Annotated in this window: 62 protein-coding genes (1 of these 62 cut by a window edge); 22 read left to right on the forward strand and 40 right to left on the reverse strand. The window is 33.6% G+C overall.

The features are described from left to right. Positions 1–174 carry the beginning of a spermidine synthase gene (locus NOX80_RS12880; RefSeq protein ID WP_256550200.1) on the reverse strand. 492 nt of this gene lie to the left of the window's left edge, so only the first 174 of its 666 coding nucleotides appear in the window; its start codon is at positions 172–174; the stop codon falls past the left edge of the window. A gap of 56 nt (positions 175–230) precedes the next feature. On the opposite strand from NOX80_RS12880, the gene NOX80_RS12885 reads away from it, so the two are divergent. Then, on the forward strand, positions 231–791 hold the full coding sequence (locus NOX80_RS12885; protein WP_256550201.1) for a 1-acyl-sn-glycerol-3-phosphate acyltransferase: 561 nt from the start codon (positions 231–233) through the stop codon (positions 789–791). 307 nt (positions 792–1098) lie between these two features. On the opposite strand, the gene NOX80_RS12890 is transcribed toward NOX80_RS12885, so the two are convergent. Then, on the reverse strand, positions 1099–1512 hold the full coding sequence (locus NOX80_RS12890; RefSeq protein ID WP_256550202.1) for a helix-turn-helix domain-containing protein: 414 nt from the start codon (positions 1510–1512) through the stop codon (positions 1099–1101). Between the two features lie 290 nt (positions 1513–1802). Here NOX80_RS12890 and NOX80_RS12895 point away from each other — a divergent pair, with 290 nt between their 5' ends. The 3 genes from NOX80_RS12895 to NOX80_RS12905 all read left to right on the forward strand — a co-directional run bounded on the left by NOX80_RS12895 (position 1803) and on the right by NOX80_RS12905 (position 4131). After that, positions 1803–2957: a M14 family metallopeptidase gene (locus NOX80_RS12895; RefSeq protein ID WP_256550203.1), complete on the forward strand. Its 1155-nt coding sequence runs from the start codon at positions 1803–1805 to the stop codon at positions 2955–2957. A gap of 81 nt (positions 2958–3038) precedes the next feature. Beyond that, a complete protein-coding gene (locus NOX80_RS12900; protein WP_136401578.1) occupies positions 3039–3518 on the forward strand; it encodes an Lrp/AsnC family transcriptional regulator in 480 nt (159 codons plus the stop codon). A gap of 85 nt (positions 3519–3603) precedes the next feature. Continuing rightward, positions 3604–4131 carry a DinB family protein gene (locus tag NOX80_RS12905; protein WP_256550204.1) on the forward strand — a complete coding sequence of 176 codons (528 nt, stop codon included), beginning with the start codon at positions 3604–3606 and terminating at the stop codon, positions 4129–4131. A 32-nt stretch (positions 4132–4163) separates the two neighbouring features. Here NOX80_RS12905 and NOX80_RS12910 read toward each other — a convergent pair whose 3' ends face one another. Then, entirely contained in the window at positions 4164–6263 is a 2100-nt protein-coding gene (locus NOX80_RS12910; RefSeq protein WP_256550205.1) for an LTA synthase family protein, read from the reverse strand. Between the two features lie 113 nt (positions 6264–6376). Here NOX80_RS12910 and NOX80_RS12915 point away from each other — a divergent pair, with 113 nt between their 5' ends. The 15 genes from NOX80_RS12915 to NOX80_RS12985 all read left to right on the forward strand — a co-directional run bounded on the left by NOX80_RS12915 (position 6377) and on the right by NOX80_RS12985 (position 20009). After that, complete coding sequence (locus tag NOX80_RS12915) at positions 6377–7258, forward strand: diacylglycerol/lipid kinase family protein (protein WP_256550206.1); 882 nt, start codon at positions 6377–6379, stop codon at positions 7256–7258. A gap of 254 nt (positions 7259–7512) precedes the next feature. After that, positions 7513–8370 (forward strand): ATP phosphoribosyltransferase, encoded by an 858-nt coding sequence (hisG, locus tag NOX80_RS12920; protein ID WP_256550207.1) that lies wholly within the window; start codon positions 7513–7515, stop codon positions 8368–8370. Next, entirely contained in the window at positions 8367–9668 is a 1302-nt protein-coding gene (gene hisD / locus NOX80_RS12925; RefSeq protein WP_256550208.1) for a histidinol dehydrogenase, read from the forward strand. Before hisG ends, hisD begins: the two co-directional genes overlap by 4 nt. Beyond that, positions 9649–10695: a histidinol-phosphate transaminase gene (gene hisC / locus NOX80_RS12930; protein ID WP_256550209.1), complete on the forward strand. Its 1047-nt coding sequence runs from the start codon at positions 9649–9651 to the stop codon at positions 10693–10695. Before hisD ends, hisC begins: the two co-directional genes overlap by 20 nt. Beyond that, positions 10692–11828 carry a bifunctional histidinol-phosphatase/imidazoleglycerol-phosphate dehydratase HisB gene (hisB, locus tag NOX80_RS12935; RefSeq protein ID WP_256550210.1) on the forward strand — a complete coding sequence of 379 codons (1137 nt, stop codon included), beginning with the start codon at positions 10692–10694 and terminating at the stop codon, positions 11826–11828. Before hisC ends, hisB begins: the two co-directional genes overlap by 4 nt. 1 nt (position 11829) lies before the next feature. Then, positions 11830–12411 (forward strand): imidazole glycerol phosphate synthase subunit HisH, encoded by a 582-nt coding sequence (gene hisH / locus NOX80_RS12940; RefSeq protein WP_256550211.1) that lies wholly within the window; start codon positions 11830–11832, stop codon positions 12409–12411. Between the two features lie 2 nt (positions 12412–12413). Then, positions 12414–13133, forward strand: a complete 720-nt coding sequence (gene hisA / locus NOX80_RS12945; protein ID WP_256550213.1) for a 1-(5-phosphoribosyl)-5-[(5-phosphoribosylamino)methylideneamino]imidazole-4-carboxamide isomerase — start codon at positions 12414–12416, stop codon at positions 13131–13133. Further along, positions 13134–13889 carry an imidazole glycerol phosphate synthase subunit HisF gene (gene hisF / locus NOX80_RS12950; RefSeq protein WP_256550214.1) on the forward strand — a complete coding sequence of 252 codons (756 nt, stop codon included), beginning with the start codon at positions 13134–13136 and terminating at the stop codon, positions 13887–13889. After that, positions 13886–14491: a bifunctional phosphoribosyl-AMP cyclohydrolase/phosphoribosyl-ATP diphosphatase HisIE gene (gene hisIE, locus NOX80_RS12955; protein WP_256550215.1), complete on the forward strand. Its 606-nt coding sequence runs from the start codon at positions 13886–13888 to the stop codon at positions 14489–14491. Before hisF ends, hisIE begins: the two co-directional genes overlap by 4 nt. A gap of 43 nt (positions 14492–14534) precedes the next feature. After that, on the forward strand, positions 14535–15200 hold the full coding sequence (locus NOX80_RS12960; protein WP_256550216.1) for a DUF2461 domain-containing protein: 666 nt from the start codon (positions 14535–14537) through the stop codon (positions 15198–15200). A 52-nt stretch (positions 15201–15252) separates the two neighbouring features. Beyond that, positions 15253–16011 carry an META domain-containing protein gene (locus NOX80_RS12965; RefSeq protein WP_256550217.1) on the forward strand — a complete coding sequence of 253 codons (759 nt, stop codon included), beginning with the start codon at positions 15253–15255 and terminating at the stop codon, positions 16009–16011. A gap of 148 nt (positions 16012–16159) precedes the next feature. Further along, positions 16160–16834, forward strand: a complete 675-nt coding sequence (locus NOX80_RS12970) for a response regulator transcription factor (protein WP_256550218.1) — start codon at positions 16160–16162, stop codon at positions 16832–16834. Position 16835: 1 nt separating this feature from the next. Beyond that, on the forward strand, positions 16836–18194 hold the full coding sequence (locus tag NOX80_RS12975) for a sensor histidine kinase (protein ID WP_256550219.1): 1359 nt from the start codon (positions 16836–16838) through the stop codon (positions 18192–18194). Positions 18195–18307: 113 nt separating this feature from the next. Then, positions 18308–19036: a universal stress protein gene (locus tag NOX80_RS12980; protein WP_256550220.1), complete on the forward strand. Its 729-nt coding sequence runs from the start codon at positions 18308–18310 to the stop codon at positions 19034–19036. Positions 19037–19061: 25 nt separating this feature from the next. Then, positions 19062–20009: a bestrophin family protein gene (locus NOX80_RS12985; protein WP_256550221.1), complete on the forward strand. Its 948-nt coding sequence runs from the start codon at positions 19062–19064 to the stop codon at positions 20007–20009. A gap of 34 nt (positions 20010–20043) precedes the next feature. On the opposite strand, the gene NOX80_RS12990 is transcribed toward NOX80_RS12985, so the two are convergent. From NOX80_RS12990 to NOX80_RS13000, 3 genes are all read right to left on the reverse strand, one after another. After that, positions 20044–20619, reverse strand: coding sequence for a hypothetical protein (locus NOX80_RS12990; RefSeq protein WP_256550222.1), 576 nt, complete (start codon positions 20617–20619; stop codon positions 20044–20046). A 21-nt stretch (positions 20620–20640) separates the two neighbouring features. Further along, positions 20641–21036 carry a glyoxalase gene (locus NOX80_RS12995; protein ID WP_256550223.1) on the reverse strand — a complete coding sequence of 132 codons (396 nt, stop codon included), beginning with the start codon at positions 21034–21036 and terminating at the stop codon, positions 20641–20643. Between the two features lie 77 nt (positions 21037–21113). Beyond that, positions 21114–22373 (reverse strand): OmpA family protein, encoded by a 1260-nt coding sequence (locus NOX80_RS13000; RefSeq protein ID WP_256550224.1) that lies wholly within the window; start codon positions 22371–22373, stop codon positions 21114–21116. 243 nt (positions 22374–22616) lie between these two features. Here NOX80_RS13000 and NOX80_RS13005 point away from each other — a divergent pair, with 243 nt between their 5' ends. Both NOX80_RS13005 and NOX80_RS13010 read left to right on the forward strand, forming a co-directional pair. Then, entirely contained in the window at positions 22617–23036 is a 420-nt protein-coding gene (locus tag NOX80_RS13005) for an NUDIX domain-containing protein (RefSeq protein WP_256550225.1), read from the forward strand. Next, positions 23033–23404: an acyl-CoA thioesterase gene (locus NOX80_RS13010; RefSeq protein WP_256550226.1), complete on the forward strand. Its 372-nt coding sequence runs from the start codon at positions 23033–23035 to the stop codon at positions 23402–23404. The genes NOX80_RS13005 and NOX80_RS13010 overlap by 4 nt, the downstream gene beginning before the upstream one ends. A 437-nt stretch (positions 23405–23841) precedes the next feature. Here NOX80_RS13010 and NOX80_RS13015 read toward each other — a convergent pair whose 3' ends face one another. The 6 genes from NOX80_RS13015 to drt3a all read right to left on the reverse strand — a co-directional run bounded on the left by NOX80_RS13015 (position 23842) and on the right by drt3a (position 31414). Then, positions 23842–24513 (reverse strand): hypothetical protein, encoded by a 672-nt coding sequence (locus NOX80_RS13015; protein ID WP_256550227.1) that lies wholly within the window; start codon positions 24511–24513, stop codon positions 23842–23844. Positions 24514–24726: 213 nt separating this feature from the next. Continuing rightward, on the reverse strand, positions 24727–25980 hold the full coding sequence (locus NOX80_RS13020; protein ID WP_256550228.1) for a mechanosensitive ion channel family protein: 1254 nt from the start codon (positions 25978–25980) through the stop codon (positions 24727–24729). A gap of 9 nt (positions 25981–25989) precedes the next feature. After that, positions 25990–26259: a DUF3817 domain-containing protein gene (locus NOX80_RS13025; RefSeq protein ID WP_256550229.1), complete on the reverse strand. Its 270-nt coding sequence runs from the start codon at positions 26257–26259 to the stop codon at positions 25990–25992. 175 nt (positions 26260–26434) lie between these two features. After that, complete coding sequence (locus NOX80_RS13030) at positions 26435–26806, reverse strand: hypothetical protein (RefSeq protein ID WP_256550230.1); 372 nt, start codon at positions 26804–26806, stop codon at positions 26435–26437. An 814-nt stretch (positions 26807–27620) separates the two neighbouring features. Next, positions 27621–29918, reverse strand: coding sequence for an antiviral reverse transcriptase Drt3b (gene drt3b, locus NOX80_RS13035; RefSeq protein WP_256550231.1), 2298 nt, complete (start codon positions 29916–29918; stop codon positions 27621–27623). Beyond that, complete coding sequence (gene drt3a, locus NOX80_RS13040) at positions 29915–31414, reverse strand: antiviral reverse transcriptase Drt3a (protein WP_256550232.1); 1500 nt, start codon at positions 31412–31414, stop codon at positions 29915–29917. The genes drt3b and drt3a overlap by 4 nt, the downstream gene beginning before the upstream one ends. A 1391-nt stretch (positions 31415–32805) precedes the next feature. Between drt3a and NOX80_RS13045 the strand changes: the two genes are divergently transcribed. Then, a complete protein-coding gene (locus tag NOX80_RS13045) occupies positions 32806–35472 on the forward strand; it encodes a reprolysin-like metallopeptidase (protein WP_256550233.1) in 2667 nt (888 codons plus the stop codon). A gap of 159 nt (positions 35473–35631) precedes the next feature. Here the strand turns inward: NOX80_RS13045 and NOX80_RS13050 are convergent, their stop codons facing one another. From NOX80_RS13050 to NOX80_RS13185, 28 genes are all read right to left on the reverse strand, one after another. After that, positions 35632–36102, reverse strand: coding sequence for a hypothetical protein (locus NOX80_RS13050; RefSeq protein WP_256550234.1), 471 nt, complete (start codon positions 36100–36102; stop codon positions 35632–35634). Between the two features lie 36 nt (positions 36103–36138). After that, positions 36139–36606, reverse strand: a complete 468-nt coding sequence (locus tag NOX80_RS13055; protein WP_256550235.1) for a macro domain-containing protein — start codon at positions 36604–36606, stop codon at positions 36139–36141. 2 nt (positions 36607–36608) lie between these two features. Further along, positions 36609–37085: a hypothetical protein gene (locus NOX80_RS13060; protein WP_256550236.1), complete on the reverse strand. Its 477-nt coding sequence runs from the start codon at positions 37083–37085 to the stop codon at positions 36609–36611. A 58-nt stretch (positions 37086–37143) separates the two neighbouring features. After that, positions 37144–37764 carry a hypothetical protein gene (locus tag NOX80_RS13065; protein ID WP_256550237.1) on the reverse strand — a complete coding sequence of 207 codons (621 nt, stop codon included), beginning with the start codon at positions 37762–37764 and terminating at the stop codon, positions 37144–37146. Between the two features lie 36 nt (positions 37765–37800). Further along, positions 37801–38658: a T9SS type A sorting domain-containing protein gene (locus NOX80_RS13070; RefSeq protein ID WP_256550238.1), complete on the reverse strand. Its 858-nt coding sequence runs from the start codon at positions 38656–38658 to the stop codon at positions 37801–37803. Between the two features lie 48 nt (positions 38659–38706). Next, the gene (locus tag NOX80_RS13075; RefSeq protein WP_256550239.1) at positions 38707–39231 is read right to left on the reverse strand and encodes a 3'-5' exoribonuclease domain-containing protein; all 525 of its coding nucleotides are present in this window, start codon (positions 39229–39231) and stop codon (positions 38707–38709) included. Then, on the reverse strand, positions 39212–40372 hold the full coding sequence (locus NOX80_RS13080; protein ID WP_256550240.1) for a hypothetical protein: 1161 nt from the start codon (positions 40370–40372) through the stop codon (positions 39212–39214). Before NOX80_RS13080 ends, NOX80_RS13075 begins: the two co-directional genes overlap by 20 nt. A gap of 9 nt (positions 40373–40381) precedes the next feature. Next, positions 40382–41287, reverse strand: coding sequence for a hypothetical protein (locus NOX80_RS13085; RefSeq protein ID WP_256550241.1), 906 nt, complete (start codon positions 41285–41287; stop codon positions 40382–40384). A 119-nt stretch (positions 41288–41406) separates the two neighbouring features. Further along, positions 41407–42075: a hypothetical protein gene (locus tag NOX80_RS13090; protein ID WP_256550242.1), complete on the reverse strand. Its 669-nt coding sequence runs from the start codon at positions 42073–42075 to the stop codon at positions 41407–41409. Between the two features lie 77 nt (positions 42076–42152). Further along, positions 42153–44060: a WG repeat-containing protein gene (locus NOX80_RS13095; protein ID WP_256550243.1), complete on the reverse strand. Its 1908-nt coding sequence runs from the start codon at positions 44058–44060 to the stop codon at positions 42153–42155. Between the two features lie 22 nt (positions 44061–44082). Continuing rightward, positions 44083–44877 carry a hypothetical protein gene (locus tag NOX80_RS13100; protein ID WP_256550244.1) on the reverse strand — a complete coding sequence of 265 codons (795 nt, stop codon included), beginning with the start codon at positions 44875–44877 and terminating at the stop codon, positions 44083–44085. Positions 44878–44932: 55 nt separating this feature from the next. Beyond that, a complete protein-coding gene (locus NOX80_RS13105) occupies positions 44933–45601 on the reverse strand; it encodes a hypothetical protein (RefSeq protein WP_256550245.1) in 669 nt (222 codons plus the stop codon). A gap of 54 nt (positions 45602–45655) precedes the next feature. Beyond that, complete coding sequence (locus NOX80_RS13110; protein WP_256550246.1) at positions 45656–46117, reverse strand: hypothetical protein; 462 nt, start codon at positions 46115–46117, stop codon at positions 45656–45658. Between the two features lie 77 nt (positions 46118–46194). Next, a complete protein-coding gene (locus tag NOX80_RS13115) occupies positions 46195–47001 on the reverse strand; it encodes an SH3 domain-containing protein (RefSeq protein WP_256550247.1) in 807 nt (268 codons plus the stop codon). 114 nt (positions 47002–47115) lie between these two features. Beyond that, entirely contained in the window at positions 47116–48159 is a 1044-nt protein-coding gene (locus tag NOX80_RS13120; protein ID WP_256550248.1) for a DUF4932 domain-containing protein, read from the reverse strand. 118 nt (positions 48160–48277) lie between these two features. Next, positions 48278–48889, reverse strand: a complete 612-nt coding sequence (locus tag NOX80_RS13125; protein WP_256550249.1) for a peptidylprolyl isomerase — start codon at positions 48887–48889, stop codon at positions 48278–48280. A 27-nt stretch (positions 48890–48916) separates the two neighbouring features. Then, positions 48917–49312, reverse strand: a complete 396-nt coding sequence (locus tag NOX80_RS13130; protein WP_256550250.1) for a hypothetical protein — start codon at positions 49310–49312, stop codon at positions 48917–48919. 25 nt (positions 49313–49337) lie between these two features. Continuing rightward, complete coding sequence (locus NOX80_RS13135) at positions 49338–49871, reverse strand: hypothetical protein (RefSeq protein WP_256550251.1); 534 nt, start codon at positions 49869–49871, stop codon at positions 49338–49340. 41 nt (positions 49872–49912) lie between these two features. After that, entirely contained in the window at positions 49913–50353 is a 441-nt protein-coding gene (locus NOX80_RS13140) for a hypothetical protein (RefSeq protein ID WP_256550252.1), read from the reverse strand. Between the two features lie 36 nt (positions 50354–50389). Further along, complete coding sequence (locus NOX80_RS13145) at positions 50390–50812, reverse strand: DUF1801 domain-containing protein (protein ID WP_256550253.1); 423 nt, start codon at positions 50810–50812, stop codon at positions 50390–50392. Between the two features lie 72 nt (positions 50813–50884). Next, entirely contained in the window at positions 50885–51208 is a 324-nt protein-coding gene (locus NOX80_RS13150) for a hypothetical protein (protein WP_256550255.1), read from the reverse strand. Between the two features lie 110 nt (positions 51209–51318). Beyond that, positions 51319–51699 (reverse strand): hypothetical protein, encoded by a 381-nt coding sequence (locus NOX80_RS13155; RefSeq protein ID WP_256550256.1) that lies wholly within the window; start codon positions 51697–51699, stop codon positions 51319–51321. Between the two features lie 313 nt (positions 51700–52012). Continuing rightward, positions 52013–52651: a hypothetical protein gene (locus NOX80_RS13160; RefSeq protein WP_256550257.1), complete on the reverse strand. Its 639-nt coding sequence runs from the start codon at positions 52649–52651 to the stop codon at positions 52013–52015. A gap of 31 nt (positions 52652–52682) precedes the next feature. Beyond that, positions 52683–53093: a hypothetical protein gene (locus NOX80_RS13165; protein ID WP_256550258.1), complete on the reverse strand. Its 411-nt coding sequence runs from the start codon at positions 53091–53093 to the stop codon at positions 52683–52685. 118 nt (positions 53094–53211) lie between these two features. Then, complete coding sequence (locus NOX80_RS13170) at positions 53212–54933, reverse strand: S41 family peptidase (protein WP_256550259.1); 1722 nt, start codon at positions 54931–54933, stop codon at positions 53212–53214. A gap of 41 nt (positions 54934–54974) precedes the next feature. Continuing rightward, positions 54975–55781 (reverse strand): hypothetical protein, encoded by an 807-nt coding sequence (locus tag NOX80_RS13175; RefSeq protein ID WP_256550260.1) that lies wholly within the window; start codon positions 55779–55781, stop codon positions 54975–54977. A 120-nt stretch (positions 55782–55901) separates the two neighbouring features. Continuing rightward, positions 55902–56603: a hypothetical protein gene (locus NOX80_RS13180; RefSeq protein ID WP_256550261.1), complete on the reverse strand. Its 702-nt coding sequence runs from the start codon at positions 56601–56603 to the stop codon at positions 55902–55904. A 322-nt stretch (positions 56604–56925) separates the two neighbouring features. Then, positions 56926–57414 carry a hypothetical protein gene (locus tag NOX80_RS13185; protein ID WP_256550262.1) on the reverse strand — a complete coding sequence of 163 codons (489 nt, stop codon included), beginning with the start codon at positions 57412–57414 and terminating at the stop codon, positions 56926–56928. Positions 57415–57671 lie beyond the last annotated feature (257 nt).

Consider the following 57671-nt stretch of genomic DNA (forward strand, 5'->3'; position numbering starts at 1 on the left):
ATGGAGCCCTTTACGTAGAATTCGCTGTAAACTCCCGTAAGAATAATTCGTGTTTTTAGAATCCATAACCAATTGTCCGTTGGTCCAGGTAACTTCCAGATTTTTATTTATTTCTGATTTTTTTTGGTGAATTTTAATTGGAATGAAGTAACTCAGTAATCTTTTAGATAGCATTTAACAGGATTTTCTATTCGTAAATATAATGCTATTTTTACAGCAAACTTTCTAAAATGAAACAAATTCTTTACCGTTGGATATTCTTTAAACAGATGGGTTGGTCGATTGAAGGAACCATTGCTCCTGAAATCAAAAAATGTGTTATGATTGTCGTACCACATACCAGTTGGCATGATTTTTATCTCGGCGTTTTTACAAGAGGTATTTTAAATCAGGAAATGAATTTTGTTGCTAAAAAGGAATTATTTCGTTTTCCGTTAGGTGTTTATTTCAGATGGATGGGTGGCGCACCGTTAAATAGACAAAAAAATGAGAATAAAGTAGATGCTATTGCTAAAGTTTTTGCAGACAAAGCTGTTTTTCGCCTTGCCATTGCTCCGGAAGGAACCCGAAAAAAAGTAACGGAATGGAAAACGGGTTTCTATTATATTGCACTTAAAGCCGGAGTACCTATTATACCCGTTGCATTTGACTACGGTAAAAAGCAAGTAAAAATCGGAGCTCCTTTTTATCCTACCGGAAATAAGGAAGCGGATTTTGAAAAATTAGAGCAACATTACATCGGAGTAATCGGAAAAATACCGGAATACAGCTTCACACCCGAAAAAAAATAAAAAAAAGTAATAAAAAATAAAACCGCAAACAGTTTCCTTTCGTATATACTTTAAAATTCGGTTTGTCCGTAATCCTATTTCAGGCTTTTTGGACCGGATATTCCGGATAAAAACGATCTTTCTGCCCGATGCTAAAGCTAATTGAAGAGGGTAAATTGTAGTTCCCGTAAAGTAAACATGAGGAAAAATTGCTTTGAAAAAAATAAATAGGGAACAAAACAATTTTGGGCAGTAAAGATTGTTCTTGTTTTGTAAATTTTGTCGGTTGGTTATTAAGCCTTCGTTGTCCCTATAACAACGGAGGCTTTTATTTTGGAGTATAGTTTTTAAACGTACCGTTTTTATAAAAAATAACGATTCGCTCTATTTCATCTGTATCTGTTACAAATAAATTATTTTTTGATTCTGCCGGATTTTTAGCCGGTTCTTCATTTCCGGAAAATAAATCCGGAAATGAAGTAGGTAAGGCCGGTTGTATTACTTCTTCTGTTTCCGGTTTGGGAAAACTTCCTTTACCGTTCAAAATCCAGTACAAATCAACTTCAGGGTAATAGGCAATTATTTTAAGAATAAAATCCAAACTGGGTTTATTTCGTCCGGAGAGTAGATGCGACAAACTGGATCGTTGCACACCGATCGAATCCGCAAAAGCAGAAGCAGAAAGACCATAATAATCCAACACTATTTCCAGTCGCTTTATAAAATCATCAGTGTTTACCATTGTAAAATAGTTTATAACCAATTCGAGTTACAAATGTAAATAATAAATTATAAATGCCAAGTATTACAAATGTAAACAATGCAGTTGATGTAAACTTTAAGTTTAAGTATACTAACATAAAATATTGATTATAAACACTTTTACTACAATTATTAACATTTAAGTACTTTAAAACAACATGATTTACACTTGGCATTTCCTATTATTTACATTGTTAAACAAAGTCATTTTCAAAATAGTTTACAATTGTAATTTAATAGATTTTTACTTTTGTAAATAAAAAAACAACTGTGGAATTTAAAGCGCTATATCAGGATTATAAGGAAGAAACACTTTCCGGACGTTATATTACTAACAACCATATTGAACCGTTATTAAACAAACTTGCTTCTGATTTTAAAATTACTACAGCGGGATTGTCAGTAAATAAACAACCGATATACACCATTGAAGTCGGTACAGGTGATCAAAAAATATACATGTGGTCACAAATGCACGGCAATGAGTCGACAACAACAAAAGCGTTATTTGATTTTATTAATCTTTTAAACAGCAATTCATCACTTGCAAAAGCATTAAAGGAAACGTTCCGTTTTATGATCATTCCAATTGCAAATCCGGATGGCGCCACAGCTTACACCAGGGTAAATGCTAATGCTGTAGATTTAAACCGCGATTCTGTAAACCTTAGTCAGCCGGAAAGCCGGTTATTACGCCATATATACGATAATTTTCAACCGGATTACTGTTTTAATCTACATGATCAACGTACAATTTTCGGTGCCGGAAATACCGGAAAACCCGCTACTGTTTCTTTTTTAGCTCCGGCTTATAATGAAAATAGAGATATAAACACTGTTCGTGAAAAAGCTATTGGCATTATTGTTGCAATAAACGAGGAGTTGCAAAAATATATTCCGGGACAGGTAGGACGTTTTGACGATTCCTTTAATAATAATTGTATAGGAGACTGTTTTCAGTCATTAGGAACGCCGACAATTCTTTTTGAAGCCGGACATTATCCGAATGACTATGAAAGAGAAGTGACAAGAGAATATATCTTTATAGCCTATTTAGTTGCAATGCTAACTATTTCAAAAAGTGAACATGTTAGCAATAAAACGGTAGAATATTTCGAAATTCCTCAAAATATGATTGTCTTTTTTGATTTTATTTATAAAAATATCAAAATTGATGCTGCGGATAACCAAAAAATTACTAATTTCGCAGCCCAATATAAGGAAACCCTTGAAAATGATAAAATTAACTTCGAGGCTTATATTGCGGAGATAGGGACATTATCGGAATATTTCGGGCATACAGTGTACGATTTTAAAGAAGAAACGATTCTTAATGAGAAAGGATTCGTACCGGTAATTAATGACAAAGCTGATTTTTTAGTAGGAAATAAACAGAAAATTGTTAATGGTTTGCTAAAAAAATAATAATTCAGTAATTATACTGAAGAATTAGTGTTATTTTGTCGTAGATTTGCATTTTAAATATAAATTGATAAATATAACTTTATGAGTAAGTTTCGTTTGGATGAAGTAGATCATCAAATTTTAGACATGTTGATTGATAATACGCGAGTACCTTTTACCGATATTGCTAAAAAATTGTTGATCTCTGCTGGTACTGTTCACGTACGAGTTAAAAAAATGGAAGATGCAGGAATTATTCAAGGGTCTTCGTTAACATTAGATTACGAGAAATTAGGATATTCTTTTATAGCTTACGTTGGAGTTTTCCTTCATAACACTTCTCAAACCAAGTTTGTATTAGAGCGTATTAACGAAATTCCTTTTGTTACCGTAGCGCACGTTACTACAGGGAAATTCAATATCTTCTGTAAAATTAGAGCGAAAGACACTAAACACGCTAAAGAAGTTATCTTTATGATTGATGATATTGATGGTGTTTACAGAACGGAAACGATGATTTCATTGGAAGAAAGCATCAATGATAAAAAACGTTTGATGCATACGATTTTTAAAGATATGTAATTTTTAAATCATATTTTAGAAACCCTCAGCTAATCCTGAGGGTTTTTCTTTTTACATTTACACCCAACTTTAAAACCAATAAAGAATGAAACCTACTGAATTAGATCCGTCGGAATACGCACCGTATTATCAGACTTACATCAATGCGCTGGATCCGGCAATCGACCTGATTGAGGAATTGGAAATAAGCTTGTACAGCACGATAAAGTTTATTCAGGATATTCCAATGGATAAATTTGACTATCGCTATGCGGAAGGAAAGTGGACCATTAAAGAAATTATTCAGCATATTATTGATACTGAAAGGATTTTTGCCTACCGTGCACTGCATTTTTCTAGAAATGATCAAACGGAATTACCCGGTTTCGATGAAAATAGTTTTGCTGATGTTGTGAATCCGGTGGCCAATAAACGTCATTTAAAAGACTTATTAACCGAATTAACGATTGTTCGTCAGGCTACAATTACACTTTTTAAAAGTTATACTCCGGAAGATCTTTTAAAATCAGGGATCGCATCTGAAAACCGCATGTCGGTCCGGGCGCTTGGTTTTATGGTTATCGGACACCAAAATCATCACGTAAGAGTTTATAAAGAACGTTACCTTTCCTAATAAAAAAAACCTGCATTTAGCAGGTTTTTTTATTAATTATTGTTGTTGTATAATTTTTGTTTCAAATAATAAGAAGCAATCTGATAATAAGCAATACTCTCATTTATTAATTCCTGACGTTTACCGGAAAGCGGTTGCTGTTCGTAATAGATTGGTATTGTATTCGGCACAGCTGCCGGCTGAAGTGTCAATGAAAACTGTTTTGCTTTTTTTACCGGCGACAGTATCGTTAGGGTATTGTCTTTAATATAACCTAAATCCTGATACGTTGCAATAAAAGCTCTCGGACTATACCCGGCACGCAATACATCTTGTCCGAAGAATTTACTTTTATAGTTAAAATTAAGCAAGCCCATTAAAGTCGGCATTAAGTCTATTTGAGACATTAATATGTTATTTTGTCCCGGTGTAATAAATCCCGGAGCATAAATCATCGCCGGAATTCGGTATTTATCTAACGGAAGTTCTGTTTTTCCGGCACTTGAAGCACAATGATCAGCTACAATCACAAAAACAGTATTTTTAAACCAGGCTTGTTTTTCAGCTGCTTTAAAGAATTGACGTAAAGAATAGTCCGTATATTTTACACCACCTTCCCGTTGTTTTGAATCGGAAGGGATATCGATTCTATTATCCGGATACGTAAAAGGTCGGTGATTACTAACCGTCATGATATGATTAAAGAACGGCTTGTCGCTCTGTCCTTCTTTATTCATTACCTGGATCGCTTTTTTGTATAAATCCTCATCACAAACTCCCCAAATATTCTGAAATGTAATCTCTTGAGGTGTAAAAACGGATTTATCAACAATGGCATAGTTATTTCCTCCGAAAAAGTCACCCATATTATCAAAATAGGCTTCACCTCCGTATAAATATTTTACATCATATCCTTTTTGTTGGAAAATATGACCGGTTGAAAATTTATTTTTATTGTCTTTTCGTTTTACAACACTTTCTCCTGCTGTAGGAGGAAGGGATAAGGTTACTGCTTCTAATCCTCTAACGGTACGGTTTCCGGTAGCATAAAGATTTGTAAAAAACAAACTCTGAGACGCTAATGAATCTAAAAATGGTGTAATATTCTGTTCATTACCATAGGCTTTCATAAAATCAGCACTAAGGCTTTCTACCGTGATTAAAACGACATTTTTACGGGCTTCCGATCCGTTTCCGGTTATCTGTCGGTCCATTGTATTGCCGTTTAATTCCGGTATTTGTTTGTCTAAAAGAGCAAAAGCTTCGTTTTCAGGAATACTCGTGTAAAATTTAAAATAATCGAGTTCACTGTTTTTAAAGGCTAAGAAGAAACGATAGCTTCCGTTAGCTTCTAATTCGTTTGCAAAAACATTTTGGGAGTTTTCCAGTTTGGCTAACGATGGAATCGCCAATAAAGCGATACCAAATAAAGCGACATAACCGATAGTAATTACTATTTTCTCTTTAAAAGTAGGTAAATTGTCCAGGTAGTTTTTTGATTTTTTTACGATATACCAGGTTGCTAATAAAGCTATAATACCGATTCCTGTAAAAAGCGGAACAACCGGATAGGACTCCATAATATTACCGATAACGGTATTGGTATAAACCAGATAATCAACAGCAATAAAATTATAACGAACACCGAATTCATTCCAAAAGAAAAATTCACTTACCGTGTTTTGGATAATACATAAAACAAAAATAAATATCGTAAAGGAAAAAAGAGCTAATCGTATTTTTGAACGATATTTCGGTAAAAATAACAGCGCTCCGAATAATACGGTTTTTACAGCTACAAAACTGATTCCGATTTCGGGTAATACACCTCCGTATTCGTTTAAAATGGTATTTCCAAAACTAACATAGGCTAATAAAGCGACTAAAGCACCGAAAATAAGGTACCCCCAGGGCTTATTAAATTTAGAATTGGATAAAAAGGAAAGATAAAGCCATAAAAAAGAACTGATGATTACAAAGACAAAAACATCAGATAAAAAACCGACACCGAATATTTTTATAATATCTAAAAAGTTAAATTTTGCCTGTGTTATCGGATGAAATAGCAGCACTATTCTTAAAATAACGCTTGATATAATATAAAATAACAGTAAATTGTAAAAAGGGGATAACTTTTTAAGGCGTGAAATCATAATATATTTTTTAGCAAAAATATAAAAAATGCAATACGATAATCAGAATTTTTAAAAAGTTGCATTTTAAATTCCATATTTTTGCAAAAATTAATTCACTATCGCTAATTTTAATGAAATACATTCACTTTATTGTTAATCCTATTTCAGGAAAAGGTAAACATAAGATCACGAAAAAGGATCTTGAACTTTTTTTTCCGCCAGAATCGTATGAACTTGTTGTAGAATATTCGGAATACAAAAAACATGCTATTGCGCTAACTCGTGATGCGGTTGCAAAAAAACCGGATATTATTGTTGCCTGTGGTGGTGACGGTACAATTCACGAAGTGGCTTCCGGATTGGTCAATACTGACATTGTACTGGGAATCTTACCGGTAGGATCCGGAAACGGATTGGCTTCAAACCTAAATATCTCCAAAGATTTTAAAAAAGCGGTCGATACAATTAAAAACGGTTCCTATTCTGCAATTGATGTAGGAATGGTTAACGGACGTCATTATTTCTTTAGTAATATGGGAATTGGAATCGACGCACAGATCATTCGTAAATATGAAAGCATGCCAACGCGTAACCTTTCTTCTTATGTAAAGGCATCTTTATTATCGGCACTTAAATACAAACCGAATAAAATTAAGGTTGATTGTAACGGCCAAACTTTTGAAACAACGCCAATGTTGTTTTTTATATCCAATTCAAACGAAATGGGATACAATATGAGTCTGACGCCAAAAGCGAGTCTTCAGGATGGTTTTTTAGACTTTCTTGTTGTTCCTAAATTAAATATTTTTGAGCAAATGTATTTCGGTGCTTTGGTATTAATGAATAAAACCGATACGTTTAAAAAAGCAAATAGCCAGCTTGTAAAAGAGATCAATGTAGAAATTTCCAACCAAAATAGCACACCAATGCAATTGGATGGTGAGTATTATGATTTAAATAACAATATACTAAAAATAAGTATATTACAAGAGTCACTTAAAGTTGTTGTTTAGTATATTTAAAATGCTTTAAAAAAATAAATACAACAATTACTTGTTTTTTTGTTGTATTTTATTCTACATTTGCAAAACGAAAAAAGAACAAAATGTTTAGTAACCAATTACATCATCATCATTATTCCTCCGCTCAAGCGAAGTTATAATGGTATGTAGTTAACACATATATTTTCTAACCCGTTTGAGTACATCAAACGGGTTTTTCTTTTACTTTCCATTCGTTTTTGTACTCAAACCTATTTCATTTTTTTATGAGTACATTAAAAATTGCCCTTCAAAAATCGGGCAGATTAAGCGATGAAAGCCTCGGCTTACTTAAAAAATGTGGCCTTTCAATTGAAAACGGAAACGGCCAGTTAAACACCAGAGCACTTAATTTTCCTTTAGAAGTGCTGCTATTACGAAATTCGGATATTCCCAAATGCCTGATCGATGGTGTAGCTGATTTGGCTATTGTCGGCAAAAACCTATTACTTGAAAAGGGATTCTCTTTAGAGAAAATAGTACCGTTAGGCTTTTCAAAATGCAGAGTTTCTGTAGCCGTTCCGCAAAGCTTTTCTTTTGAATCCATTCAGGATCTTAACGGATTGCGAATTGCAACTTCGTATCCGGAAACAACCGCCAATTTTTTTAAATCACAAAACATTGATATTGAACTTCATTCTATTTCAGGATCGGTTGAGATTGCACCTAATATCGGATTAGCGGATGCTATAGTTGATATTGTTTCTACCGGTGATACATTGGCTAAAAACAACCTGAAAGAAGTGCTGATTATATTGGAAAGCGAAGCCGTTTTAGTGGTTTCTCCTAAGATTAAACCGGAAGCTAAAGCCATTTTAGATAAATTTCTGTTTCGTGTAGAATCGGTTTTACGAGCTTCTCAGTCGAAATACCTGATGATGAATATTCCGAATGATAAAGTAAAGGAAGTCAGTACCATTTTACCGGTTTTAAAAAGTCCGACCGTAGTTCCGCTTGATCTTGAAGGATGGAGTAGTCTACAAACGGTGATCAACGAAACGGCTTTTTGGGATGTCATTGATCAACTTCGACTAATTGGCGCTCAGGATATATTGGTTTGTCCCATTGAAAAAATTGCTTTATGAAAATAATAGAGAATCCATCGCAAAATATATGGTCGGAATTGATAAAACGTCCGTTACAGAATTACGAAACGATTGAAACCACTGTAAAGCTGATATTTAAAGAAATCGCAACAAAAGGTGATGCAGCAGTTTTAAAATACACCAACTTATTTGACGGTGTAAAACTTACTGATCTTAAAGCAACTAAGGAAGAAATATCCGAAGCGGATCAATTGGTTTCAGCTGAATTAAAAGCTGCAATACAATTAGCAAAACGAAATATTGAAAGTTTTCATATCGCACAGAAAACTGATCCGGTAGCAATTGAAACCATGCCCGGCGTAAGATGTTGGCTGGAGAAAAAACCGATTCAAAAGGTGGGATTATATGTTCCGGGCGGTTCAGCTCCTTTATTCTCAACGGTATTAATGTTGGCTATTCCGGCACAATTAGCAGGTTGTAAAGAGATTGTACTTTGCACGCCGCCTGATAAAACCGGTAAAATCAACCCGGCGATCCTTTATGCGGCTCAGATTTGCGGTGTTACAACGATTATAAAATCAGGAGGAATACAAGCAATTGCGGCAATGGCATTAGGAACGGAAACAATCCCGAAAGTATATAAAATTTTCGGTCCCGGAAATCAGTTTGTAACCTGTGCCAAACAATTTGCAACTCAATTCGGAACGGCAATCGATATGCCTGCCGGACCATCGGAATTACTTGTATTTGCTGATAAAACGGCTAATGCTTCTTTTGTGGCAGCCGATTTATTAAGTCAGGCGGAACACGGTAAAGATAGTCAGGTTGTTTTGGTTACTACCGATCAACTGTTTTTAAATAAGGCGGTGTCTGAAATTACAAAACAACTCGAAAATTTATCCCGTAAGGCTATTATAAAAGAAGCACTTCAGAATGCACGGTTTATTTATTTGGAGAAAGAAACGGATGCATTAGACTTTATAAATGAATATGCGCCGGAACACTTTATTATATGTGCCCGAAATGCGGCTCTTTTTACAGAAGGAATCCAAAATGCCGGCTCTGTATTTGTAGGGAATTATACGCCGGAAAGTGCCGGTGATTACGCATCCGGAACGAATCATACACTACCTACAAACGGGTTTTCAAAAAGCTATAGCGGAGTGAACCTGGATAGTTTTTTAAAAACGATCAGTTTTCAGCAAATAACAGCAGCAGGAATACAAAATATAGGGGAGAGTATAGCTGTAATGGCCGAAGCCGAAGGTCTGGATGCGCATAAAAATGCGGTAAGTATTCGAATAAAAACGATACAAAATGAAGCTAATGGAGATTAAAGATCTTGTACGTAAAAATATCCTGGAGATGAAACCGTATTCATCGGCCAGAGATGAATTTTATAAGGCGAATAACGAAATGATTTTTTTGGATGCTAATGAAAATCCGTTTGAAAACGGGCTAAATCGTTATCCGGATTCAAAACAATTGGCTTTAAAATTGAAAATTGCAAGGCAAAAAGGAACAACCGTAGAGCAGATTACTTTAGGTAATGGCAGTGATGAAATATTAGATCTTGTTTTCAGAGTCTTTTGTAACCCGGAAAAGGACAATATAGTCACTTTACCGCCCACTTATGGAATGTATGGGGTGTTAGCGGATCTGAATGGGATCGAAAACAGAGAAGTTTTACTAAATTGTGATTTTCAACTCGATATTCCTAAAATAATGGAACGGATAGATGCCAACACAAAATTGATTTTTATCTGTTCGCCGAATAATCCGACCGGTAATCTGATTTGTACGGAAGCTATTATTTTATTACTGAAAAGTTTTAACGGTATTGTGGTAATAGATGAAGCTTATATTGATTTTGCAGCACAGGAAAGTTGGCTTAAAAGAGGAAATGAATTTCCGAATCTTATCGTGATTCAGACTTTTTCAAAAGCCTATGGAATGGCTGGAATCCGATTGGGAATGGCCTTTGCTTCTCCGTTTATTACGAGTTTGTTACACAAGATAAAACCGCCGTATAATATTAGTACGCTTACTGTAAATAAAGGTATCGATCAGCAGGAATCAAAAAATGAAATAGCCTTAATTAAAAGAGAAAAAGAAAGTTTAATTAAAGTATTACTTAAGGTTGATTTTGTGAAAAAAGTTTATCCTTCCGATGCTAACTTTGTTTTAATTAAGGTGGATAATGCTGTACTACGATACAATCAGTTACTGGAAAACGGAATAGTTGTTCGCAACCGAAGTAATTATCCGAATTGTAAAAATTGCCTGCGTATCACGATAGGAACGGAAGCTGAAAATCAAGTGCTAATAACCGTATTGAATACCATTAAAAAAAGAGAATCATGAAGAAAATACTTTTTATCGATCGCGACGGAACGCTGATAAAGGAACCTTATGACTATAGAGTCGATTCTTTTGAAAAACTGGAATTTTACCCGGAAGTTTTCTGCTATCTTAAAAAAATAGTAACAGAACTCTATTTTGAACTCGTTATGGTGACCAATCAAGACGGATTGGGAACCGATGAATATCCGGAAGCTGCTTTTAATCCGATCCAGGATTTTATTATTAAAAGCTTTAAAAATGAATCCATTTCGTTTAGTGAAATTCTAATTGACAAAAGTTATCCGGAAGATAAACTTCCAACCCGAAAACCGGGCGTCGGAATGCTATGGTCTTATCTGAATAATCCGGAATACGATCTTAAAAATTCCTTTGTAATCGGAGATCGGCTTACAGATGTTGAATTGGCTAAAAATATAGGATGCCAAGCTATTTTTATAAACGGAGATAAAGAATTGGGATCAAGCGAACTTTCTGTAGATACAGCGTTATTACAACAATCAATTGCGCTGGAAACAGCCGATTGGAAGTCGATTTATAGCTTTCTAAAGCTCCCGCAACGAACAGCTGTGATTACACGAAAAACAAAAGAAACGGAAGTAAATATAAAACTCAATATCGACGGAAACAGTAAAAGCAATATCACAACCGGAATTGCCTTTTTTGACCATATGTTGGAACAAATTGTACGTCACGCTGAACTTGATCTGGAAATTAAGGTGATCGGTGATCTGGAAGTAGACGAACATCATACGATTGAAGATACAGCGATTACATTGGGAATGGCTTTTGCTGCCGCATTATCAAATAAGCTGGGAATGGAACGTTACGGTTTTGTATTGCCAATGGATGATTGTCTGGCACAAGTCGCGGTTGATTTCGGCGGTAGAAGTTGGCTGGTATGGGACGCCGATTTTAAAAGGGAATATATCGGGAAAATGCCGACTGAAATGTTTTTCCACTTTTTTAAATCCTTTACGGATGAAGCCCGAATTAATCTGAATATCAAAGCGGAAGGAACTAATGAACATCACAAAATTGAAGCTATTTTTAAAGCTTTCGCTAAAGCAATAAAAATGGCATTAAAAAGAAATCCGGATAAAATGACACTACCGTCAACAAAAGAACTCTTATAAAATGAAAATTGCAATTATAGATTATGGAGCCGGAAATGTTCAAAGTGTTCAATTTGCCTTAGAACGGTTAGGTTATAAAGGTATCCTTACAGCTGATGCAGATTTAATTTATTCTTCGGATAAGGTTATTTTTCCGGGTGTAGGCCAGGCATCGAGTGCAATGAACACGATAAAGGAATACGGCTTAGATTCTGTTATTCCGGAATTAAAACAACCGGTTTTGGGAATATGCCTCGGTATGCAGTTATTGTGTCAATACTCGGAAGAAGCCAATACTGAATGTTTGGGCATTTTTGATACAGCTGTTATGCGATTTTCTGAGAAAGTTAAAATTCCTCAGATCGGATGGAACATGGTCACGGATCTGAAATCGGATCTCTTTTTAGGAATAGCCGACAAACAGTATATGTATTTTGTACATAGTTATTATGTTCCGGTTATTCCGCAAAGCATAGCAACAACATACTATGATGCGGTTTTTGCATCCGCTATACAAAAAGACAATTTTTACGGCGTTCAGTTTCACCCTGAAAAAAGCGGAGAAGCCGGCGCTTGTATACTGAATAATTTTTTAAACCTATGAAAATGAGATTAATTCCCGCATTGGATATCATCGATGGAAAATGCGTTCGGTTACTAAACGGTAATTACCAAAAAATGACGATTTATAGTGATGATCCGCTTGAAATGGCGAAACGATTTGAAGCACACGGAATGCAATACCTGCATTTAGTTGACCTTGACGGTGCCAAATCGGATCGTATTATCAACTATAAAGTTTTGGAAAAAATTGCTTCTAAAACCAGTCTTAAAATTGACTTTGGCGGTGGAATTAAATCAAATGAAGACTTACATATAGCCTTTAATAGCGGGGCTTCCCAGATTACCGGAGGGAGTATTGCCGTTCAGAATCCGAAACTTTTTACAGATTGGTTGCAATTATATGGCGCGGATAAAATTATTCTCGGAGCGGATGTTATAGACGAAAAAATAGCCATTTCCGGTTGGCAGGAAGAAAGTGAGCAGACTATTATTCCTTTTTTACAGCAATATCGGGATGGCGGTGCTGAATATGTTATCTGTACGGATATTAGTCGGGACGGTACTTTAACAGAACCCGCTTTTGCTTTATATGAAAAGGTGTTAAATACTATTCCCGGAATTAAATTGATAGCATCCGGTGGAATTTCGGATACGGAAGCGCTCTTTAAACTAGACGCATTAGGATGTGATGCCGCTATTATTGGTAAAGCCATTTATGAAAATAGAATAATGTTAGATGAACTTGAAAAATTAGTAGGCTAAATGATAACAAAACGAATTATTCCTTGTTTAGACATTCAAAACGGGCGTACTGTAAAAGGTGTTCAGTTTAAAGCGTTAAAGGATGCCGGTGATCCGGTCGAACTGGCCCGTAAATATGCTGATGAAGGAGCAGATGAACTGGTTTTTTTAGACATCACAGCTACTGAAGAAAAAAGACAAACATTAGTAACGCTTGTGCGAAATGTAGCGGCTGCAATTAATATACCTTTTACAGTTGGCGGTGGCGTAAGAACTGTTGCGGATGCGGAATTACTTCTGCAAAACGGCGCCGATAAAGTAGCTGTAAATTCGGCAGCTCTTGAAAATCCGGAGTTAATTGCGGATCTCGCTAAGCGTTTTGGCAGCCAATGTATTGTAGCGGCTATTGATGCTAAACCGATTCAGGATAAATGGAAAGTTTTTAGAATGGGCGGAAAATGGGAAACGGAATGGGAACTTTTAGACTGGAGTAGAAAAGTGACTGAAAACGGTGCCGGAGAAATTCTTTTTACAGCGATTGATCAGGATGGTCGTAAAAACGGTTTTGCGAATGAAATGTTGGCTATATTAAGTCAAACCGTAAATGTGCCGATAATTGCATCAGGTGGCGCCGGAAAAATAACCGATTTTATAACCGTTTTTAAAGAAGGAAAAGCCGATGCGGCCTTAGCTGCCAGTGTTTTTCATTATAATGAAATTACAATTCCGCTACTAAAAAAAGCATTGTCAAATTATAATATACCCGTTCGATTATGATAAATAGAGAACCCGATTTTAATAAAGCGGAAAAAGGATTACTTCCTGCGATTATTCAGGATGCTACTACGAAAAATGTATTGATGTTGGGTTATATGAATCCGGAAGCCTATCAGATTACATTGGAAACCGGTAAAGTTACTTTCTTTAGCCGAAGCCGTAATAAAATATGGACAAAAGGGGAGGAAAGCGGTAATTTCTTGTATCTCACAGAAGCTAAAGTTGATTGTGATAATGATACCCTTTTGATTAAAGTGCAACCAAAAGGTCCGGTTTGCCATATGGGAACAGATAACTGTTGGGGAGAAGCTAATTTACAGAAGTATGGTTTTCTATCTGAACTGGAACGATGTATCGATGATCGCAGAAAGGGAAGCGCTACAAATAGTTATATCCGTGGATTATTTGATAAAGGAATCAATTCAATCGCACAAAAAGTAGGAGAAGAAGCCGTTGAAATGATAATTGAAGCTAAAGATACAAATGATCAATTGTTTTTAAATGAAAGCGCCGATCTGTTATTTCATTATCTGATATTGCTTCAGGCTAAAGGATTTCAATTACAGGATGTTGTAAATATTCTCGAAAAAAGGAAAAAATAATTGCCGAAATACAATCAAAAAAATCGTACTTTTAAAAGAAAAAATGATCACGAAAGCGGAACTTGACATCTTAATAACGTTAAGTAATAACAATAACCGGGAATGGTTTGCCGACCATAAAAAGGAATTTCAACAACATGAAAAGAAGGCAAAGGCATTCTTTCAGGAAGTGTACGAAGACTTAGGAAAGCTGGATAGTTTAGAAAAAATGCAGGTTTTCAGAATTTACCGGGATGTCCGTTTTTCAAAAGATAAATCACCTTATAAAAGTCATTTTAGTGTTGGATTTACCCGAACGAAACCATTATTGCGTGGCGGTTACTATTTACATATCGAACCCGGAGCCAGTTTTGTCGGCGGTGGTTTTTGGGAACCGAATGCAGAAGATCTAAACCGAATTCGTAAGGAGATTGAAATGGATGATGAAGAAATCAGAGCGATTATCTCTGATCCTGTTTTTATTGAAAATTTCGGAACATTACAGGGGGATGAATTAAAGACAGCACCGAAAGGCTTTGATAAAACACATCCGGCCATTGATTTGATCCGAAAAAAACAATATCTGGTTTCCAGAAGTTTTACAGATAAAGAAGTCATTAGTCCGAATTTCCAAAAAGAAGTAATCGCAACATTTTTGGCCATGCGACCGTTTTTTGATTATATGAGCGATGTCCTTTCCACCAATCTGAACGGAGAATCGTTGTATTAAAAGACATTGGTATGGTTTCTGCTTAGTAGGTGTCAGTTTAAAAATAATGAATATGAAAAAAATCGGAATTTTAATACTGGCCGTTACATTATGGGCCTGTAACAGTACTAACATCAAGACTAAAACAGCAACCGAAACAGTAGCTGAAACTCCGGATCAGGTTTTCTTTAAGGCAATCGGAACGGAACCTTTTTGGGGTGTGGAAATAAGCAACAATCAGATAAAATATACCACACCTGAAGATCCGGAAGGCATTTTATTTCCGGGAAGTAAACCCGTTCGCGTAATGGATGCTAATATTAAAACGTATCAGAGTAAATCAGCAGCGGGAGAAATTAAAATAACCATTTCATATGGAAAATGTTCCGATGGAATGTCGGATATGGAGCATGATTATTCCGTTACCGTAGCATTAAAAAAGAAAGGGGAGAAGGAATTTAAAGACCTGAGAGGATGCGGTAACTATATCGTAGATTATCGTTTGCACGATATTTGGGTATTAGAAGAGATGGAAGGTCAAAAAGTTACGGATGCCGATTTTAATAAACGGCCGATGATGGAAATCAAAGCAAAAGAAGCATCTTTTAGCGGAACAGCCGGATGCAACCGAATGTTCGGAAAACTCTTTTCGGAACAAAAATTATTGCGTTTTACCAATATCGGAACAACCCGAATGGCATGTGATAAAATGGCAAATGAATCCAATTTTATAAAAGCATTGGAAAGCAGTACGACCTATGAAATTAAAAATAACAGGTTATATCTGTCAAATCCGGATGCTTTAAAATTAGTTTTCAAAAAAGTAGATTAATTATAAATAAAAGAATATTAATTAATTGAGCCTTTATATTGAATTAAAACTTTAATATAAAGGCATTTTTGTTTTTCTACAAGCTCTTTTTGATTTAACGAATCGTTATGATTTAAATTTCTATTTTTGTAAAAATACGCGCTACCCTATGAAGTTGTTAATCGTTGAAGACGAACCCAATTTGCTTTCTGCTTTGCGGAAAGGACTTTCTGAAAGGAATCATGATGTAACAGCTGCATTAGACGGAACTACTGCATTAGAAATGATCAATTATACTTCATTTGATGTAATCGTTTTGGATGTTATGTTACCGGATATTAATGGAATCGAAATTTGCAGACGTTTACGATCAGCTGGAAATTATGTTCCGATATTAATGCTTACCGCATTGAGTAGCAGCGAAAATATCGTTCACGGTTTAAATGCCGGAGCGGATGATTATCTTACCAAACCATTTCAGTTTTCAGAACTTGAAGCCCGTGTGAATGCTTTGGCCCGAAGAGCAGGGCAGGACCAGAAACCGGCTGAAAAAATCGTTATCGATGATCTGGAAATCGATTCCCGTACAAAAATGGTAAAACGCAATGATGAACTTATCGTATTAACAGCTAAAGAATTTAATTTACTCTATTATCTTGCCAAGAATTCCGGGATTATTCTTTCCCGGGCTAAAATCCTCGATAATGTATGGAATATCAATTTTGATATGAATACTAATGTTGTAGATGTTTACATCAATTATTTGCGAAAAAAGATTGATCATCCGTATGAACACAAATTAATCCATACCATAAAAGGATTAGGGTATGTTATAAAGGAATAATATGCAAATTAAAAAGAAAATAACCGTTACCTATATTGCCCTTTCCGGATTCAGTACGCTCTTATTGTGTACTGTTGTTTTTTTCCTGTTTCGGCAAAATAACCAGTACTATTTCAGAAAACGACTGGAAGATCGCGCTAAAATCGTAGCTTCGATTCACTATCAACAAGATCCGCTTAAAGCGAAGTATTATCAGGAGCTTAAAAATAACGGACTTGAAGAATTAAAAGAAGAACGGGAATACGTACTAAGAGTAAACAGTTCTAATTCATTCGAATATAATACGGATTTACATCTGCCTCCGGAATTCTTTTCTTCAGTAATGAAAAACAACTCCGGCTGGATTGAGGAAAATGAAGTGTATTACTACGGACAGGTGTTTAATGAAGCAGGCACTAAATATATGGTGATCATTTCTGCTAAAGATTTACGCGGTAGTGATAGTACGTTGTTTATTACCCGTATTTTACTATTATGTGGTTTAGGTTTTATCATATTGGCCTATTTCTTTGGCCGATTCCTGGCTTTACGCGTTATCAATCCGGTATCCCGAATTACAAGTGAAGTAAAACGGATTAGTGCTTCTAATTTACATAATCGTTTACCGGATGTAACGGATTCGGATGAAATATCCGATCTGACCAAAACCTTTAATGATATGTTGGATCGTCTGGAAACGTCTTTTGAAATTCAGGCCAATTTTATCAACAACGCTTCACATGAATTAAAAACGCCTATTGCTACTATCATGGCAGAGGCGGAGGTAACCTTATTAAAAGATCGTGATACTACTGAATATACCACTACCTTAAACAATATTCACAAACAAGCCGCCCGCTTAAGCAATCTGACAGAAAGTTTACTAAAACTAACACAAACGGGATATGACGGTAAGAAACAGGTACAGGATATTGTCCGTATCGATGATTTATTACTGGATGTTAAAAGTGATCTGGATAAAATTTATCCGGGTAACCGGGTTAGCATCAACCTGAGTGATATTCCGGAAGAGGATTCTTTATTGGTTTTACCTTGTAATAAACCGTTATTGGAACTGGCTATCGGAAATATTATTACAAATGGTGTTAAATATTCAGATAATGAAGAAGTATTTGTTAACCTGACCGCTTCTAATCATCAGTTAAAAATTGTTATCAGCGATATCGGAATCGGAATCCCGCCGGAAGATATTCCGTATTTGTATGAACCTTTCTTCAGAGGAAAAAAAGCCTCCCGTTATGTGGGTTACGGACTCGGACTTCCGTTGGCTATGAAGATTATCCGTATGCATAACGGTGAACTTTCAATACAATCGGAAGCCGATAAAGGTACTATTGTAACCATTGTTTTTAAACGTTAGAACCAACATTAAAATTTCTAATGTAAATTTTTAGAATATTCTAATTTTAATTTAATTCCCTTCTCATCCCGGTGTAGTTGTTTTGCTTGTATAAATCATAAACAATTATACCGATGCATAACATACTAATTCCTACCTCATTTGAAGCCGATACACTAAATGCTGTAAAAACGGCTGTAAAACATGCTGAAACTAAAAGTTGTTCAATCGTTTTATTAACGGTTAGCGACATGCCTGATACTTCGTTCTCGGCATTATCAGCACTTAGAAATATGACACCGGATATGACGGAAGCGCAATATGCTATTTTAGAAGATTGCCGCTCACTTGTCAATGCAACTACCAATTGTAAACTAACGGTACGTCATCAGTTTGGTATTTCGGCACCGTTATTAAAAAACCTGTTGGATCATCTGGGTATTAGCCTTGTTATCCTTTCATCGCACTATAAGACAGAAACCAATACATTCCAACGTCATTTTTTAAAGTTACTGGGCAATTGTAAAAGTCCGATTCTTCATCTGGGTCAGCATTACGATGAAAACAGCTTTAATAATGCACTCTATCTGGAACGTGCCGCTGCCGGAATTGGTGTTCAGGAATTACAACGTGTGGTAAGTGAACGATTTACTTTTAAAATCGTAAGTCAGGCTTCAGTATTTGAAGAACAACGACCGGAAGAAATCACACCTTATTTATCGGAAACCATTTCTAAAAACAATATTGATTTATTAGTGGAAACCCGAAAACCGGAAAAAACAAGGTTAAAGCGAAATATTACAGTGCCGGTTCATGATAATCTGGGACTTCCGGTGCTTTCGCTACACGAAGAAACCGTCTGATTGTTTAATCTAAAAAGAAAAAAATATGCTACTAAAAAAAAGAGTGCCATTAAAATATGTTTTGGGAAAAATTAAGCTGGAGTTAGTCTTAATTGTACTCTACTGTGTTGCTTTTGAAGTATTTCATCATACTTTTCAGGCGGTTCCCACAAAAATTCCAATTGCTATACCATCGATTATCGGTACCATCATTTCATTGTTGCTGGCGTTTAAATCCAATCAGGCTTACGACAGATGGTGGGAGGCTCGTATCGTGTGGGGTGCTATCGTAAATGATTCGCGTTCCCTGATGCGACAGGTCATCGGATTTTATAAAGATCCTGATTTTTCATTACAGGCAAATGACTTTAAAGAGCGTTTTGCAAAAAGACAGGCCGCATGGTGTTATAGTTTAAGTCAGTCTTTACGAGGAAAAGATCCGATTTCGTTGATACAATCATTGTTGACAGAAGATGAGCTGCGTTTTGTAAAAAAGCACAAACACGTTCCGAATGCAATATTGATGTTACACGTTAAAGAATTGCGTAAAGCAAACGAGCAAGGGAAGATCAATGTGTACCAACAGGTGGAAATTGATAATACCTTAACCCGACTATGTGATTCGATGGGTAAATGTGAGCGTATTAAAAATACGATTTTTCCGACTACATATAGTTTGTATATCCGTTTTACATTGTTCTTATTCCTTATTTTATTACCGTTCGGATTAACCGATTTCCTGGGATGGTTCCGTATACCGTTGGTTACAACTATCGGAGCAGCTTTCTTTTTAATTGAGAAAATGGCAATCCATCTACAGGATCCGTTTGAGAACCGACCAACTGACACACCGATGAACCTTATATCCAGCAACATTGAGAAAAACTTGTTGCAAATGGTTTACGAGTATCGCAACGAATTCGAGTCAGAGGAGCCGAAATCAGTCGATATCTCGCATATTCAACCGGTTAAGAATGCTTATTTCGTGTTGTAATTTAAGAAGGACCGCTAAAACGGTCCTTCCTTATTTATTTGTTAAGTGTATAAAAAGCTTCAATTTGTCGGACCGATTCCAATTTATCGTCTTTAAAAACACATAGAAACGATCCGCTCCAGATTTTATCCGGCTGTTTTGCCATTTGTACAAACTCCGCTTTAAGTCCCGGATGACTAATACTATCCTTTGCCTGATTTACGGTAAGCCATTCGTATCGTATGCTTTTACTTTCAGGCTGGATGATTTCACCGGATTTTACTTTCGCTTCATAATGTGTACGATAAGAGACCAGCCCTGTATGATCGGATAATCCTTCAAACTTATAGGTAAAAATCCCGCGTAAATGAAAGGGTGTTATTTCTACGCCTATTTTTTTAGCCAAACCGGACAAACCTTCTTTTAAACTCTGGTTTTCATTTGATCGGATTGCCGGAGTCATCCATCCGAATGCATTTTTTTCCATTAGAATTTTCCCTGATTTATTATACAACATCAATCGTTGAATGGTATAGTTATCCTTTTTTTTAATTTCCTGTACCGGTTTGTCTAAAGCAGAGCCAATGCTGTAAATCGCTATAAAATTGAAAAGAAACAAAAAGCATTTCATGGTAAATAACGTATTAAGCTGTTAATCCAGTTCCAATAGCTGAACTTGACTTTTAAGACGTTCGATCAGTACATTCATCATTCTTTTGTTTAGATTAGAAGAATTTTTGATGTATTCCAGATATTCTTCAACGGTAAAAAGACCGATAATCATTCCTTTTAGCGAATTTCGAAATTTGATATCACGTTGGATTACATTTTCGATATAAGCCATCTTTTTTTCCGGAGTCAATGAAAAGAAAACATTTTTTTGTTTTACAGCATAATTCAGGAATACCTGAATGAAAAGTTCGTTTTGCAATCGTAAGATCGGACGTAAGATTTTGTTTTGAAAAATTTCTTCCGACGAAGACTGTTCTGTGATCATTCCTAAGGCATCTCCTCTAAGATCGATCAGAAAGGTGTCGCGATTTTCCATTTTTTATTTTAAAGTTATAAAAAAACCGCTGCGGAATCACAGCGGTCTTTTATAAGTTATGAATAAGATATTGTTAATTACTTGATCTTAAAAGTAACACGTCTTACTAACTGACGGGCAGCTTTGGAGTCTTTTGCAACAGAACTATCCACACCATTTCCGATAATATTTAATCGGGAAGCGGCAATACCGGATTTAATTAAAACATTTTTCACGTTTTCAGCTCGTTTACGGGAAAGTAATTTATTGTATTCCGAATTACCGATTTCATCTGCATATCCGATTACATCCGCTTTAGCTTCCGGATTTGCTTTTAAATATTTCACTAAGAAATCAATTCCTGAAACCGAATTAGTCGCCGGTTGTGTCTGATTAAAATCAAAATAGACATTTACATATCCCTGATTAATCATTTCTTTAAACGTTTCACTGCTTATAGCAGATCCTTTACCGTTTCCGTTATTGTTACTGTTACTTCCGTAATTACGTTCCAAATAGCTTTCCAATTCATCCGGAATACCGTTGTTATTTCTGTCGATAGCTCTACCTTTAGTATCTACTGCCACACCCGGAATTGTATTCAGTTCAGCATCTAAATAATCCGGCACGCCGTCTTTATCAGAATCATTCATCATAGTTTCCAAATCACCGATTCGTTGTTCCAGTTCAGCTAATCGGTCTACTTTATCTTCTTCATAATACCAGTCGGCATGTCTTTCATTTTTACCTAAATAAATGGATAAACCAACCGTTGCATTGTATAGTGTACCGTTAAATCCGCGATCTTCCGGAGCAACTGCGCCATCAAAAGTTCGAGATTGACGTACATTATTGATCATCGAAAAATCAGCATTTAATGCAATTCGTTCCGAGAATTTAATTTGTCCGGTTAAACCGACAATATGATTTAGCATGTTATCATTACCTTTATAACGATCATTGGTCATAAAAGCATATCCGATACCGGTATGAGCCTGTACATTTAGACGTTGTGTCCAATCTTCAAAATTAAGAACACGTCCCAGGTTAACAACACCTTGCAAAGTTGTTCTGTAATATTTTGCTTCAAAAGAAGCACTCTTAGGAGCGTTTTCAAATTGGTCATAACCAACGTCTGCTTTTAAACCGAATTTAGAATTAAACATATAACGTACACCAAGATCAGCATGAAAAAGATTGTAATCTTTTGCAAAATAACCGGTAGTCATTGAAGCAGTAGGTTTACTGACTCCTCCGTTAATGTCAATCGACCATTTGTTGAAGTTTGGTTTTTCCTGAGCTGTAGCAGTACCTAAAGTAAGTACCGTTACAAATAAAGGCAGCATAATTCTTTTCATTCACTTTATTTTTTAAATTCAACACAAAATGTTGAAAATTTCTATTAATCGGTCAAATATAGTGAGATTAATACGTAGGTGAGAGGTCAGGTTATTGATCAAGCCTTGAAAACAAAGGGATTCCACTCATTTATATTTAAAAAAAACATATGTTTATTATTTATTTTTTCACAGGAATTAGTTTAAATTGCATATTTATAACAAATAATTACTTAAAATTTCGAGATACATAAATCGTACTTTATGAGAAAATCTAACATTTTTTTAACAGTTGATACTGTAATTGTTAAAAAAAGAGCAACTGATTTTAGTCTGCTTTTAATAAAAAGAGCCAACGAACCTTTTAAAAATGACTGGGCACTTCCGGGTGGTTTTGTCGATACAAATGAAGATTTAATGGATGCCGCTATTCGCGAATTATCTGAAGAAACCAACATTAAAACCGAAAAACTGGAACAGATTGGAGCGTTCGGAAAACCGTTTCGTGATCCGAGAAATCATGTGGTTTCCATCGCTTATTTTGGAGTTGTTCCCGAAGAGACTATTGGAATTGCTGCAGATGATGCAAAAGAAGTAGGCTGGTTTCCGATAAAAGAGCTTCCGAAATTAGCATTTGACCACGAAGAAATAGTAACTTTGGCACTGCAAAAATTTTTATCATGATTTATCAGACAAGAAAATGGGTTAAACCCGAAGATTTAAATGCAAACGGTACACTTTTCGGAGGCAAACTTTTATCCTGGATCGATGAAGAAGCCGCTTTGTTTGCTATTATCCAATTAAAAAACAACAAAATTGTAACCAAGTTTATGTCGGAAATCAATTTTATGAGTTCGGCGCGACAAGGTGATATTATTGAAATCGGTATTGACCTGGTGAAATTCGGCAGAACTTCTATTATCATGAAATGTGAAGTCCGAAATGTAATGACAAAAGACGTTATCATTACAGTAGATGCGATCACTATGGTCAATCTGGACAGTTTCGGTCGTCCGGCAGCCCACGGAAAAACGGAAGTTGAAATTATCTAAACATACAAACAGGTCATTCAAATTATTGTTTTAGAATGACCTGTTTTCTTTTATAGCCGGGCTATTTTTTTTATTATGGAAAGGATATAGTAGAGAATAAAAGCGGAAAAAATAATAACAAGCAAATTCCAGATAAAATTATTAAAAAGGTTTCCGGTTTTATAAAAGTAAATTACAACTATACTTATTAAATATCCCAATAAAAAAAAGGGAATCAAATAAAATAAAAATCTTTGTCTTTTTGTACTAACCCTTTTCTCTAAAAATAATTCATAAAAAACCAATGATAAGCCCAGATTTGAAAAAATAAGGAGTAACTTACTATCTGGATTTTTAAAATCGTTTTCATTTAGAAATACAAAGCTAACAATACTTATCAGCCATGCTGATATAAGTAATACTATATAAACTGACGGTTTCATTCTTTTGATGTAGTTTTAGCAAGAACCAAATATGCTTACGTAACTAATCACTTTACCTGCGACTGCCGCTGCACATCCCAAGCCTCCGGTTCCAATACAACTAACTAAGCCTACCGTTGCAACTGCATTTCCAGCAATAGATAATCCGCACCAAAAACTTTTAGACCTTTTGTAATTGACAACATCAAATGATTTTGTATTATTAAAGTTTTGATAGACAATAGAAATAAACTCTTTAGCAGTAATAAATTCAACTAACAAAATTTCCTTTTGTTCTAATCTCAAATCCCTAGAAATTTTTATTTTATCAATTGAATTCGTTATATAAGTATTTATTTTCTCAATATTTTCTTCTTTTGCAATTTCTGATATAGTTCTCCAAAAAATAGTGTATGTGTTTTCAATTTTATCAGTAACAAATGTATTATCTACAAAAAAAATCTTTAAATCATCTTCAGTAGGGGTATGGTTTTGACTTTTTTCATAAAGCAAATCATTATATTTCTGTTCTAACAGTTTGCTTAAATAATTTATTCTCATATTAACAACAGTATTAATACGATTCATTGATAAATCACTTATCTGTGTAGCTGTTTCTAATTCTAAATCGCTGTTTTGACAATTCGTACAGATTAGTAGAATAACAAATAATAAAATTGAATTAATCAATTGTTTAAGCCTTTTCATAATAAATATATTTAAAATTCAACATCTTAAATATAAGTGTTTTACATTAAATCGACACAATATAACATTTTGTGATATCATGTTGATTTAATGGTTTTCTAATTAACAGAATTAATTTAAAACTAAGAAAAAACTGTACAGTATGATAGAAATAGAACAATAAGATATATAAAATTTAATTCTGAAAATGCCTGAAAATAAAGGAAAATCGAACTATTCTTCTATATAATTCTTCCGATTGGAATTGGAAGGCAATTCAAATATTTCAAGATCAAAATAGTTTACCGATGCGATAATATGATCGAAAATATCGGCCATAATATGTTCGTAATTGATCCAACGCTTATCCGAAACAAAGGCATAAATCTCAATTGGAATCCCTTTATCGGTAGGCTGTAAATGACGCACCATCAAATTCATTTCCTTATTAATTCCGGCATGACTTTCCAGATAACTGGTCAGATATTTCCGGAATAGTCCTAAGTTAGTCAGGTTTCTACCGTTTATAGCCAAATCCTTATCGATATTATTATTGGTATTGAATTTCTCAATATCAGACTGTCGATGTTCAATATAAGACGTGATCAGTTGAATCTTCTTAAAATGATCAATTTCTGTAGGCTGAATAAAACGGACGCTATTCTCCTTAATTAATATATATCTTTTGATTCGTCTTCCGTTAGAATTCTGCATTCCTCTCCAGTTTCGAAAAGAATCCGAAATCAGACTATAGGTCGGAACCGTAGTTGTTGTATTGTCAAAGTTCTTTACTTTAACCGTCGCCAGATTAATCTCAATTACATCACCATCGGCACCGAATTTATCAATCGTAATCCAGTCACCAATACGAACCGTATCGTTTACCGTAACCTGAATACTCGCTACCAATCCTAAAATTGTATCTTTAAAAATTAAGATAATAATAGCCGAAATTGCTCCGAATGTTCCTAATAATGTTTTAAAATTGGTATCAAAAAGGATTAAAACCAAATAGGTAATGGCATAAACCCATAAAATGATCATTATTACCTGCGTATAACTGTCAATTGGCTTATCGCTAAATTTCGGTTTTTCTTTCAGATAATCCTTTAATGAGTTAAAAATACTTCTGATAATCCAAAGAGAAAGGAATACCATATACGTTTTAACGCCTTTAGCAAAGAAACTTTCCCAATAGACAAAATTTTTCAGGATTACCGGTACGACTTTACTTATAAAATAAAGCGGAACCAGATGCGCTACATATTTGGCTGTTTTATTGGCCACCAGAAAATCATCAAAGCTGGACTTTGTTTTTTCCGCGATAATAGCCAATATAATGATGAGTATCTTTTTAAAGATATAATCTAAAATATAAGCGATAACGATCAGGATCACGATATTGACGACCAGATTGAGGTACGTCGCCCAGGTATCGCTAAAATCCAGATTTTTAAGAATTTTATATGCCCAATTAAAGATCTTCATATTTTAAAATTACAGAATTTTTTTCTCAACGTAAAATGTACCGAAAGGAATAACCGAAGCGACACATACAATAAGGAATTTTTTCACCGGCCAGTTTTCTTCCATTTTTAGCATAGTGGCTAAAACGATATAACCGATAAATAGTAATCCGTGTGCCATTCCGACCATTCGGACCATCTCAGGTTGGTCGTAGATATATTTTAAAGGCATAGCTACAAACAATAAGAGTAGGAGTGAAACCCCTTCTAAAAAGGCGATAATTTTAAAGAACCGTAACATAATTATTAATTAAATAGTTGATAATGAATTAGAAAGAAATACCGATTTTGTATGGGTTTCGGCGTGTCAAATGTATAACACAAAAGAGTAAAATTCGTTAATAATTCACTAAAAGATATAAAAAAACTGTACTATTAGTAGTACAGTTTAATAGTATTAGAATAAAATTTTCGTCTTAGAAAGCTAGGAAAGCTTTGTTGTATTCTCTAAGGTCGGAAATATTATTTTTATTTTTTAGATCTGAAAATAACGAGATCAGATATTCAAGACTTTCTAAATCGGTTTCTTCCGGTCTGTTGATTTCCGTTTCAATTTCATCAGCATCTTCAATTGGTTCGTCATCCGGAATAGCGATTAAAAATGCATTATTTTCTTCAATATGTTCGTACGTTAAACGTATCGCTTTAACCAGAACGGGATTCTGTTCGTCTAAAGCTAATTCACGTAATCTTTTTAAATCTCCAATTATTGTTTCGGCATCAAATCCTGTTTTGAATAAATCAAGCTGGATTTTGTTAATCAATTTTTGTGCATTTGGATTTTCCACAGTACTATCAGTTGAAATTAGTTTGCATTTTTTTATGGGTATGCAAAAATAAGGTTTTATATTTTTTTAACTAATAAAAACAGATATTTTTTCAGTCTTTTGAGTTGTTTGTAGAGAATATGATGTAGGGTTAGTATAATAGATACAAGTGACGGAGTATTCTTAAAGTAGTTTAGCTGTAATTATATAAAAGTACAGAGTATTATGATAAACCTCCATATAGCCGATTCATTTCCTTCTCAAACCGCTCTCCGCGTGAGTGATAGCAGCGGCATCCTTTTGAGAATTTACTAACAAAAGATAAAGCGCATAGCCCGACCCCTGACTAACCAATAAACAACCGAAAAAAGGGCAGGGGACACGCCCAAACAACCCTCAATGTGCCTGAAAAACAAAATGTGCCTCACAAAATAATGTAGAGAAAGTATATAGATACGAGCAGCACGATGAGTGGCGGAGCCACAAAGATTGCAACTTTTAAAAAGATTTTTCTTTGGGCGTGACCCTACGGGTCGGGCTATCCGCTACAAGTCCTCGCTCGTACCTCGCTGTGGGCTTTTCGCTGCTATCCCTCACGCAGTTTCTGCTTAAAATAGAATAGGGAACTAATCCGAATGAGTATGAGTGTGTCTTACAAAAAAGGGTAGTGATAATATTCAGATTATAATAAAAAAATAGGGTGAAGACTCTACCTTCACCCCTAAAAACCATAAAAGTTTTATCGGGGCTTGTGTGTGATAGTTACCAAGATAAACTATAAATTATGGCTTTTAAGAGTATATTCAATTGCTTGAATAATTTTGCCCCAAATATTTTAATAAACGCTATGACCTCGTTTAGTATTTAATTCTTTTCCTAAGTCGTTATCTTTCCAACTATAAAACGATGTAGAAGTATATTTTGATAATTGTTCAATTTCAGCATTCTTATCAACGGTACTAGTTCCAGAATCAAAAAACTTTATTTTATCTAAAATTTGTCTTCTAAAATCTGTAATATCAGCATCAGTACTTGCTATATATGGACAAGTTAGCACATCTATCAATAAGAAAATATCTTCAGCATTATTTTGATCAAAGTTATTAAATTTTTCTATAATTATTTGCTGTATATCTTGTCTTATCTCATCATATTTTTTCTTTTCATCTGTATTGATGTAATTCAGTAAAGAAATAATTGTGAAGTAGTTCAGATTATGATTTAAAGTTTTGGTATTTTGGTTGTCCAACTGAAAAATCCTAAAATGTTTATTAATTAATTCTTCTTCGAAGCGATAATTCTCTCCTAACTCATTTATAATTGGTAGTAAATATAAAGTCTCAACCTCTGAATATTCAGATGACAAACTTTTCTGGAAAACAAGAGAAATGCCATCATATATTTTTTTAAAAATATTATGCTTCTTATCAAAATCAAATGCGATATACCTTAATTCCTCTGAATCCGCAGTTGGAAACCTAACTAAATAACTCTGTTTTGTACGTTCCTGATTTTTAATAAAATCAATAATTCTAAATAATATATGACAAACCTTTATTGAATATGTTACTCTTGGAAGAACAGAATAAATGAAAAAGGTTAGCTCAATCATTTCATTAATATTTTTCAATAGTTGATTATGAAATGATTTTACTTCTTTATTTTGTTCCTTCAAAATTTCATTTATCTCATCTAATTCTTCTTCATATTTTTGTTTTTCCTCATCAGGAGCTGCATTTAAAGCTGTTGTTTTCTCCCGTTTTTTTGCATAAAGATTAAGTAACGATTCCTGCTCGTCTTGCATTTTCTTTATTAAACTTTTGAACTTATTGAAGATTATAGCCAAAAAATAATTCTGTAAGTCCTTATAGCTTGTATCAGTTTTTGACAGTATAGCCTTATAATTAGTTATAATATCTTGAGCTGTAAAATATTTTAATCCTATTTGATTTTTCATTTCAGAATCGTAGAATTGAAATATCATAGAATGTTCAATTAATTTTCTGATTTCTTCCTTAGCAATAGTTATGTTTGTTATAATTGGTTTAGGAAGAATTTTAGTTTTAGAATCGTTAAAAAACAGATTATATTCTTGTAATTTTACTTTATACAAACTTAGAATTTCTGCTTTGATTCTATCGTCATTATAAAAGACAAAAAAATCATCTACATATCTATAAATGTCATAATCCTCTTTATATCTATATCCTTTATTATATAACTCTTTTTCAACATTTTTATCAATGCGTTGAAGAATTAACTCTGCAAAAATTCTTGAAAATTCAGGACCTATAATAATACCGTTAGTTTCATTATAGTTCATTTGTTGCATGACTCTATCAAACTTACCTCCAAATGAATTTTTAAGAGGTCCTAAATTGTCTTTAACAATTTTTTTGTTAGATATGGCCCAGGGAAGTGTATGTGTGTAAATGCTATCAAAACATTTTGAAACATCAAACTTTAGTAAGTTATCAAATCGTTTTTCTGCTCTTTGATAATCATGAGATTCGTAAAATTCATAAATATTACTATATTTCTGATATGAGAAAAATGTTTTTAAACTAGTATATTCCTTATCTGTAGTTTCAATTATTTCAATATCGTGATTTTTAGATTTTTTCTTCTTATTGGTACTATCCTTATAATATTTCAATGACGAAACTTTACTGGGCTTTCTCAAAGAAAAATTGCTCAATCTCGAATGATAAAGTATTGTGTTTTTATATTTATTATAAAAGCCAACCAAATAAAGTTGATTAACTGGATGGATAACTGTTAACTCTCTATAATCATTATCTTTATGCGTTATTCTAAATTTAAAAGGTATAGTATAAAATAATTTATCAAATGCTTCTGGGTTAAATTGATAACAATCAAAAAGAAGTTCATTTTGAAATGGTACATTTCTATCTATTCCGAATAATATCCGAACTAATTTTTTTAAAATACCTGCATCGTCTTTCTTAAACTGAACTGTTCTTTTATTTTCATCAATAACTACTTTATTTTTCACCAAAAAATTATAGAAATGCCTATTTGAAAAAAAGGGTGGAACTTCATAAGGTAATACGTCAGAGAGAACAACTCTTTCTTTTTTATATCCAATACTATGACCTGTTTTTCTTTTCATTTTTTCCAAATTGAATTAATTTCAGCTATTCCAAATTGCAATATTCCTTTGTTTTCTTGGTTGTTTGTATGGTTTCTCTTTTTATTATGGCTCCTATATTTCTTGTTTTTTAGTGGTAGTATTTGAAATGTTTTTTTGTTAAATCCTGAAATAAAAGAGTACCTCATTAGTATTTTTTTTTCGTCAGGAGTTAATCCGGCTCTTAGAATATACCATTGAAGCCTTTTTTGTATTGTTTCCAAAGATTCGTCACTATTCAGAAATGGATTAGAATAATATATTCCTACAAAAACTTTGTCTTTATTATTTCTCAGTTTTGTATTTGAAGTGAGATATTTGATTCGAGCAGATAAGAGCTTAAATGCATTTTTGCGATTGTGCCTTTTTTTGCTATCAAAATACTGAAATGACAATTTAATCTTATTGCAATATTTATTGATTTTATTATCGGATAATTTTATGCTAAGAACTTGTTTATCAATCTTTCTATTAGTTTTATAAGTAATTACACTTCCTATATCATATCCTAAATAATGAATTGTTTTTGGGGTAAAATTTGGATTATAGCTTGGATTATTACGATCACTAAACCGTATACTTAGAAGTCCATCTAAAAGATTATATTCACTTGTTTTTTGATTGTTTATGATAAGACCTTCATTTACTATTATATCAGTTAATTTGGTTCTGTAGTTTGATAATTTTGCTGGATCAATATTTGTTGATTTAGGAATAAAAATGGCAATAATATCATCAACATACCTAGCGTAGTAAACCAAATCTTCAAGTTCTCTGATTTTGTTATCAACACTTCTCATAAAAAGCTCAGATAAATAAGCACTAATTCCAACACCTCTTGGAACTCCTTTAGCTGTTTCTGGGTTAGTTTGTCCCGTTAAAGTATTGTAGCTTGTAAAAATTTGTTGAATAAACTTTTTTGTTTTTATACTCAACAGATAGTCATTGTTGATTTTATCTAGTATCTTTTTTTGAGGAATTGATTCATAGAAGTTTTTAATATCTGTACGAATAACATATTTGGGAAAGTTATCCTCTAAATGATTTATCAACTCACTAAGTATTGCATATCTGGATGCTTGCTTAACATGATAGGTTTTATTTATATTATCTTGAATTTTTTTAGAAATAAAAAAGTTTTGAGCATTATTTTCAAACTTATAACTCTGTTTCCCATAAACTTCACCTAAATCTAAATTAATAATATGATTATTAATCCCGTCAGCTATATCATCTAGCACGCCAGTAACTAAGGAGTCTCTTTCTTTTTTTAATGCTTTCTTGTCTTCATAAAGTACTTTTTTTCTATCTAAATTCCTTTCTTCCTGAATTCGTTTTCTGAGTTGCTTTAAACCAGCTACTCTATCTATAGAATCAGAAAAAATATCACTAAATTTTTCTTCAACATTAATTCCTTTTCGATTTTCATTATCGAAAATTTCCTGAAACGATTTAGATGAAAAAGATTGGTCTAACATAATTGATAGGGGGATTATTTGAACCGATATCTAATTTTATTGCAAACAAAAACTTTGGTTATTTGAGCTTGTTTACATAAGTATTCCTGTTTGTTTTATAAATTTTAGTTTTATTTTTATTTTTCTTGTATCAATTCTCCAGTCATATCATCCTTTTCCTTTAGCATTCCTTCATAAAGCTCAACCATTTTATCAAGAGGATAAAAAGAGAGTAAATATTACAAATCTCAAATATATGATTTCGTTTACAAAACACATATATCATCCATATTATTTTTTTTTTTAAATCTCATTTTATCTAGCAATATAAATAATAATTAAAAATATAATACATAATGCCTTAAAAAAGAACAAAGCGAAGGTAGAAAATTAAACAGACTAAAAATTACGGTTAATCGTAATGACAAACAGAAATAATTAGTTGAGTAGATGTTTAAATTCTTATCAATAGGGAAGTAGTAATTAAATTAAACTTTAAGGCAAAAATTATAACCTGATTATAAATATTTTATTATACCAGGGATTAGTCAGTATATAAAAATGACTACTGAATAAAGTCCTTTTTAATATTATGTAAAATAGAATATCAAAAAGATAAAATTAAAAGTTATATAGAATAAATCTTTTATCGTATTAAAATGATCATTAGATAATAGGATTTATTTTAATTCCGCTTAGAATTATATAAGTTAAAATCACATAAACAAAGTCTTATAACAAAGACAGCTATAATTTTAAATCAAAACAATAAAACATGTAAACTATCAAAATTTCTAGACTTTATTCTAACATCAGGATATTCCAAAAATTTAAAGCAATTTATTTTACAACCGGATTCAGTATAAGTCAGTAATTTTTGAATTTAGAAAGAATAATTAATTATCGGAGGAATATTGAAACACAATTTATATTGATTAATTATAAAGCAGGTATAAAGCTTTAATTAGAATCTTTATAATTGAGCATAAAACACTTGAAAAGCCACTCATATACTCATAATCGACAACTATATTATTTGAACTATAATATACATTATGTAAAATAGAAAATATGAAGCCAAGTAATGCATCTCTATTTTAATGTCTATGTAAAACCTTAATAAATAATTATGGATGAGCACTTCTTTTATTGCTACTACCCCTTATAAAAGATACACCAATTTGAATTTTAATCTTATTTGTGTAATAATAAAGGGAACAAAATAATTCTAAAAAATTCAGTTTGTTTGGTAAGTTATGATTAAACCATATAAACGCAATAAACATAAATTATTGAAAATCAAAGTATTAATTTTTTAACAAATTAAAAAATTAATGAAAAATTAACATATTAAATTAAAAAATGTATTTTTATGACATTATGACTAAATAACAACTGTAAAAAATTAACGAATGAAAAAAAAGCTACTCTATGTCGCGACCAGTTTCTGTCTGTTCGCTTCAGCTTACGGCCAAGGTTCTTTGTGGACCAAGACGAGCCCTGAGCGACTGAAGATGTATGAAAAAACGGAAAGAGCTTCTCAACCGAATGATTTCCAATTGTTTTCACTTGATCTTCCTGCTTTAAAAGCAAAATTAGAAGCTGCTCCGATGCGATCTAATGCTATTTCTAACCTTATTCTTTCTTTTCCTGCTGCCAACGGAAAAATAGAAAATTACCAGATTTATGAATCTCCTGTTATGGAAGCGGAATTAGCTGCAAAATATCCGGGTATTAAATCGTATATCGGTAAAGGTATTGACGATCCTTCTGCAACTATTAATTTTAGTGTGACCCTTTTTGGTCTTCATACGATGACATTGTCCGGAAAAACAGGTACTTCTTATATCGATCCGTACACTAAGGATTTAAAAAATTACATCATTTATAACAAAAAAGCACTACAATCATCACGTGCTTTTAGTTGTATGGTTCAGGACGATCATGAAGCTGTTTCAGGACGTCTGATCCAAAATCCGGAAACAGCTATGGCTAGTGACGGGAAATATCGCGTATACCGACTTGCAATGGCTTGTACTATTGAATATGCGGCCTACCATGTTAATGCAGCCGGTCTAAGCGGCGGTACATTGGCACAAAAAAAAGCAGCTGTTTTGGCCGCAATGAATGTTACAATGACTCGTGTTAACGGTTTGTATGAAAGAGATATGTCTTTACATATGAATATCGTTGCCAATAATGACTTAATTATCTATATCGACAGTGATAACTTTACGAATTCACCAACGATGATTAATGAAATTCAGCCGATTGTAGATGCTGCTATCGGTGCCGGTAATTATGATATCGGTCATGGTGTTTGTACTACCGATTCCGGAATTGCTCAATTGAACTCTCCATGTACAAGTAATAAAGCAAGAGGAATTACAGGACAGCCAAACCCGGTTGGAGATCCTTTTGATATTGATTATGTAGCACATGAAATGGGTCACCAATACGGAGCTACTCATACACAAAACAACGCTTGTAACCGTACGGATGCTACCGCTGTTGAACCGGGAAGCGCCAGTACAATTATGGGATATGCCGGAATTTGTGCGCCAAACGTACAAGCGCATTCTGATGCTCACTTCCATACGGTAAGTATTGCTCAGATGCAAACATTTGTAAATGCAGGTGGTAGTTGTGCCGTTACTACAAACAACGGAAATGCTGCTCCGATTGTAAATGCCGGTGCAAACTTTACTATTCCTTATGGTACTGCTTTTATTCTAAAAGGAAGTGCTACAGATACAGCAGGAGAATCATTAACCTACTGTTGGGAACAAACGAATAATCAGGTAAGTACGCAGCCGCCAACAGCTACTGCTACTACCGGACCGAATTTCAGATCCTTACCTCCTTCTACATCACCTAACCGTTTTATGCCGCGTTTTGAAGATGTTATGGCCGGTAATCTTGTACCAACATGGGAAGTAGTTCCGAATGTTGCCCGTACTATGAATTTTGCATTAACAGTAAGAGATAATAAAGCTCCTAACGGCGGACAAACCGGACGTGGCGATATGACAGTTACTTTTGCTAATACAGGACCTTTCCGTATCACCTCTCCTAGTGTTGCGAATGTTTCCTGGGATAGAGGTTCATCACAAACAGTAACATGGGATGTAGCCGGAACAACCGCAAACGGAATTAATACTGCAAACGTTAATATCCGTATCTCTATGGATAACGGTGTGACTTTTACAACATTAGTAGCTAATACACCAAACGACGGATCGGAAGTAATTACGGTACCGAATACCGCTTCTCCTAATTGTCGTATTATGATCGAAGCCGTGGGGAATATTTTCTATGCTTTGTCTAAAAACATTGCTGTTGGTTATACTATTACCAATGCTTGTGAAACTTTTACCAATAATACCGTTACTGCTATTCCTGACGGTCCAAACCCTACTACGTCTACTGCCGGACCGACATTGACTTCTAATTTGAATGTTACAGCAGCTCAAACAATTACTGATGTAAATGTAAATGTTAACGTAACGCATCAATGGATCCGTGATTTGATAACCAGAGTAAAACACCCTGACGGAACGGAAGTGGCTTTAGCTAGCCGTATTTGTAATGACCAGGACGGTTTTAATATTACATTTAATGACGGTTCTCCGAGTATTGTTTGTACTGCTCCGATTACAACCGGTACTTTTGCACCGAACCAACCGTTATCCGCTTTAAACGGAAAAGTTTCTAATGGAAACTGGCAATTATTGATAAATGACTATTTCCAGGGTGATACCGGTAATTTAAATTCATGGTCGGTTGAAGTATGTTACGAAACGGCTGTTTTAGGAACTGATAGTTTCGGATTACAGGATTTTATGATTTTCCCGAATCCGAATAACGGTAATTTTAATATTCAGTTTAAATCGGCTTCAGCTAACGATATCAAAGTGAATGTACACGATATCCGCGGTAGAGAAATCTTTACGAAATCGTTCCAAAATACCGGTTTATTTAACCAAAATCTGGAATTAAGAAACGTTCAGACCGGAATTTATATCGTTACGGTTCAGGACGGTGAAAGAAAAGAAGTTCAGAAAATTGTAATTAAATAATAAAACCTGTCAGGATTTAAATTCTGACAGATTAAAATAGTAAACCCGACAGATGTTAAAAACCTGTCGGGTTTATATATAAATAGGCTATCAACTAGGTAGCCTATTTTATTGTAATATGAATGTTATTTGAAATGCTATAGTATTACACCATTTACATTATTTCGGATTGTTACTGTTTTTCTCTTCCGAAATAGCTTGTCTTTTTATAGAATCAGATTCTTTTATTACACTTTCATCCTGTTTGCTGATTTCACCATCGTTTATTGTTTCATTGTCAAATACTACCGGTTCTTCCGGATCAGCTACTTTTCCCATAATACAACTCGTAAATAAAAGAAGCGTACTCAATGAAAATAAGGCGATTTTTTGAATCGGTTTAATTCTAATCCGATCAAAGCAATTTTTTATAGTATTGTATCCCGGCTTATTGTCAGTTTTAATTTGATTTTGCTTAAAGCGACCACAAATATCTTTTGTTTCAGAATTTTCAATAAAATACTTTTGAATTTCCTGATCTTTCATTTTGGTAAAATCAATTACCGTTTTATTACAAGAATTACAAAATTTACCTTTTGCATCAGGCGACATTGAATTCCAGTTTTCATAACAAGGTTTAGGTATACGCATATTATCTTTAGCTATTATTTAACTTTGACTTATATATTAAAAATCATACACCGTCACTGAAATCCCTTTATCACTTAAACTACTTTTGATCAAAGGTTCTATTTTGTCCCAGGTACCGCCGGCTAATCCGCAACCGATTCTGGGCATATGAACGGAAGCCTGATTATTTTCAGCAAATTGTCCTACTTTTTCAAGTCCGGATAAAACGGCCTCATATCGAATTGGCGGATCACCGTTTTCATCTTTGTTTATTTTATGTTGACCGATAATATTGGCTATCCAAACTGACGGCTCAGCTTCAACAAATTGAACTTCTCCCAAAGCAAAGTTCGCTTTCGATTTAAACCACGCTCTGTATTCCTCCTCCGGTTTTTTCCACTTTTTAGAAATCGCCATAACAAATCCTTTTCCCCAACCTCCTATATCATTACAGATGTGTACTATGATTTTATTTCCCTCTGTTGTAGGATTTGTTGCATCTCCTTTTGTATACTTTATTTCCATTTTTAATTTTTAATTTCCTCTTGTTTATTCATAGGAATACTAGTCAAAAACTCTACCTGAACTAAATCTTCAGTCTTCTCAAAAAAAGTCAAAGCGTTAGCTTTTGTAAAACCTATTGAAAAATCATCTACCACCTTGGTCATATAGATCGTAAATCCGTAGCCATCGGGAATCGGAATATAACAATTGTTACCATTTAAAAGTTTTCCTTTAAAATGAAACCATCCTCCAATTCGTTGGAATCCGTTTGGTAGTGTCTCATAAGACACAATTTCTACTTCTTTTTTAAGATCAATTCCTAAATCATTAAAAAGTTGTTTTATTTCCTCCGGGAAAACTGTGTCTCTATAAAGAATATAATTTTTACAATCATCGCAAATACAACTTTCAGCTCCGCTAATTGTAACGTTTTTATATGTTTTTATCGTCAATTCCCGATCAACTTCAAACTCCCAGTCTTTGTATTTTACTGTTTCCATCCCATTTTGTTGCATCAAATAACAAGACTTTACTCTTTTATGATTATTTGGCTATAAATTATTTATACCGTCTTTCCGCATCTTCAATTTCATTTTTAGTAAGCGGGATCATTTCTACATCAAAACCGATTTTCCATTTGATTTTTAACGGATCGTATTTCGTATTTTCGACTTTTGCTGTCACCACATATTTTTCTTCTTCTGTCCAGTTTCGAACGGAGTAAATACCGATACTTTTTGCTTTAAAAAACTCAGAAATGATCTCAAAAGCTTTGTTTTTTATCGTATCCGTCGGTGAAGAAATTATAACTGAATATTTGTTTTCATATTCCATTAACGGCGATTTTAACTGCTTTAAAAATACAGGCAAATCATTTAGCCTTATTTCCGTTAAGCTATCAGGAGTAATATTCAACAGAGACGGTTTTGTATAATCAACACCGGTACCACACCAATGAAAAACATAATTATCGTGATAAAACACTCTTATAGAATCTAATAGTATAAAATTAGATTCTCCGTAAAACAGCTTTGGCGGTGGCGGAGGAGAATCATCAGACCTTACTTCTTTTTTATCATGATTGATCACATAATAAAATGCTTTTTTATCTGCTTTCTCTTTTATACAGGATTGTAAAATCAGGAATATACCTAATACTATAAATATTGCTTTTTTCACCTTTTCTTTATTAGTGATAACGCTTTACCACTTTTTTTAGTCTGTAATAATTATCTTATTTTTTGAAATCGTTTTTCCTGCTTCTGTTAAATGGGTAAAATAGAGTCCGCTAGTTAGGTTTTCCCGCTTAATATTTACTGTCTCTCCGTTTAAATCGGATACTTTTTTAACCAGTTGGCCAATTGAATTGTATATTTCTAATGTCGCATTTCGGAAACCTGATTTTGTTGTTATCGTTAGTTCCGTTTGGAAAGGATTGGGTGCAAAATGGATTTCACGGTTTGAATATTTCGGATCATCCAGACCTAACATTGAACAATCCGTTGGAGTCGATTGCCCGTTGGCAAGATTATGATTGTAAACATTTACACCATTTTGAGCACTACACGTCAGATAAATATAAGGATCCGAAGGCATTTCATAAGAAGGTCGGAACGGATGCTGACTACTTCCTACTCCTTCAATCCAGGTTTCGCTAAAAAAACCGTTATCTAACGAAAATCGTCTTCTTGTACCGCCGTTAACAGTAACATCAGTGATAGAAATTACGGTATAAGTACTCCCGTTGCCTAACGTAATGGTACTTGAAACCTGTAGGCTAAAATCGTATAATAGTCGGTCAACACCATTTATATTCCGGTATACTTTTCGGGCAGTTGTATCTTCCCGCAGGTATACATCAGAATTGGTTGACGGATCAAAGAATTTCTTATAGGTATAAGAACCGATTACCACATCAACACCCGGATTAATGACTAAATTTTGACCTCCGCCAAAATTAGCGCTTACAATATTCCATGACGAATTGTTTAACATCGGCACATATGTCTGGGAAAAAGAGTGCTCTGCAAATGCAGTTAAAAACAAAAAAGCAAAAAGTAATTTTTTCTTCATATTGGATTTGGTTTTGGTTACAATTTATTTTAAGATGCATTTTGACTATTACTTCAAACTTATCTTTAATTCAAATTCCTTTTTAATTGTCAATAATGCTTCGGCATTTCCTTTTGCGTCATCCACAGGATTATGCGTATGCTTGGTGACTCTTAAGTGCTTAAAATTCTGAAACATATCTTTTACAACGCCTTTATATAGGCTTCCTAAATTTTGAGAACTGTGTCCGAACGGATTTTTTTGGATAAAATGATGAAAATACCAACAGATAAACATCCAGTCAAAACCATTATTATCGCTGATAAAAACCGGTTGGCGCCCTTTTGAATGTTCTTTAATCCAATCGGCGAAATTTTGCATTACAATATGCGGTTCTTCAAATGTTAGCGTTTCTTCTCGACTAAATCCCGAAACGGCTAATGCTTCCGGAATCCATTTGTCGGAAATCGGTTTTAACTTTCCGTAAAACGTCTTATCTAAATGATCATCAACCAGAACAGCTCCGAATGAAATCATCGAATAATCGCCGGGAATAGGTCCGTCCGATTCAATATCAACCATTATATAACTCATCTTCTTCGTCTTTATAACTTTTGTTTAATTCCTCTTCGGTATACAAAATAGTGTAATCCGGGTTTTTGCTATAATTATTATTCAGCATTTCATATTTTTCTCCCTCTTTTTTTGTCCAGTTCATTTGGCTGTATTTTAAATGCCGGATTCTTTCCTCATTACTATCGTTATCGTTAAATTCTTTCAGATAGGCCAACCAGGTTCTCTTTTCACAACATTCACATTCTTCAAAATAGACGGCTTTATACCCGCAAACTTCGCAAAACGCAGCCTGTTCAAAATTTTTGATGTAAGTATAATCCAAACTCTGAAGCTGTTTGGGTAAATGATTCAAAAAATTACCGAATCCGATAACATGTCTGGAAACATATAATGTGTTATCCGACCAACCCGGATGCTGTACATTTGTTTTCTTTAACGCTATTTTTAAAAACCGGTACTTCTTGTAATAATCAGCATCTTCAAAAACGGCATCTTTTATATCGTTCCAGGGATAGAAAGTGCCGTTATGCGTAAAACCGGAATCTTCAACAGTAACTTTCCCTCTGTTTTCCGTATAATGCAGCTGACAGGCAATATAATCCCAACCGGAATTATGGCGCATCTCCCCTTTTTCACCGCAGGTTTCACAAACCTGTTCCGATTTATATTCATAATGTTCCAATATCATAAATATCGGATCATTATATTCACAGCGGGTATAAAAACGTAGCGATGCATATTTTTCTTTAATGCACGAAACCCTTCTATCCCAACCCTTTGCATCTAATTCCTGAAGCATTTCAATCAGCAATGCATGCCATCCTTGTGCTATTTGCAATTGGATTCCGTTTAAATCGGCTAATTTCCTGAGGTCAAATGAATTGATTTGGTCGTTGATAATAAAATCATCCAGACTGGTACACTCTTTATTGACAAACTCGGCATCTTTATAAAAGTCCGCGTTATCGTCCGATTGGTTTTTGAGTGAGAATTGTTCTATTAAAGCACCATTGGCTTTAGCAATTCGCTCCTGAGTCCGATTTACCAGATCCTCATACTCGATTCCCTTTTTGGGTTTAAGGGCATACGGGTTTAAAATTCCATATATGATGATACCGGAAATGATCAATCCTACTATAATGGCTATCGTTACTGTCATTTTATATTTTTAGTTTTTTCGATTGTTAAACCAATCATTTACAAAATCATCCATATATTTTTTGCCTTCTCTTTTTACCCTTGTAACTTGATTTTCATTTAGCTCCATTTGTACATTGTAACCGTACTCAATCGTTAAATACCATTTATCAATATGAATAGAAACTGTATATTTAGCATCTTCTATGATATTCATCTTTTCCGGTAAAACACTATATTTTTTATCATTATTTAAGTCCAATCTTTTTTCCAAATGAAAATAATCCGTTATAAGATTTTGAATCGTATACATAGAATCGTTCGTTTCAAAGCAATCTTTAAGAGTGACCTCCATTTTATTGCCTTTATAATAAACGATTTTACTTCCCCTGTATTCCATATCAATATAACTCATGATTGCTTCTGATGCTTCTGAAAATTCATGAATCCATTTTCTTGCCGCTATTGATTCTTCCAATATCCGGCTTATTCCGGAAGTTACAGCCAGAAAATCAAACTCAATAACCGGTAAATCAGGTAATTTATGTATCGACGCCATAAAGTTTCCGATTACTATTTTTCCGTTACCGTCATAAAGCGAAGTAAACTGCTCATTAAACGTTTCTAATCCGTTTTCATGATAAACAGTATCGAAATAATACTCGATTAGTTTCGGTTCTAAATCAAAGCGCAAATTGGTTGTATAATATAATGCCCGGAAATCGTCATTTACAACAATTTTCTGATCGTTTTCGGCATTATGAGTAAGATACGATTGGTTCAGTTTAAAGCCGGAACCGTTTAACTTAATTATAGAATCATCTACCGAAACGGAAAGCGGATTACAATCATTGCACGTATTTTGGAACAACCATCTTAGACTATTACCTAAGTTTTCTTCTCTTATATACATTCTTATTGCGTAATCAACTCCCATTTATTATTATGATTTTAAATTATACATCAACCTTTAATTGATTTAAACATAGTCAAAAGGTTTAACATCTTAAAAAAAGTATTGAAAAAAGACAATATTTATAAAAAAATCGTTCAATTTTAACACATGTTCCACCATATAATAAAACTATTCAATTTTCCGTTTTTAAAATGGAACTCTAACAGACTATCACTATAGGTGCTTCTTAAGAACGGAATTAAAACCTTAAATTCATCAGACGCCAGATTTTTTCTCAGCGATTCTGCTTTTGGGAACATTTTTTTAAACGCCTCCCATGTTGTGTTTTGATCCAATAGGATATCATAAGAAATAATTTTTAAAGCATTGTGTTTCATAAGTGTCTGATCTAATAAAACAAGATGCGTATTACTGCTAAATTGATTTCCTTTACTGTAAATGGTTGTTATTTCACCATCGTAATTTTCCATTTCTTTACCATATGTTTTTTTCATCCATTGTTCATCTAACCATTCAAACGGATTTCCACATTCCCAAAATTCTGATTTTGTAGAATCAATTGTATTTTTATAAATAGTATTGAATTCGTCTATAGACAGGAGCATTTTATGATTATTAATCAATATGCTTTCCAATGCAATTGTATCGGCATCATAAACCGATTTTAGTGCTGTACTTTCTTTTTTAACAATAGTATCCGTTTTCTGAATTGTAATATCCGGAACGGAAACGCTTTCTGTTTTTTCTGTGTCCTTTTTACACGAGATCAATATTGTAAAAATAAAAAGCAATAAACAGCTGTTTTTCATAAGGTTAAAATTTTGGTTTGAATAACAGGATAACATCAATTGTCCCCTTTTCTATCGGTTGTTATTTATAATTTTATTTAATCGTAATAGGGATCCATTAAACCGCCCGGAACATACTCCATCTTGTTCCAAAACTGAGCCGGATTGATACTTGATTGAATTTCATTACTATAGATAAAAAGCTTTTTATCCTTAGCCCCTAAATATTGTAGTTCTGCTCTGATTTTGGTTTTAAATTCGCCTTCATATTCAGGGATTATAAATTCCCAACTGGTATTCGGATCGAGTTTTACTGTATGATAACTATTGCCACACCAGCTGGATGGCAGGTATTCGATATCTTTCCACTCGCCTTTTTTGTTTTGAGCCTGGAGTTTTAAATAAAGTCTGCTGTCTTGTGCTTCAAAGGCGATAGTGTCATTCGTATTGTTTTGAACATAGAATTTATAACCGGAATAAAAATCCTGAAAAACCGCTTTCTCTTCTGTTTTAATTAACAGTTTTAGTTTTCCTAAATCGGATATATTTATAATCTCGTTTATTTGCAGAATATTTTTAGAAACGCCCCATCCGCCTCTTAAGTCCTGTTCATCCGGAGTTGAATAGGCATAAAAATAGCCTCTATTCATAAAATCAATATTTAGCGGTGTTACATTTTGTTCATTTGCTTTTTTCTCCTGCCAGATAATATTCCCGGTTTTATCGATATAAGTAAGTCGGTTGTTTACTATTGCTTTTAGAAGTCCGTTTGAAAAGCCTTTTTTATCAAATTGTTGGATAATCGGTTGTAGAATGATTTTTCCCTCTAAATTGGCAATTCCAAACAGCACTTCATCATTATACCCGTCAATTCCAAAGAAAAAGAAGTTGTCCTTAATACCGACTTCATCTATATAATCGTATGTCGGATATATGACAAACTTACCGTCGGTATCAATTATACCCCATTGACTATCCATTTTAACAATTGCAAATCCATCTTTAAATTCATCATTCAGAATGCGTTTATAAGTGAGTTCCCCCACAGGTTGGAATCGGGTATCAATCAATTTGTATTCATTCGATGCTTTTTCTTTAATAAAAGCTCTGTCGTTTGAAAAATTTCCGGCTTGTTCGATCAAAGTATCGTTTAATACAATTTCTCCTTTCAGGTTTATATAGCCGTTGTATATTTTTTCACTTGTATAACTAACATTAGGTTTTTCGGGAATCCAGTGTTTATATAAACTAATAACCGCCAATCCGTTTTTAAATTCCTCTTTTATATGGGATTTATCATTAGTTGACCGCTTAAAAAGTAAATTTCCTTTTGTGTCAATAACTCCTTCTAAAAAACGATTATCCTGCATATTGACCGATGCATAACCTTCTGAAAAACCATTTATTGATTCATATTGATCAAATTTTACAATAAACCGGCCCAGACTATCAACAACAGCATATTTTATCGTTTTCATCTTGTTTCTTTTATTGACTTCCAGTTTTTCTACGATAGCAACACCTTCTTTTTTAAAATTTCTAATTCTATGATACAGCGTATCAACAATCAGTTTTTGTGTTTTTAAATCAATCATACCGTGTTTTCCGGACTTTGTCTTTACAATTCCTTTATCGGGACTGATACCAGAAAATGATTGATAACGACTATCAATTATCGGTGTATTTTGTTTATTAATAAACAGTGGTCTTCCGTTTTTGTAGACACGGGCAATTCCATTTAAAAAGCTATGCGCATAGTCGTATTGCGGTTGGATCACAAAATCACCTTTAGTATTAATAAAGCCATATAAGCCGTTTTTCCGTACCGAAGCTAATCCTTCAGCGAATTCGTTTCCGTTTAAAAACCGGGGTTGGATTTTTACCGCTCCTTTTTCGTTTATATAGCCTATTTTTCCGTTTTCAATGATTAAAAAAAGGGGGTCTGTCTGACAGTAAGAAAATGTTGCCGTTATGAATAAAAGAAAAGTGGTTATTTTTTTGATCATTTTATTAAATAATAAGTGCGTATTAATTTGCGATATAATAATAAAAATTTTCGTTGATTTTTTCAGTTCCTATGATTTCAAACAAATGGTTATCCGTTTCCATTGCTCCTTTCCCGGTAAAATAAAAACCATAGGAATTATCCGTTAAACCATCCGCCAAATAAAAAATCCCTTTAGTGGTTTTTATTGCCGCATACACATTTAACTCTTTAAGCAAATTTAAAACGGAAACCTGTTTTTTAGAAAATGACGCTTTTAAATTGGTTTCAATAGTGTTTGACATCGGAAAAGGAGAATCCGACGGTATTTTATATTGCCAGTATTTATCGTTCTCTTTATATAAATTATCAATTCGTTGCTGACTGCTCTGATTCAAAAATATCGTATTATCACTTTCACCGATAAGCTTCGAAACGTCCTGAAATTTCTTTACATTACCTTTTAAATGTTCTATTAATACCGATTTTTTATCGGTTGCTTCAGCAAGAAATTGATTCGGCATTTTCAAAGCTTCATCTTTAGTTATATTGTATTTGTTAACCGAGAAAATCCCGTAAATAAAATTCGGCACTTCACTTGACTTATGAATCGTATTAAACAGCCAGACGCTTTGATGATTCACCGGTCTTGCATCCCATTTTGAAAAAGGTTTACTATTGGTTAAAAAAGTTTGAAATGTGATTGTTTCCTGATCTGTCGACTTGTCTAAATATTCCATAATGTCAAGATCGTAATTTGTCTTTCTCTCAGAAAGCTCCTGGCCGAATCCAATCGTTATCATTCCAAAAAGGAAATAAAATAATATTGTATTTTTCATATTATTAAAAAATTAAGATATTGTATTTCAATATTTTAAACACTTAAACTAAAACTTATGGTTTACCTATATAAAATCGAAAGGCATAATACTGTTTATTATCAGTTGTTGTCCAAACATCATAATAAGTATCTCCTTTACCGTAAATCCCGTAGTGATAAATTTCTCCTTTTACACTAAGATTTTTTCGTTTTCTGTTATCGCTTTCAATAAACTTTAAGCTAAAGGTCGAATCGGATGTTTTTATAAATTCCAGTTTAGAAAAACTCCCGTCTTCAAATTTTTCACTATATTGATTTGAATTTATTTTTACCGTTATACTATTTCCTTCATACTCTTTATAGTAAAAGTCGGTAGTCGAAAAGAACTTTTTTAATTCGGCTTTAGTACTATTATTTTTTGGTTTTTCATTCAGTATCTTCCAATCACTTTTATTTTCATCTAAAGTAGCCAGGTACGCTACAAACGGATGGCACTCCTTTTGAAGTCTGAAATAAATTAACATATGAATTGAATCCGATTTTTCTTTAGTATCGATTTTATGGCGTTCAAAAAAATCCGGTAAATGCTTTTCTAAAACCTTATCTATACCCTGTTCATCAATAGTTCCCAGGTCTTTTAATGATTGACATAACACAACATTCAGAGAATCTATTTGCTGAATATTTTGTGCTTGTATTGTGATACTAAAAAATACGGTTACTAACCATAGTACTGTTTTCATAGCTTAAATATAACGGTCGTTTTCTTTTAAATCAAATTCCTGTTTTATTGTTTTTTACCAACCCGGACCATTCTTTTCTTTGCACGGTTCGGCAACTATTATTAAATGATTGTAATCCATTGGCGGTTCTCCTTTTTCAGCCAGTTCATACATCGTATAAAACTCATCAAAATAATCGATATTCAACGGAGAATAAGCCTCACCTTCTTCAACCAACCGGATTCGGCCATTCCGTATTGCTTCCCAGAAAAGCTCCTGATTTTCCGGTGTCAGACTTCTAACGTCCAATTCCCTGTTTTTCCATTCATCAATTCTTGAATTATAGAAGCCATAACAGGCATCACTTTGATGTTCGGCTTCTTCAACCGGAATCTGTAATTTCAGCCATTCCGATAAAGGCATACCACCCGGAATTCGTTCCAATTCCTGTATGGCAATATGAAGAATTGCGTCATATATTGTCCATCTTCTGGAATAACATCTGCCATCTTTAAATGTAATAAAACAACTTGCCATGTTTATGATTTTTGTTTAAAGTGATTATTCGTTAAACCTTGTCAATTTTCAAACCAATACTTTATTCTATCAAATTATTAACAACCTTTACTATAACTCCAGATATTAGGTTCTCCGTTATCATCGATAATTTTTAACCAACCTTCTTTGGTATCCACTTTATTTTCCGACTCTTTCAATTCCGTTTCACAAGGATGCTCTTTATATTTTGTGATGATCACTTTACACCATTGTCCTGAAACTTTTTCGGAAAGTTTAATTTCAAACAAATCGCCGCGAATGGTACTAATAACTTCACTATTACTGTTGGGTTCTTTTCGCAATTTTAAACCGGGTTCATTGGCATAATACCCTAAAACCAAATCGCGTTCTTTTAATAAATGTTCCATCCAGTCTATGGCCTTAAAGCCCTTATGATTGATTTCGGCTACTTTTAGCCAATAGTTTTTGCTACTATCGAAAACGCGTACATAACCGTCAGCCGTTTCGCTGTAATTGATTGCAAAAAGATCATAGCCAATTTCTTTAAAAGCTTCTGTCTCGATTTTCTCTTTATTGGTGCCGGAAATCAAATAGAGCACATATGGCGATTGATTATCACTTTCATCGATTTCTCTTTTTACGGTTCCGATAGCTTTTCCGTTAGGTTTGTCATACACGATAAAACCGGATTCGGGAGTTACCACACAACAATACGCACTCGAATCCCGCAAGCTGTCAACTACCGGTAGAATAAGTCCGGCTGCTTTAAGCATTTTAACCGGTGTAACAACCATTGTATCGGCTTTTTTTTCTGTTGTTGTTGTTTCTTTTTTTTCACTTGAGCTATTGCAGCTTATCAGAAATAAAAAAGTGAATAACACTATATAATACCTTTTTTTCATACGATTCACGAGAGATTATCTCTTTTGTTTTAATTATCTACAACTTTAATTTTACTGCTTGTTAACGCTATTCGATTATCCGTTCTTTAAATACTTTAAGTCAATTTACATTTGTTATAAAGCACTCTTTTTTAAAAATTTAAGGATTTCAGGATAGAAAGCCTGAATCGTTTTGTATTGTTTTCTATCAGACGAATATGCATCAAAAAAACGGTATAACGGCAATGCCTGTTTAAAATGTTTTGCCTGATTTTCAATTTCCTTTAGACCGGCTTCTTCACCTGATTTTTGTGCAATTATTTTTGCGGTACAAACCCGAACAATCAACTCGTCTGCTTCATTTTCCCATGCCGATTCCTTTAGTTTTTCTCCTTTGGTTGTGGTTAAAAAAAGGTTTCTGATTTCAAATAAATCGTTGTGGTACTCTTTTACAAAGCGCTCTAAAAAAAGATGGCTTATTTCGTGAATAACCACATTTAAGTACGGTGTAAACTGAACGGGACTCTCATCTGTAACGTTTTTAGCCGTATCGTTCAGATAGGCCAACCGGAACATTCTGTTTCCTTCAAATTGCTTATCATCAGACGGAATAGCGTTGTTTCCCAGATTGTTTAATACGTCGATATAGACTACGAATTTTCCCTTTTTTGTCTGACCGTAAAACCGGTTGATCTCTTTTAAAATACCCGACGCTTGTACGAAATCGTTAGCTGTTTTACAAATGGATTGGTACTGTTTATTATGATCAAGAATAAACTTTTTGACGTGACATTCTTGATAGAACGCATTAAAATGCGATAGAAATTCTTCTATGCCAGTACTTCTGATATAGTTCGTTTCCGGTTTTATTTTTACGGTAAACGGGTATTTATCGGATAAAAACAGTCCTAGTGAAGCCATATCATAGCCATCCCAGTTTTCTAAATTCCGGTACCAGTTTAATGATGCATGATTTTTGTATGGTTCAAAATAGGTTTTAACGTCTTTGTAGTAGGTAGAAGGTGTTGGCTTAACGTCTAAAGTATCTGCCGTTGCTAACGTATAAAAAATACTCAACGCTTCCATCCGGTCATCAATTTTAACGGCAAGGTTATTTTGCGCCTGAAGTGTAGGAGAGAATACTATAAAAAAGATAAACAATATTGATTTTGTTTTCATATCGTGTTTGTAATTGCAGGTATAAAAGTTATTGTACCGAAATACTATTTGTGTAGTACTTCTTCATGTTTTCTATTTGATTTTTTATTTCTTCTAATACCTCATTTTCATCCTGAAATCAGTTAATGTTTTTCACCGTTAAAATTTCCAGTCCGGTCGTTCCTCTGTCATCATGGGTTTTTAGCGTTACGTAATACCACTTTTTTTCCGGCACATCAACCGTGAAAATTTCCCCTTTTTTATGCGCCTTTACTGCGGCTTCAAATTCAGGAACCATCGAACCATTCATAAACCAGTCTAATTCTCCGGTAGGATTTCCATCCATCGTATATTTTTTAACCAAATCTAAAAACGGAGTTCCTTTTCTATACTGTTTTATTATTTCAGGGCGAAGTTTATTGATTTCATTTAGCGACTTTTTACTACCGTCCAGATAAATATAACTAACCCGAAAGGCATTCCCTTTGCTCATCCCTACAACCTTAAAAAGATTATCATTTCCCTCTATATTAAAAACATCACCTAGCTTTAATGCTTTAAAATTTGCTGACGTCAAAGTATCCATTTCCGGTTCAATTGTATATAACTCCGGATCCAGTTCCGGATTATTCGAAATAAATGCTTTTGCTTCTTCAACTGTAGTTATTTTATCCAATTTTTCTTTTAAAGTCTGAGCAGATAAATTCTGAAAACAGATCAGAATAACGAAAATTAAAATTTGTTTTTTCATGGCTTTATATAAAATGATATAGCGTTATTATTTTATGATCAAATCAAAACATCCCGGTGAAGTTTCAGTTGAAAAAAGTTTTAGCAGCTGATCTTTTCTGCATTTTAGAATTAAAGTATCGCCCGAATAAATTTCGATTTCTTTAATATCATAAAAATCGGGGCGACTATGTAATCTTCCTTCAAACTCATAGGATTCTGCGGGATTAATTTTAACTTCATAATCCTTAGGTTCTTCATCACTTACTAAAAATCCTTTCTTTATATATTCTCTACGTTGTTTTGCAATTGCTATTTTATCCATCTTTACTTTAACAACAATTGGATTTGCAGCATCATTTATAATCGATGACATATAAAAATTCTCACAAGACAGAAAAAGAAATAGAAAAAAAGCTAAAATTATATTTCGGATCAAATTCATAGATTGTCTTTTATTTTTACCCGATTTAAACCAAATTGTTATTTTTAATAGCTGTCAACCATTTATCAACAAAAGGTTTAGTTTGACTCCTATAAAATACTATCCATGAATCAGTTAATTCTTTTGTGTTTTTCGTCAGATTATTAAAATCAAAACCCATTTCAAATCCGTTTTTTATTAAATCAATCGGTTTAGCCTTTTTTAAATTGATTAATGTTGTCAAGGTGTTTTCTAAGGATTGTTTCTGATTAAGATCGGTTTGAATCTGAATAAAATGCTTCATTATTTCGATTCGTTCATCAACCGATAATCTCGGAATAAACAAATGGGTATCGCTATTTTCCTCACTTGCGATAATCGCTTCTTTCACTTCCTGTTCTTCTTCCGTATCAAGTCCACTGTTATAATCTTCATCAGTGTCTGAGATAAGTGCATAATCCAGAATAAAAACTTCAACAAGACGGTTTGTTGCCTTTTTCCAATAGAAACTACTTTCTAATGTGAGCTTATAGGAAAAGGCAGTGATTAAATCATTATAAGTATCCTCGCTTATTATCATATTTTCGAAATACTACTATTTTAGTTTTTTGAATACTGGTATTACATTTCTTCTTTAAACGTCATTTTCCAGGTTCCTTTGGATGCTCTTGTCGGCACCGGAATGATACCAATCCAGACAAAACTGAATTTAAAACGCCAGGTTCCGGTTACCGATCTTTTATCGGCTGAAAATTGCCCGGAATAATAAATCGGGCTGTGTTTTTTATTAAAGGTTTTTCTTGTTCCTTCTTTGTCGACTATCAAAGTCTTCACCGGCATTTGTTTTACAAACTCAATTTTATCGCCCTTAATTTGTCCGGTAACAGTTCCGACACCTTCCGTTCCTCCGGTTGTTAAATCATCTTGAACTTTTCCGGTAAATCCGGTTGCATCAACTGTTATAATTTCGATTTCAAAGTTTGTATATTCGAATCCTCTGATTTTATTGGTTTCCGGGTTTAAAAAAGTATACGATCCGGTGTAAATTCCTTTCTGTAACATTATTATCTTTTAGATCACAAATACTTGTTGTACATACTATTTTTGTTCTAATCTATCCCGTATGGCAGCTTCCAGTATATCGATATGAATATCTTTTAGCGTTTTAAACTTAATGCAATAACCGCTTACACTTGCTTTTCCGAGGTTTTTACCATAAGTTTCGGCTAAATACTTTTTATCTTCAATTCCCATTATATAAACTGAAATTCCGGTTGTATTCGCACTGATTCCAACCCGATAAAATTCCTTAGTCGTTCCGTCAGCATATTGTATGCCATACGATCCATATCCGATATTAGGATTAGAAACCACCTTACCGTCACTGTTTTTTCCGTCTAAAAACCACAGTTGACAGTTTGGTTTTATGTTCAGAATAAGATCGTGTAACGTTTGCAGTTCGCTACGCTTTACTTCCGACTGACTGCCGATATAGTCATTGATTTGTTCAGTTATGCTCATATTAAGATGTTCAACGGTTGGCTATTACGATATAAAATCAGATTTAAAGTTTAATTTTAAGTGACCGAAAGGCTATTTTCTATTGATCAATAAAATATTATGTTCCTTTACTTTAAGAAAAATAGTATCCTGTTCAATACTTTGTACTTTCAGGTTGACACCATTCCAGTTTAAAGTACTGTCTTTTTCCGAATAGTACCACTTTCCTTTTTTAACCGGTGTTTCCTTGTTTTGTACGCGATAATATAATTCATGGCTTCCGTTTTTATGGAATATGGTGTAAGCCAACAATGGCAAGCCCGGTTCATAGTCATCCAAATATAAACACCATTTTTTTGTTTCCGAAGTAAGCATATCTTCTAATTGACTTTCTTTTTTACAGGATAGCGAAATCATTATCAATAATAAAACACTCGTTTTTTTGATTCGGTTTTTATTTATAACAGGTTTTATATTATACGATTTCATTTTACAAATAATGTGTTGATCAACAGATACCGTCTGGTTTATTTTACTCCGTTTTGGTAACGTGCAAATGCCATATAATAATCGGACGCTCCGAAATGATAAATGGCGACAGAATAAACCACTATCATAACGATAACAGGAACTTTAGCTAAAAGATCCGCTTCGAGTATAAACAATCCTCCTATAGCCCGAAAAATAGCAATCCCAAACAGGAATAGTGCCACTACTCTTGCCCACTTCTTTCCTTTATAAAGCACTACTAAAAGTGCAACGGTTAATACAAATCGAATTCCCTGCTCTAAAATTCGGTCGGTTCCCAATTTTGAAATATAGGAATATATAGTATTAACAGACACCAGTAAAATACTGATAGACACTTGAATTGTTTGTTTTTGTCCTTTTTTTTGAATCGGATTCATATGAATTGAATTTAGGAAATTTCTATTCTGATAGAATAGTCTGGACTATTCGTTATTTTGGACCAAATATAGCTTTTTCCTTATAAAAAGAAGTTTTTAGTTTAATCAAACCGTTCCTTTTTAACCCGGTTTCCCCAACCGTTTCTTTCTGAGAATTCAGTAAAGGTAAACTTATTTAAATCCGGAATTAGCGCTACCGATATCGATTACATAACCAATCAATAGACACTTTTTTAAAAAGTCGTTCCGTTTTATTTTCAAACAACATATTTGGTAAATGTAAAAGAGAAAAAATAAACCAATTTAAAGCCTATTATAAGCAGTCCCTCCCCTGACAATACAGTCCGAGGCTTTTGGTTTTTATAAAGCCATCAGTAATAATGGTCAATTCAACAAGTTCTCCTTTCGGTCTGAAATAGTAATCCTGGTAATGAACCAAATGCAATGTAAATACGTTATTCTTAAAGTAGTATACTTTTCCGGTGGATTTGATACCTATCGAATAGTCATATGATTTTGCAAATAACAATGCCTCTTCCAGATTGTCTATTTTACCGATAAAATCCCTAAGCTGCTCCATCGAATCGAGATATTTTATTTTCCCCCCCTCAATTACAACAAGATAATTACTTCGAAAACCGGGATGGCCTCCTTCGAATAAACCTTTAGTCTCCAACGGATTTATTTTGGTATTTACAGATTTCCGAAGTAATGTATCACCACCCTGAGCGATAATTGTATAGGTCTCCTTTCCGCTTCCGTATTCTTGATGATAAGTTGCATAATGCCAATACTGATATTGCTTATCAGGTGTTATTTTTTTTGCGAGACTATCAAAACCGGATTGCAGGTTTTCAGGAATTGTAAGAAACGTTGGTTCTTTTATTTGTTTACTGTCCTGATTTTTACAGGAAATAAGAATAAGAAATAAGACAATTACAATAGGTTTCATCTGTCGGTTTTTTTATAAGGTTTACATCAGCTTATTCCAATCGGGTATCAATAAATTCATATGCATCATTATTTAGTTCAATACCCATTTGTTTTACTTTAAACTTGATGCGATTGTTGTCCAGAATCTCATAACTATAAACGTCTGTTTTACCGCTAACCTCATGATATTCATAGAACAATCCGTCTTTGATATGCCATTTTCCCTTTTCAACCAGATGTCCTACTTCACAATCTTCAACGGTAGTAAACATTAATATAAAGGTTCCGTCATTGTATCGGGTTTGAACCCAATGTTTGGTTACCCCTTCCATCTGGTTGTCTTTTTCAGAACCAACCCAGCTTCCGATAAACTTTTTGTCATCCTTATGACTGCCTTTTGCTACTGTAAACGATACTGTTACTACTGCAAGTAAGATAACTCCAACCAGTGCTTTTTTCATACTATTTTTTACGATTGATTTGCTAAAGTTACTAACGTCTCTATGTCAGAAAAATTGTACTACACGTATACAGTCACAGTAATATCACAGAATTGATTACAAAACACAATTTTATATGTTACTTTTTTTGTTCATCAATTAATTGGAAAGCCTTTTCTAATAACAAATCCGCTTTATTACGGATACTTTTTAAGGTCGGTCGAACTACAATATCAGGCTTGATACCAATTCGTTGCGTTTCTGTACCATCCGGATAATAGATTCCTAAACCGGAAAAATAAAGTGCATTTCCGTCCGTTAGTTTTATCGAAACCATGTTTCCGTCGGCACCGGCAGTTTGACTTCCGACAAAGATTACATTTGGTACTTTTTTAAAGATCATAGCCCATAATTCGGCTGCGCTTTGGGTATATTCATTAATCAAGACAATAACCCGGCCTTTATAAGCATCCGGATTTTCCTTACCGATCAATTTGTATTCCTTTGTAATGATATAATCAACAAAGCAAAATTTTCCGGGTTGATCAAATTCAGGTTGTGTTTTGATACCGAAGAATTGCGGTTTTGATAAGAGATGATCAAAAACTTTAAGTAACGCTCCGTTATCATTATAACTTCGTAAATCGAATACTATACCTTTTGTATTTTGAAAAGAACACATCAGACTGTCGATTTCCCCTGCGCGTAAAGATGAAAATTCGACATACGCTTTATCTTCTAACCGAAAAACCGGATTTAACCGATTTTGATCCGCGTTCCAGACCAGATAATCATATGATTTTCCTTTATAGGTCAATTTATAATTCGGAATACCGTCTTTATCCCATTCTTCAGCAAATGTACGCGGCATTCTTTCTACATTCGTTTTAAATGTCTTTCCGTCTTCTGTAGTGCCTTCTATCGTAAAAGCCGGCTCATTTCCGCTAAACAAATAGTTATAGGCTTCCCGAAGTTGTACCGATTGGTTCGAAGCGGGATAGTATTTAGATTTTTCGGCTATAATCTGATGTATCTTTTTACCGTTAATTTTCGTAATAAAATCACCTACTTTGATATTGGCTTTTTGCATTATCTTTTCGTCTTTTATCCCTGTGATTAGCGCACCATTGTCTACTATCTGAATCGTAAACGGAGCTGTTAATTTCCCGAAAACAGCATATTGATGCGTATCTTTTAGACCGGTATGTGTATCCTGAATTTCAGCAGCCAACAAGGTAATAGCCAATTTATAATCTTGCTCGTTTTGGATATTTTTAAAAATCGGGATGTATTTTTTCAGCACTTTGTCCCAATGCGTATCCAGTAAATATTTATACGGATAAAAATAAGTAACGGCATTCCAGATCCGGAACAACTCCAATAGTTTTACATTGGCCGAAAATCCTTCATATATTTTCTCTTTTTGACTATCTAGCCGGATGCTTTTTAAAGTCGGATTACTATAATAGGTTCCAATATTTTGATTTTGGTTGATCAACTTAAGTAATCTTGTTTTGCTTATCGTATTAAGTCGGGACTTTTCAATCCATTTGCTATCAAAATTCCGAAACGTAATACTATCGCAAGTTGCTTTTGAAGGCGTAAGTATCTCAAATGAAGTTTTATCGGCCATTTCCAACCATTCGGTTATAATCTCGTTATCCGTCCGCTTAAATGGACTTTCTAATGTATTGATCAATGTTTTATCCCAATCCACTTTTCCTTGTGAAACCGCCGGATGATAGTACTTCATCACGCCCCAGACTTTCGCCAGTATAACTAATTGATCATCTGAAATTTTAGTGGATTGTGCCCAAAGATGCGACGTGATAAAAAGAGAAAGGATCGTGATGTATTTCATTGCTGTCGATTTAGTAGTCCGCACCGCTATAAGTCAATTAATTATCGGGTTACTTTTTTGTTTAAGATATAGCGTTCGTGTTCTCCGTCATTAAAACGATTATTCAAGCCGGGACTTTCTAAACTATAATTAGTGCCGTCAAACATAATACGTCCAAAATCCGTATATTTTGCTATCGATGGTTTTTCAAAACCGTCAATATATCTTCTATATATCAGATACAATTCATTATTCTTAACCTCGCCTAACAATTCATATTTTTCATATGCCTTAGAACCGTTTATTTTATATAATATAGAATCTTGGGCAACTTCAAAAGTAATAGTACATCCGTGTTCCGGATTATCTGCGTCTTTATTAATGTTTAATTCATATAATCCCAACCATTTTGAGGAAAGCTCTTTTTTACGGGGTTTGGTATAATTCCATTCCTTTAAAAGTTTATTTTTTGAAAACAACTGAATAGTCAGCTTTGCTTTTGACTTCAACTGTTCTTTAAATCGTAAATCCTTTATATCCTTAACGATAACGGTATCCATTATTTGATAATGTTCGACCTCTTCATTTTCCAGGAATTTTTCTATTGCTACGATATGAAAATCATGATCATTACTTTTATAAATAGAATACGATAAGCTGTCTATAGCATCAAAATCATTCATTTCTGCAACCGTAAAATCAATTAATTCTTCTCCGGCAAAAAATGTATTTCCTATGCTGATTTCTTTAGACTTAAAAAAATGATTAGTTGAGGTTGCTTTGGGTCTAATTTTCTCACTGACTTCTGCTTTTTCATTTTTACCACATGAAATACAGATAAGAATTACAGTTAATAGAATATATCGCATGTGCTATTATTACAATTTAAATTTCAACATTTTATACTAAACCTAGTTTTAAAAGCAAGATTGATTTTCGTAGTAAAAATAGCGTTTTTTCTTTCAGAAAATCATTATAATAAATTCACTTTAATAGTATTCTAGTATGTAAAGTGCATTTGATATTTTCTGAGCTAATTCCTTATCGCTATTCTCGTAGTAGAAAAAACCGGTTTCAATTATTTCTTTTTTACTTGTTAGCCAAAGCCGTATTTTTTCGACCTCCTTTTTATCAAAATCTTTATAATCCTTACTGTCATTGATCAAATCCAAATAGCAACGATCAATCATATCAACTACATTTTGAAAGCTATTGTCATTAAAAGAAATTTCCCATTTGTTAAGCAATTCATCTACAGCACCAAGTAATTTGTATATTTCAATAAAAGCTTCCTGATCAAAATAGCTTTTATTTTTGATCAAATCTTCCCACCATGCGAGCAAGAACTGTTTAACTACAGTCTGTTCCTCGATTGTCCAGGTTGTCCATTTTCCGTAATTCAATTTTCCTAAAACAACAAAGGTATCCACAATAAAATCGGTGGTTGACAGCAACTCCAGAATACGCGGTAAATAGTATTTAAAATCATTCACATCTCCCCAGGTTGTCATCGCCTTAAAGGCATACCTCGAAAGATCTTCTTCACTTAATTCTCTAAGTTGACTGTTATGGATTTTCGCTTTATCGGTATCCGAAACACAACAAGGACAACCTACGATTGTCGATGGAAACGGATAACTTGAAAAGGTGGTATAAAGTTGTTCTATGGATTTTTTAAGTTCGTTTGTCATTGTTTGGGTATATTGCTATTTGATTTTTGAAATAAAAATCAAAACTAAGTAATCCATCCTTTTTAAAGTTGATCATAAATTTTATGAGTATAGATACTCAATTTTATCTCGTTTAATATTTCACACATGTTTTTTTGCTTCGAAGACGGTTTTAGAATTAATGTTACTATTATTAATGGGTATCTTATGATGAATAAAAAATACGTTTTACTCTTTTTGGGATTATGATCGTTTTCCTGATATCAGGAAAACGATATCCGATTTTTTTCAGATAAGTTAATTATTCCTACATAAAGATTTAATTTTCAGCATCTATAAAATCTTATTCCGCTTGTTTTATTAAATATTGTATTGCATCTTTTTGTGAACTACTATCATTTAATATATCCATTATTTTTAAAACGTTTTGTTTTATCTCTGATGTTTCGGCTCCATAGCCAGCCGTAATATAACGACTCATAAAATAATCGATATAATAAAACTGTTTCTTTTTTATATCAAAAAATGCAAAATTACCTTCCACATTGCTGCCTATAACATATTTATCAGTTCTCTTTGTTACCACATAATTATTCATTCCTTTCAAAATTGGATTATCGCGAGTAGTGAACTTTAAATTTTCTTTATCAAAAATAACAGTCAACGTATAATCTCTTGGGATTTCAGTAATACCAAACTTTTGACTACAACTTATTTCTGTATTACATTTTGCTGTTAACTTTGTTTCTAATGAATTAACTTTTACATTAGATTTTTGACTAAAACAAAACGAGGTAAAGACAAGTAAAAAACTTAATAATGCATTTTTCATATTTATTTATTATTTGATTGTTTAAGACCGGAAACTTTTTTTCATTTCACTCTTACATAGTTATAACTCTAAAATGCTAAATTTCTATTTTCACAATAACGAATATATTCTGGTTTTGATAAAATTGTATCGATTACATTTTGCCAATATGTCTCTGTACATTTTTTGGGATTTTTAGGTTTATCTAATTTAATCTTAGGTGCGAATTTTGCCCAAGATATAATACATGGTGATAAAATTTTATCATTTTTATTTCT

Source organism: Flavobacterium cerinum, from assembly GCF_024496085.1.
GTDB classification, from domain to species: domain Bacteria; phylum Bacteroidota; class Bacteroidia; order Flavobacteriales; family Flavobacteriaceae; genus Flavobacterium; species Flavobacterium cerinum_A.

Bases quoted from the DNA above. Each gene is read 5' to 3' on its own strand.
- NOX80_RS13110 (WP_256550246.1), bottom strand. From the start codon at position 46,117: ATGGCAAGTTGTTTTATTACATTTAAAGATGGCAGATGTTATTCCAGA.
- NOX80_RS13095 (WP_256550243.1), bottom strand. From the start codon at position 44,060: ATGATCAAAAAAATAACCACTTTTCTTTTATTCATAACGGCAACATTT.
- NOX80_RS13135 (WP_256550251.1), bottom strand. From the start codon at position 49,871: ATGATAATAAGCGAGGATACTTATAATGATTTAATCACTGCCTTTTCC.
- NOX80_RS12885 (WP_256550201.1), top strand. From the start codon at position 231: ATGAAACAAATTCTTTACCGTTGGATATTCTTTAAACAGATGGGTTGG.
- NOX80_RS12960 (WP_256550216.1), top strand. From the start codon at position 14,535: ATGATCACGAAAGCGGAACTTGACATCTTAATAACGTTAAGTAATAAC.
- NOX80_RS13155 (WP_256550256.1), bottom strand. From the start codon at position 51,699: ATGAATCCGATTCAAAAAAAAGGACAAAAACAAACAATTCAAGTGTCT.
- NOX80_RS13015 (WP_256550227.1), bottom strand. From the start codon at position 24,513: ATGAAAAGGCTTAAACAATTGATTAATTCAATTTTATTATTTGTTATT.
- NOX80_RS13100 (WP_256550244.1), bottom strand. From the start codon at position 44,877: ATGAAAAATACAATATTATTTTATTTCCTTTTTGGAATGATAACGATT.
- NOX80_RS12905 (WP_256550204.1), top strand. From the start codon at position 3,604: ATGAAACCTACTGAATTAGATCCGTCGGAATACGCACCGTATTATCAG.
- NOX80_RS13125 (WP_256550249.1), bottom strand. From the start codon at position 48,889: ATGAAAAAACAAATTTTAATTTTCGTTATTCTGATCTGTTTTCAGAAT.
- NOX80_RS13070 (WP_256550238.1), bottom strand. From the start codon at position 38,658: ATGAAGAAAAAATTACTTTTTGCTTTTTTGTTTTTAACTGCATTTGCA.
- NOX80_RS12890 (WP_256550202.1), bottom strand. From the start codon at position 1,512: ATGGTAAACACTGATGATTTTATAAAGCGACTGGAAATAGTGTTGGAT.
- NOX80_RS12970 (WP_256550218.1), top strand. From the start codon at position 16,160: ATGAAGTTGTTAATCGTTGAAGACGAACCCAATTTGCTTTCTGCTTTG.
- NOX80_RS13120 (WP_256550248.1), bottom strand. From the start codon at position 48,159: ATGAAAACAAAATCAATATTGTTTATCTTTTTTATAGTATTCTCTCCT.
- NOX80_RS12915 (WP_256550206.1), top strand. From the start codon at position 6,377: ATGAAATACATTCACTTTATTGTTAATCCTATTTCAGGAAAAGGTAAA.
- drt3b (WP_256550231.1), bottom strand. From the start codon at position 29,918: ATGAAAAGAAAAACAGGTCATAGTATTGGATATAAAAAAGAAAGAGTT.
- NOX80_RS13050 (WP_256550234.1), bottom strand. From the start codon at position 36,102: ATGCGTATACCTAAACCTTGTTATGAAAACTGGAATTCAATGTCGCCT.
- NOX80_RS12975 (WP_256550219.1), top strand. From the start codon at position 16,836: ATGCAAATTAAAAAGAAAATAACCGTTACCTATATTGCCCTTTCCGGA.
- NOX80_RS13145 (WP_256550253.1), bottom strand. From the start codon at position 50,812: ATGAGCATAACTGAACAAATCAATGACTATATCGGCAGTCAGTCGGAA.
- NOX80_RS13085 (WP_256550241.1), bottom strand. From the start codon at position 41,287: ATGGGAGTTGATTACGCAATAAGAATGTATATAAGAGAAGAAAACTTA.
- NOX80_RS13175 (WP_256550260.1), bottom strand. From the start codon at position 55,781: ATGCGATATATTCTATTAACTGTAATTCTTATCTGTATTTCATGTGGT.
- NOX80_RS13165 (WP_256550258.1), bottom strand. From the start codon at position 53,093: ATGAAAAAAGCACTGGTTGGAGTTATCTTACTTGCAGTAGTAACAGTA.
- hisC (WP_256550209.1), top strand. From the start codon at position 9,649: ATGAAGCTAATGGAGATTAAAGATCTTGTACGTAAAAATATCCTGGAG.
- drt3a (WP_256550232.1), bottom strand. From the start codon at position 31,414: ATGTTAGACCAATCTTTTTCATCTAAATCGTTTCAGGAAATTTTCGAT.
- NOX80_RS13090 (WP_256550242.1), bottom strand. From the start codon at position 42,075: ATGAAAAACAGCTGTTTATTGCTTTTTATTTTTACAATATTGATCTCG.
- NOX80_RS13060 (WP_256550236.1), bottom strand. From the start codon at position 37,085: ATGGAAACAGTAAAATACAAAGACTGGGAGTTTGAAGTTGATCGGGAA.
- NOX80_RS12910 (WP_256550205.1), bottom strand. From the start codon at position 6,263: ATGATTTCACGCCTTAAAAAGTTATCCCCTTTTTACAATTTACTGTTA.
- NOX80_RS12965 (WP_256550217.1), top strand. From the start codon at position 15,253: ATGAAAAAAATCGGAATTTTAATACTGGCCGTTACATTATGGGCCTGT.
- NOX80_RS13000 (WP_256550224.1), bottom strand. From the start codon at position 22,373: ATGAAAAGAATTATGCTGCCTTTATTTGTAACGGTACTTACTTTAGGT.
- NOX80_RS13140 (WP_256550252.1), bottom strand. From the start codon at position 50,353: ATGTTACAGAAAGGAATTTACACCGGATCGTATACTTTTTTAAACCCG.
- NOX80_RS13055 (WP_256550235.1), bottom strand. From the start codon at position 36,606: ATGGAAATAAAGTATACAAAAGGAGATGCAACAAATCCTACAACAGAG.
- NOX80_RS12985 (WP_256550221.1), top strand. From the start codon at position 19,062: ATGCTACTAAAAAAAAGAGTGCCATTAAAATATGTTTTGGGAAAAATT.
- NOX80_RS13080 (WP_256550240.1), bottom strand. From the start codon at position 40,372: ATGACAGTAACGATAGCCATTATAGTAGGATTGATCATTTCCGGTATC.
- NOX80_RS13150 (WP_256550255.1), bottom strand. From the start codon at position 51,208: ATGATTTCGCTATCCTGTAAAAAAGAAAGTCAATTAGAAGATATGCTT.
- NOX80_RS12995 (WP_256550223.1), bottom strand. From the start codon at position 21,036: ATGGAAAATCGCGACACCTTTCTGATCGATCTTAGAGGAGATGCCTTA.
- hisB (WP_256550210.1), top strand. From the start codon at position 10,692: ATGAAGAAAATACTTTTTATCGATCGCGACGGAACGCTGATAAAGGAA.
- NOX80_RS12980 (WP_256550220.1), top strand. From the start codon at position 18,308: ATGCATAACATACTAATTCCTACCTCATTTGAAGCCGATACACTAAAT.
- NOX80_RS13105 (WP_256550245.1), bottom strand. From the start codon at position 45,601: ATGAAAACAGTACTATGGTTAGTAACCGTATTTTTTAGTATCACAATA.
- NOX80_RS12990 (WP_256550222.1), bottom strand. From the start codon at position 20,619: ATGAAATGCTTTTTGTTTCTTTTCAATTTTATAGCGATTTACAGCATT.
- hisA (WP_256550213.1), top strand. From the start codon at position 12,414: ATGAGATTAATTCCCGCATTGGATATCATCGATGGAAAATGCGTTCGG.
- NOX80_RS13170 (WP_256550259.1), bottom strand. From the start codon at position 54,933: ATGAAATACATCACGATCCTTTCTCTTTTTATCACGTCGCATCTTTGG.
- NOX80_RS13075 (WP_256550239.1), bottom strand. From the start codon at position 39,231: ATGAGTTATATAATGGTTGATATTGAATCGGACGGACCTATTCCCGGC.
- NOX80_RS13020 (WP_256550228.1), bottom strand. From the start codon at position 25,980: ATGAAGATCTTTAATTGGGCATATAAAATTCTTAAAAATCTGGATTTT.
- NOX80_RS13180 (WP_256550261.1), bottom strand. From the start codon at position 56,603: ATGACAAACGAACTTAAAAAATCCATAGAACAACTTTATACCACCTTT.
- hisD (WP_256550208.1), top strand. From the start codon at position 8,367: ATGAAAATAATAGAGAATCCATCGCAAAATATATGGTCGGAATTGATA.
- NOX80_RS13010 (WP_256550226.1), top strand. From the start codon at position 23,033: ATGATTTATCAGACAAGAAAATGGGTTAAACCCGAAGATTTAAATGCA.
- NOX80_RS13025 (WP_256550229.1), bottom strand. From the start codon at position 26,259: ATGTTACGGTTCTTTAAAATTATCGCCTTTTTAGAAGGGGTTTCACTC.
- NOX80_RS13115 (WP_256550247.1), bottom strand. From the start codon at position 47,001: ATGAAAAAAAGGTATTATATAGTGTTATTCACTTTTTTATTTCTGATA.
- NOX80_RS13130 (WP_256550250.1), bottom strand. From the start codon at position 49,312: ATGAATTTGATCCGAAATATAATTTTAGCTTTTTTTCTATTTCTTTTT.
- hisH (WP_256550211.1), top strand. From the start codon at position 11,830: ATGAAAATTGCAATTATAGATTATGGAGCCGGAAATGTTCAAAGTGTT.
- hisG (WP_256550207.1), top strand. From the start codon at position 7,513: ATGAGTACATTAAAAATTGCCCTTCAAAAATCGGGCAGATTAAGCGAT.
- NOX80_RS12900 (WP_136401578.1), top strand. From the start codon at position 3,039: ATGAGTAAGTTTCGTTTGGATGAAGTAGATCATCAAATTTTAGACATG.
- NOX80_RS13160 (WP_256550257.1), bottom strand. From the start codon at position 52,651: ATGAAACCTATTGTAATTGTCTTATTTCTTATTCTTATTTCCTGTAAA.
- NOX80_RS13005 (WP_256550225.1), top strand. From the start codon at position 22,617: ATGAGAAAATCTAACATTTTTTTAACAGTTGATACTGTAATTGTTAAA.
- hisIE (WP_256550215.1), top strand. From the start codon at position 13,886: ATGATAAATAGAGAACCCGATTTTAATAAAGCGGAAAAAGGATTACTT.
- hisF (WP_256550214.1), top strand. From the start codon at position 13,134: ATGATAACAAAACGAATTATTCCTTGTTTAGACATTCAAAACGGGCGT.
- NOX80_RS13185 (WP_256550262.1), bottom strand. From the start codon at position 57,414: ATGAAAAATGCATTATTAAGTTTTTTACTTGTCTTTACCTCGTTTTGT.
- NOX80_RS13045 (WP_256550233.1), top strand. From the start codon at position 32,806: ATGAAAAAAAAGCTACTCTATGTCGCGACCAGTTTCTGTCTGTTCGCT.